Source organism: Arthrobacter sp. NPDC057013 (assembly GCF_042674585.1).
Classification (GTDB): domain Bacteria; phylum Actinomycetota; class Actinomycetes; order Actinomycetales; family Micrococcaceae; genus Arthrobacter.
In genome coordinates, this window is the sequence record NZ_JBHUSE010000005.1 from 209311 (window position 1) to 255739 (window position 46429).

Below are 46429 nucleotides of genomic sequence, written 5' to 3' on the forward strand. Positions count from 1 at the left end.
CCACCGAGGAATCGGTGGACATTTTCAACGCCGGACGCAAGATGCGGGTTGGCATCAGCCCTCTGGTCAACATCAACCAGCTGGCCGTCGGCCAGGAAGTCCTTCTCAACGAGGCGCTCCTGGTGGTGGCCGGCCTTGGCTATGAGCGCGCCGGCGAACTCGTCACGCTCAAGGAACTGCTCGGTCCGGACCGCGCCCTGGTGCTGGGCCGTGCCGACGAGGAACGCGTCATCCGGCTCGCCGGTCCGCTGCTGAGCGAGAAGCTGCGGGTGGGCGACGCCTTGTCCATCGATTCCCGCACCGGGTACGCCCTCGAAAAGGTCCCGCGCTCCGAGGTCGAAAACCTCGTCCTGGAGGAAGTCCCGGACATCACCTACGAGGACATCGGTGGACTGGGCCCGCAGATCGAACAGATCCGGGACGCCATCGAACTGCCGTTCCTGCACCCGGACCTGTACCGCGAGCACGGGCTCAAGGCGCCCAAGGGCATCCTGCTCTACGGCCCTCCGGGCTGCGGCAAGACCCTCATCGCCAAGGCAGTGGCAAACTCGCTGGCCGCACGCGCAGCGGAACGCTCGGGCAACGTTGACCTGAAGAGCTACTTCCTGAACATCAAGGGCCCCGAACTCCTCGACAAGTACGTCGGCGAAACCGAACGCCACATCCGGCTGATCTTCTCCCGGGCCCGCGAAAAGGCCTCGGACGGCAGCCCGGTGGTGGTCTTCTTCGACGAGATGGATTCGCTGTTCCGCACCCGCGGCACGGGCATCTCCTCCGACGTCGAAACCACGATCGTGCCGCAGCTGCTGAGCGAGATCGACGGCGTGGAGCGGCTGGACAACGTCATTGTCATCGGTGCCTCCAACCGCGAGGACATGATCGACCCCGCCATCCTGCGCCCGGGCCGCCTTGACGTGAAGGTCAAGATCCAGCGCCCCGACGCCGAGGCCGCCGCGGACATCTTCAGGAAATACATCACCCCGGACCTGCCCTTCCACGAGGATGACCTGGTGGAGCACGACGGCGATGTGCTGGCGACCGTCGATGCCATGGTCCAGCGGACAGTGGAGTCGATGTACTCGACGGAGAAATCCAACGAGTTCCTGGAAGTCACCTACGCCAACGGCGACACCGAGATGCTCTACTTCAAGGACTTCAACTCCGGGGCCGTGGTCCAGAACGTCGTGGACCGTGCCAAGAAGTACGCCATCAAGGACCTCCTGACTACTCAGCAGAAGGGCCTGCGCATCGACCACCTGCTGCGTGCCGTCGTCGATGAGTTCCGCGAGCACGAGGACATGCCCAACACCACCAACCCCGATGACTGGGCACGCATCTCCGGCAAGAAGGGTGAGCGCATCACTTATATCCGCACCATCGTCCAGGGCAAGGCCGGCCAGGAGCCCGGCAAATCCATCGAGACCATGCCCAACACGGGCCAGTACCTGTGACGGCCGGCTCCGAATCAGCGCTGGGAGGTGGCCTGCCGGCCGGTGGCGCCATGCGGGTCATGGGGTCAGAAACCGAATACGGGATTCACGCGCCGGCCGCTCCGGGAGCCAATGCCACCATGATGTCCGCACGGGTGGTCCAGGCTTACGCCCAGGTGACCCGGCTGCGGGCCGCCGGCGGCGCCGAAACCCGCTGGGACTACACGGACGAAGAGCCGCTGCACGACGCCCGCGGCTGGACTTTGGAACGCGGCCAGGCCCACCCGAGCCAGCTGACGGACCAGCCGCCGGTGCTCGACGCTGAAGCCGTGGCGCTTGCCTACGGCCGGGAGGAGCTTGAGCTCGACGGCGAGGACGAATCGGGCTCACTGCTGATGAACATGGTGCTCGGCAACGGGGCACGCCTCTACGTGGACCATGCCCACCCCGAGTACTCCAGCCCGGAGGTCACCAACCCCACGGCGGCAGTGACCTGGGACGCGGCCGGTGACCTCGTGGGCCTGGCTGCCGTCCGCAGGCTGGCCAGCGACACGGAACTTCCCGCCGTCAACCTCTATAAGAACAACACGGACAACAAGTCCGTGTCCTACGGGTCGCACGAGAACTACCTCATGCCGCGGTCCGTGCCGTTCGGCGACATTGTCCGCGGACTGACCCCGTTCTTCGTGTCGCGGCAGATCATCTGCGGCTCGGGGCGGGTGGGCCTAAGCCAGGACAGTTCCCGGCCCGGCTACCAGATGAGCCAGCGGGCGGACTTTTTCGAGGCGGAGGTGGGCCTTGAGACCACCATCCGGCGGCCCATTATCAACACCCGCGACGAGCCCCATGCCACGGCGGACAAGTACCGGCGGCTGCACGTCATCATCGGCGACGCCAACCTGAGCCAGATGTCCAACTACCTGAAGTTCGGGACCACCGCCATGGTGCTCAGCCTGATCGAGGCAGGCCTGGCTCCGCGGATCGAGGTCCACGAGCCGGTGGCCGCACTGCAGTCCATCAGCCACGACACCACCCTGACCACCAAGGTCAGGCTGGTGGACGGCCGGCGGGTGACTGCCCTGGACCTGCAGTGGATGTACCACGAGGCTGCCGCCAAACTCGCCCAGGACACCGGGGTGGGGGATGCCGTTGACGGTGACGGCCACACCCACGCCGTGCTGGAGCGCTGGGCCACCACCCTGACCCAGCTGGACAGCGACCGGGCCGCCGCGGCCACGTCGGTCGAATGGCTGGCCAAGCTCTCCATCCTGGAGGGCTACCGCCAGCGCGACGGGCTCCAGTGGGATGACGCCCGGCTGGGCCTGGTGGACCTGCAGTGGGCTGACCTCCGCCCCGAAAAAGGGCTCTACTACCGCTTGCTCTCCCGGAATCGGATGCAGCGGATCGTGGACGACGCCGACATCGCCGCCGCGGTGACCGCACCGCCGTCGGACACCCGGGCCTACTTCCGCGGACGCTGCGTCAGCAGCTTCAGCAAGGACGTGGTGGGAGCCAGCTGGGACTCGGTGATTTTCGACGTCCCGGGCTACGGACGGCTGCAGCGCGTCCCCACCCGGGAGCCGCTGCGCGGCACCAAAGCTTTGACCGGCGGCCTGTTTGACAGACACCGCGAGGCGGGCCCCTTCCTCGCCGAACTCCTCGGATCGGCACCGGCTCCGCCACCGGCATAATGCACCCCGAAAAGGCCCTTTGCGTGGCAATATGGGCATACAAGATGTCCTCCCGGAACGGGGGACTGGATAAAGGAGAAGGACATGGCAGGCCAGGAGCAACAGCAGCCACAGCCACGCGACACCGAGGTCGAGGAAGAGGTCCCCGTACCGCCGGCGCCCGCAGATGGCCAGGCCTCCGCGTCGACCCAGGGTGTTGACGATCTCCTCGACGAGATCGACGGCGTCCTGGAGTCCAACGCAGAGGAATTCGTCCGGGCATTCGTGCAAAAGGGCGGCCAGTAGACCGGCAGCGACCCACCCGCACCGGGCACGGAGGCCAGAGGGACCGGACAGCCGCTGAAGTATCACGTTGAAGGAGTGCACCAGTGCAGGAGACAACAGCCAACAAGGTAGCCGCCCACGCGACGTCGTCGTTCACTGAGCATCTCCAACGCGACCGTCCGGAACTGCTTCCCCAATACGCACCATTCACCACGGGCACGTCCGCCGGCCAGCCGCTCCCCGTGCCCCACGCCACCACCATCGTGGCCATGACCTACGCCGGGGGCATCGTCATGGCAGGCGACCGCCGCGCGACCATGGGCAACATCATCGCCAGCCGGCACATCGAGAAGGTCTTTCCTGCCGACCAGTATTCGGTCCTGGGAATCGCCGGCACGGCAGGGATCGCGATCGACCTGACCCGCCTGTTCCAGGTGGAACTCGAGCACTACGAGAAGATCGAGGGCACGCTGCTGAGCCTGGACGGCAAGGCGAACCGGTTGGGCGCCATGATCCGCGGCAACCTGCCCATGGCGCTGCAGGGCCTCGCAGTGGTCCCGCTGTTCGCAGGGTTTGACACGGCCGCCGGCGTGGGCCGGCTCTTCTCCTATGACGTGACCGGCGGCCGCTATGAGGAACAGGAGCACCACGCCGTGGGCTCCGGGTCAATGTTCGCCCGCGGCGCCCTCAAAAAGCTTTGGCGGCCCAACCTGCCCGAAGAGGAAGCCATAGCCGTGGCTGTCGAATCCCTCTACGACGCCGCCGACGACGACTCCGCCACCGGCGGCCCCGACCCCGTGCGGCAACTGTGGCCCGTGGTCTACGCCGTCAACCGGGCAGGTGCCCGGCGGGTCTCCGAGCGGGAACTCGCGGCCATGGCCGGAAACATCATCGAGTCCAGGGCAGCTGCCAGGAGGGAGGCCTGATATGACACAGCAGTTCTATGTCTCTCCCGAACAGCTGATGAAGGACCGTGCGGATTTCGCACGGAAAGGCATCGCCCGCGGCCGGTCCGTCATCGTGATCAGCTGCGAGGACGGAATCGCCCTGGTGGCCGAGAACCCGTCTCCGTCCCTGCACAAGATCGGCGAGATCTACGACAAGATCGCCTTCGCCGCCGTCGGAAAGTACAACGAGTTTGAGAGCCTCCGCCAGGCCGGCGTGCGCTACGCCGACGTCCGCGGCTATTCCTACGACCGCGAGGACGTCACCGCCCGGGGACTGGCCAGCGTCTACGCCCAGAGCCTGGGCGCCGTCTTCACCGCGGAACAGAAGCCGTTCGAGGTGGAACTCGCCGTAGCCGAGGTGGGTGCCAGCCAGGACCTCGACCACCTTTACCGCCTGACGTTTGACGGCTCGATCGCGGACGAGCACAACTTCATCGTGATGGGCGGCCAGGCGGACAAGGTGTCCGGTTCGATCGAGGGCGGCTGGCAGCGGGATCTGTCGTTCGCGGCGGCGATCCGGCTCGCCGTCAGGGGCCTCGTGACGGACAACGAGGCACCTGACCTGCCGGCCAGGGCCTTGGAAGTGGCGGTGCTGTACCGCAGTTCGGAAAGCAACAGGGGGACGCGGAGGGCTTTCCGCAGATTGTCCGACCAGGACGTTGTGGAACTGCTGGCTGAGGAGAGCTGACATGGACAAGAGGATCTTCGGCATTGAAACCGAATTCGGGATTTCCTATTCGAGCCCGGACTCCCGGCCCCTCGCTCCGGAGGAAGTGGCCCGCTACCTGTTCCGCAAGGTGGTCAGCTGGGGCCGGTCCTCCAACGTGTTCCTCACCAACGGGTCCCGCCTGTACCTCGACGTGGGCTCGCATCCGGAATATGCCACCGCGGAATGCGATGACCTCGCCCAGCTGATCGCCCATGACCGCGCCGGGGAGCTCATCCTGGACGACCTCGTGGACGAGGCCCAGTCCAGGCTCGCGGCCGAGGGCTTCAACGGGACTGTCTACCTGTTCAAGAACAACACCGACTCCGCCGGCAACTCTTACGGCAGCCATGAGAACTACCTCATTCCGCGCCGCGGCGAGTTCACCCGGCTGGCCGAGATCCTCATCCCGTTCCTCGTCACCCGCCAGCTCATCGCCGGTGCGGGCAAGATCCTGAAGACCCCGCACGGGGCCACCTACGCGTTCTCTCAGCGGGCGGACCACATCTGGGAAGGCGTGTCCTCGGCCACCACGCGTTCCCGGCCGATCATCAACACCCGCGACGAGCCGCATGCTGACGCCGAGTTCTATCGCCGGCTGCACGTGATCGTCGGGGACTCCAACATGTCCGAGACCACGGCGCTGCTCAAGGTGGGGACCGTGGACCTCATCCTGCGGATGATCGAAGCCGGCGTGATCATGCGGGACATGCGGATGGAAAACCCCATCCGCAGCATCCGTGAGATCTCCCATGACCTGAGCGGCCGCGCGCTGGTCCGGCTCGCCAACGGCCGCCAGCTCACCGCGCTGGAGATCCAGCAGGAGTACCTGACCAAGGTCACGGCCTTCGTCGAGGAAAACGGCGCCCACAACCCGCACGTCCCGCTGATCCTGGACCTGTGGGGGCGGACGCTGCGTGCCATCGAAAGCGGCGACTCCAGCACCATTGACACCGAGATTGACTGGGCAATCAAGAAGAAGCTGATGGACAGCTACCGCAGGCGCCACGGCCTGGGCCTGGACGCCCCGCGGATCGCGCAGCTGGACCTCACCTACCACGACATCTCCCGTTCCCGCGGCCTGTACTACCTCCTCCAGTCCCGCGGGGCAGTCCGGCGGGTGACCGAGGAGACAGCCATCAAGGACGCCGTGGACGCCCCGCCGCAGACCACCCGCGCCAAGCTGCGTGGCGACTTCGTCCGCAAGGCGCAGGAGCTGGGCCGGGACTACACGGTGGATTGGGTCCATCTGAAGCTCAACGACCGCGCCCACCAGACCATTTTGTGCAAGGACCCGTTCCGCAACGTGGACGAGCGGGTTGACGCCCTTCTGGACTCTATGGGCTGATACCCGGCTTTCCGCGTTACTCTGGAAGAGGCCGTTCTGCGGTCCTGACTGCCTTGCCGTGTGCGGCACCGCCACCGGCAGGGCATCCATCTTGCCCCGACGAAAGTTCTTACGTGCGCCGACTACTAGCAATCCTTCTTCCCGCGCTGCTTCTGCTGACCGCCTGTGGCGGCCAGGAGCCCGCAGCCCCGGAACCGACCAGCCAGTCCGCGGGTGAGACCGCCAAGCTCGATTCGCTCAAGCTGACGGACAAGGGCGACAAGAAAGCCCCGGGCGTCGAGTTCACCAAACCCCTCGAGGTGACCGAACCCACCGTCAAGGTTGTCGCTGAAGGCAGCGGCGACCGGGTGAAAGCGAACCAGGTCGCCGAGATTTCGGTACTGAGACTAAACGCCAAGGACGGCTCCACCATCGACGACGGCTTCCCCCGGGACCCCCAGTCGTTCGAGCTGAGCGAAGAAGTCAAAACCAGCAGCCCCATAATTTACAACGCATTCGTGGGCGCCAAGGTGGGCTCCCAGCTCGCCCTGGTTGCGCCGGGGCAAGCGGCTACCGCTGGTGCCGCCGCCCAGCCGTCCGAACTCCTGATCATCAAGGTCATCTCGGCCAAGGACGCGCCTAAGGCTCTGGAGAAGCCGGAAGGCGAAACGGTCACCCCGCCGGCCGGCCTGCCGACCGTCACCGAGAAGGACGGCGTCCCGGAGATCGCGGTCAAGGGCGTCGCAGCCCCGAAGAAGCTGATTTCCCAGGACCTGATCAAGGGCAAGGGCGCCGCCGTCAAGGCCACGGACACCCTGACCGTCAACTACGTCGGCGTGGCCCTGGCCAGCGGCAAGAAGTTCGACTCCAGCTTCGACCGCAAGCAGACGGCATCATTCGCGCTGAACCAGGTCATCAAGGGCTGGACCCAGGGCCTGACCGGCAAGACCGTCGGCTCGCGCGTCCTGCTCGTCATCCCCAAGGACCTCGCCTACGGCGATAAGGGCCAGGGTGACGCCAAGGGAGACCTAGTGTTCGTCGTCGACATCCTCGGCGCTAAGTAACGCCACAGCGTAAAGTAACAACGCGAATATCCAAGTTCCACCAGCAGAAGGAGCAACCATGTCATTTGGCCAGCGCAAGCTCGACCGCGAAAAGCCGGAAATCGACTTCCCCGAAGGCCCGGTGCCCACGGAACTCGTCATCACGGACATCATCGAGGGTGACGGTCCCGAGGCCAAGGCCGGCGACACCGTCTCCACGCACTACGTCGGCGTGGCCTGGTCCACCGGCGAAGAGTTCGACGCATCCTGGGGCCGCGGCGCCCCGCTGGACTTCCGCGTCGGCGTTGGCCAGGTCATCCAGGGCTGGGACCAGGGTCTGCTCGGCATGAAGGTGGGCGGACGCCGCCGCCTGGAGATCCCCTCCGAACTGGCCTACGGCTCGCGCGGTGCCGGCGGAGCCATCGGCCCGAACGAGGCCCTCATCTTCGTCGTCGACCTGGTGGGCGTCCGCTAGTCCCCACCCGCCCCCTCTCCTCGCAAGCTCGGACAGGGAACCCTGCGGGCGTGGGCCTATCCGTGCTTTAACTGCGCAAGCGCGGTAACAATCGAAGGATTTTCCGGATTGTTGCCGCGCTTTCGCGTTTTTGCCGGAACGGCTTTAGTAACGTAACGAAGGTGTCCGCCCAACGTACTGAACGCCTTCTGAACCTCCTGATCGCCCTGCTGAACTCGCGGTACGGCCTGCGGCGCAGTGAGCTGCGGGAGAGAATCTATGCCGGCGGCGCGGCCAGCGACGCCGCATTTGGCCGCATGTTCGAACGCGACAAGAACGACCTGCGCGACTTCGGCTTCGACGTCGAGACGGTCACGGACCTGGGCTGGAGTTCGGACGATCCCGGCACCACCCGCTACCGGATCGGCAAGGAATCGAACCGCCTGCCGGATGTGGAACTGACCCCGGACGAATGGACCGTCCTGCTGCTGGCCTCGCAGCTTTGGGAGCAGGCTGCCCTGGGCACGGCGGCGGGCAACGCCCTCCGCAAGCTTCAGGCGGCAGGCGGCCTGGCCGACGTCGAACTTCCGGCCGGCGTGCAGCCGCGCATCAAGCCTGCCGGCCAGGCGTTCGAGGATCTCGTGGCCGCCATGCACGCCCAGCACGCTGTCCGCTTCCAGTACCTCGCCGGCAGCACGGGCCGGGAAGAGGAACGCGTGGTTGAACCGTGGGGCCTGGGAAGCCGCTTCGGCCAGTGGTATCTCGTCGGCTTCGACCGGGGCCGCGGCGCCAAGCGCTTCTTCCGGCTGACGCGCTTCACGTCCGCCGTCACAGTTCTGGACCGGGAGGACTTCACGCCGCCGGCCGGCTTCAATGTCCGTGCCGAGCTGAACAGCCTTCCGGAGCTCCCGGTGAGCGCCGCCGTCGTGGACGTCCGCGCCGGCAAGCTGCTGGGGCTGCGCAAGCGTGCCGCCGGGGACACATCCCCGAAGGCCGACGCCGGCTGGGACCGGCTGACCGTTCCCTACCGTGACGCTGAGGTGCTTGGGGAGGAACTTGCCTCGTACGGGCCGAATGTCCGGGTGGTGAGCCCCGCGGAGCTTTCAGTTGCCGTGCAGCGGCGCCTGGCTGATGCCGCGGCGTTCATCGACGCTCCTGTGCCGTCCTATTCATTCGGTCACGCGGGGACGGGAAAGCGGACCCGCAAGCGGACCTCTGAGGACCAGCTCAAGCGGATGCTGCAGCTGGTCCCGTTCCTGGTCCGCAACCAGGGCCTCCCGATCGAGGAGGTCGCCGACAGGTTCGGGGTGACCCGCCAGGAACTGGAGGGCGATCTGCTGATCCTGATCTGCTCCGGCCTGCCGCAGGGGTACCCGGACGAGCTGCTGGACATCCAGTGGGAGGAAGGCCACGTTTTCATCAGCCAGTCCATGGAGCTGAACCGGCCGGTCCGCTTCACCGTGGACGAGGCGTGCGCCCTGCTCACGGGCCTGGAGACCCTGAACGGGCTGCCTGAACTGGCCGAGGGAAGTGCCCTGGACTCGGTGACTCTCAAGCTGATGGCGGCTGCGGGGGAGGAAGGGCTCCGGGCGGCGGCCCTGTCAGGGCCTGAGGTGGGACCCGGCAACTCAGCCAACCTCGAGGTCATCCGGAACGCGATCGAATCAGGGTCCCAGCTGCACCTCGTCTACCTCTCCCCGCAGAAGGACACCTTTTCGGAGCGGGACGTGGATCCGCTCCGCCTCTACTCGCTGGACAACACCTGGTACTTCGAGGCTTACTGCCATTCAGCGGCCGGCCTCCGGAATTTCCGGCTGGACCGGATCGAGGACCTCACCCCAACCGGCAGGCCGGTCTCGTCCGGAATAACGCCCGACGGCGGGTTCCCGGCAAAGCTGTTCACTCCGAACGACGACGACACTCTGGTCACCGTCCAGCTCACCGCCCGCGGTGCCGGGCTCGCTGACGACTACTATGCCGAGCGGACGGCACCGCTGCCCGACGGCGGCCTGGTGGCGGAAATCCGGTTCGGCAACACGGCATGGCTGCCCATGTTCGTTGCCCAGCACGGCGGAACGGCGCGGATCCTGGAACCTGAGCAACTTGCCCGTGCCTCGCGGGACTGGATTGAAGCGGCCCTCGCCCAGTACAAGAGCTAGCCAGTACAACAGCCAACCAATGCGCCCGCTAGACTACTCAGCATGCCTTGGTGGTCCTGGATCCTAATTTGGGTGGCGCTCGTGTCGCTGTCCCTGCTGTTCTTCGTAGTCATGGGTGTCCGCCTGTTCCGACAGTTCATGGCGACGGTCAAGGAGCTGGGTGAAGCGGGGGACAAGCTCACCAGCCTTCCGGTTCCCGTGGCAGCAGCCGGCGGCGCCGCCGCCGAGTGGCCCGGTTCCGCCGTCGTCGGGGTTGCACCCGCAGCCGGGGTTTCCCACCCAGCGGGGGTTGCACCGGGCACCGCCCCTTTTGCCTCACCACACCAGATGCGCCATGATTACCACGCATCCAAAGAGGCCCGCAGGGAGGCCCGGCGCCAGCGCCGGGTCCGCCGGAAGGCCGAGCGGGGCCAGCCCCAGTCGCTGCGCGACATCGAATTCAGATAAACGTAGGATGTTACTAAACGAAAGGAACACCCACCATGAGGCTTGAAGGCTGGCATCTCATCATCATCATCGTCCTGGCTTTGGTGCTCTTCGCTGCACCGAAGCTGCCCGGCATGGCCCGGAGCCTCGGCCAGTCGATGCGTATTTTCAAGTCGGAAGTCCGCGAAATGAAGAAGGACGGAGCGCCTGAAGCCAAGGACGGCTCTGATCCCGTTGAAGGCACCGTCGTCAACCACCCGCGTTCCGCCACGACGGAGAACCGCCCGGCAGACGGCAACGACGTTCCGCCCCCCAACCGCGCCTAAGATTACGTGGCACTAACCATGAGTCGTCGCTCCAACCCTGAGGGACGGATGGCTCTGCTGGACCATCTGCGCGAACTCAGGAACAGGCTGTTCAAGTCCGCCATCGCCGTTGTGCTCGCCACCGTTGCGGGTTTCATGGTCTATCAGCCCATGCTGTCGGCCCTGATCAAGCCGATCAAGGACCTCAACAACAACGCCGGCCGCCAGGCGTCCCTCAACTTCGACGGCGTGGCGAGCTCGTTCGACCTCATGATCCAGGTGTCAGTCTTCCTCGGCGTCATCCTGGCCAGCCCCGTGTGGCTGTACCAGCTGTGGGCGTTCATCGTCCCCGGTCTGCACAAGAAGGAGCGCCGGCTGGCGCTGTCCTTCGTGGCGGCCGCGGTGCCGCTCTTCGTCGGCGGCGTGGCGATGGCCTGGCTCGTCCTGCCAAATGCTGTCCGGGTCCTCACCGAATTCACTCCCGCCGGCGGCTCAAACTTCATCAGCGCGCAGGTGTATCTGTCCTTCGTGCTGAGGCTTCTGCTCGCCTTCGGCATCGCGTTCCTGCTGCCTGTTGTGCTGGTCGGGCTGAACCTCGCCGGGCTGCTGCGGGGGGCACAGCTCATAAGGAGCTGGCGCATCACCGTGTTCCTCGTCTGCCTCTTTGCCGCCATGGCCGCCCCGGGGGCGGACGCGATGAGCATGTTCTACCTTGCCACGCCCATGCTGGTGCTCTTCTTTGCAGCCATCGGCCTGTGTGTCCTGAACGACCGCCGTCGTGAGCGCAGGGCCGAGAAGCGGGCCGCTGAAACCGAGGCCACAGCCGATATCGCGACCCCGAGCAGTGAGCTGAAGAATCTCTAGTCGCGCCACCGCTAGGCTTGAGGCATGTCCACCACCACCCCGTCGCCCTCCGAACGGTACCGTGCCAGCGCCGAACGGGCCGCGGAAGCAAAAACCCACCTGGGTGCATTCGCCCGCACACTGAGCTTTGAACTGGATGACTTCCAGCGGCAGGCGTGCAAGTCCCTCCAGGAAGGCCGCGGGGTCCTGGTGGCCGCACCCACCGGTGCCGGCAAGACGATCGTGGGCGAGTTTGCCGTGTACCTGGCGCTGCAGCGGGGGCTGAAGGCGTTCTACACCACGCCCATCAAGGCGCTCAGCAACCAGAAATTCACCGAGCTGACGGAGAAATACGGCGAGGAGAACGTCGGACTCCTGACCGGCGACACCAGCATCAACGGCGACGCGCCCGTGGTGGTGATGACCACCGAGGTCCTGCGCAACATGCTCTACGCCGACTCCGACACCCTGTTCGACCTGGGGTTTGTGGTCATGGACGAGGTCCACTACCTGGCCGACCGCTTCCGCGGTGCAGTCTGGGAGGAAGTCATCATCCACCTGCCCAGTGAGGTGCAGGTGGCGTCCCTAAGTGCCACAGTCTCCAACGCTGAGGAGTTCGGCGCGTGGCTGGACACCGTGCGCGGCGACACCGACGTCATCGTCTCCGAACACCGCCCTGTACCGCTCTGGCAGCACGTCATGGTGGGCCGGGACATCGTGGATCTCTTCGCGGGCGAGACCGCCTTCGACGAAATCGCCCCGGCGGGCAATCCCGCCTCGGCTGCCGCGCTGCCCTCGGCACCTTCGGTGGACGAGGCCGGCCAGCGGGGATTCGAGGTCAACCCGGAACTGCTGTCCCTTTCCAGGGCTGAAAGCCAGCTCAACTTCCAGGGCCGCTTCGGCCACGGCGGCCGGAGCCAGCGGCGCCAGCAGCGCCAGCGATACGGCGACCGGCCCCAGCAGGAGACCCGCAGCGCGGTGCGCCGGGCCAGCCGGCCGCAGGTCATTGCCAGCCTGGACCGGCAGGACCTGCTGCCCGCCATCACCTTCATCTTTTCCCGGGCCGGCTGTGACGCGGCCGTCGCCCAGTGCGTGTCGTCCGGCCTGTGGCTCACCACGGAGCGGGAGCAGCGCATCATCGCCCAGCGGGTGGATGAGGCGGGCCAGGACATCCCGTCCGACGACCTTGAGGTGCTGGGCTTTTGGAACTGGCGCGACGGGCTCCTGCGCGGCATCGCGGCCCACCATGCCGGCATGCTTCCCACCTTCAAGGAAGTGGTGGAGAAGCTCTTCGCCGACGGCCTGGTGAAGGCGGTCTTTGCCACCGAAACGCTGGCCCTCGGGGTCAACATGCCCGCGCGTTCCGTGGTGCTGGAGAAGCTGGACAAGTTCAACGGCGAAGCCCACGTGGACATCACGGCGGGGGAGTACACCCAGCTCACCGGCAGGGCGGGCCGGCGCGGCATCGACGTCGAAGGCCACGCGGTGGTCCTGTGGCAGCCGGGCACCGACCCGGCTGCGGTGGCCGGCCTTGCCTCACGCCGGACGTACCCGCTGAACTCCAGCTTCCAGCCCACGTACAACATGAGCATCAACCTGCTCGCACAGTTCGGCCGGCCCAGGGCACGGGAAATCCTGGAGTCCTCCTTCGCCCAGTTCCAGGCTGACCGGTCCGTGGTGGGGCTGGCCCGGCAGGTCCGCAGCCGCGAGGAATCACTGGCCGGCTATGCCAAGTCGATGACCTGCCATCTGGGCGACTTCACCGAGTACGCCCGGCTGCGGCGGGAACTTTCCGACGCCGAGAATTTCAGTTCCCGGACCAAGTCACGTGCCCGCAAATCCCTTAACGAGGACTCCCTGAGCCGGCTTCTACCGGGCGACGTCGTGGATGTCCCGGCAGGCAGGGCGCCCGGCTTCGCCGTGGTGCTGAGCTCGGACCACAGCTCCCGCGAGCCCCGGCCTGCGGTCCTGACCCTGGAAAGCCAGCTGCGCCGGATCGGCGTCGACGACCTTGAAGGGCCCATCGCGCCGCTCACACGGATCAGGATCCCGAAGTCCTTCAACGCCAAGGTGCCCAAATCGCGGCGGGACCTGGCCTCGTCGGTCCGAAACGCGCTGCGGGAGAACCGGCCGCCGGCGCGGGGAAGCAGCCGCAACAACGACTTCGGGCTGGGCTCCGCCTCGCAAAACCAGGAGAAAAAGATCGCCGAGCTGCGGCGTGCCCTGCGGGCCCACCCCTGCCACGGCTGCAGTGAGCGCGAGGACCACGCCCGGTGGTCCGAACGCTGGTGGAAGCTCCGCAAGGAAACCGACGCCCTGGTCCGACAGATCCAGGGCCGCACCAACACCATCGCCAAGACCTTCGACCGGGTCTGCGATGTCCTCTCGGCCTACGGCTACCTCGAGTCCACCGAAGACGGACAGCACCGCATCAGCACCGACGGCCAGCGCCTGCGCCGGATCTACGGTGAGAAGGACCTGCTGATTTCCCAGGCCTTGCGGCAGGGCGCCTTCGATGACCTGGACGCGGTGGAGGTGGCGGCGTTCGCCAGCGTGCTGGTGTACCAGGCGAAACGTGAGGACCGCGGACTGCGGCCCCGCATGCCCAGTGTTTCGCTGGAGACTGCTGTGGACATCGTGGTCCGCGAGTGGTCGGCGCTGGAGGACGTGGAGGAACAGAATAAGCTCCCGCTCACCGGCGAGCCTGAATTGGGCCTCATCTGGCCCATGTACAAGTGGGCCCGCGGCCGGCATCTGCAGGAGGTGCTCAGCGGCTCCGATCTGGCCGCCGGCGACTTCGTCCGCTGGGTGAAGCAGGTGATCGACCTGCTGGACCAGCTAGCCAAGATTCCCGGCCTGGACCCCCGGCTGGCGCGGCTCTGCGCCGAGGCCATCCGGCTGATCAGGCGGGGCGTCGTCGCCTACTCCACCGTGGGCTAGGAACAGCCGGCCCGACATCCGTACCCATACTGTCTCGACATACCAAGGAGCGCCTCCATGGCCGATGCCCCCGCCCGCCCGCAGGAAGGGACCATACCGTCAAAGGTCACGCTGTACCGCAACGGTTCGGTCTACACCGCGGCTGACCCCTTCGCCACGGCGATGCTCGTGGACGGCGACACCATCGCGTGGGTCGGCTCGGAGCAGGCTGCCACCTCCATTGCCGACAGCTCCATGGACATCATCGACCTCCGCGGCGCCCTCGTTGCCCCGGGTTTTGTCGATTCGCACGTCCACCTGACCGAGACCGGCATTGCCTTGAACTCGCTGCAGCTGGGCGGTGTCCGGTCGGCCCGCGAGCTACTGGACGCCGTCGCGGCCGCGGGCGGCAACGGCGCGGTACTGGGGCACGGCTGGGATGAGTCCCTCTGGGACGATCCCACGCTCCCGGACGCCGCAGAGTTGGAGCGGGCTGCCGCCGGCCGTCTGGTGTATCTCTCGCGGGTAGATGTGCACTCAGCCCTCGTCTCGCCGTCGCTCGTGGCCAGTGCCGGCCTGGCGGAGCTGGACGGCTACAGACCGGGCGGCCACGTCAGGCGCCAGGCCCACAGTACAGCCCGGCAAGCCACCCGCAGTCTGCCTGCCGGTGCGCTGCAGGAATACCAGCGGCGCGCACTGGATGAGGCTGCGGCCAACGGCTACGTGGCGGTGGCCGAGATGGGTGCCCCCAAAATCAGCAGCGTCGATGACCTGCGGCTGGCCGCCGGCTGGAATGACGCGGCAGGCTCCCGCCCCGCTCCTGAGGTACTGCCGTACTGGGGACAGCTGACGACGACGGCGGCCGACGCCGAGGCGCTGCTCGCCGAGCTTGGGGTCAGGGTCCGCGGATTTGCCGGGGACCTGAACATGGACGGATCAATCGGTTCCCGCACGGCGTCCCTGCGGGAACCGTACACGGATGCTCCGGCGGAGACAGGGACGACGTACCTCTCCGTAGCCGAGGCGGCAGCGCACCTGGCGGCGTGCTCCGTGCTGGGCATCCAGGGCGGGTTCCACGTCATCGGCGACGCCGGTCTCGACGCGGCCCTGCAGGCCCTCGAGGAAGCTGCCGCCGAAGTGGGGGAGCAGCGGGTCCGGGCCGCGGGGCACCGCTTCGAGCACGTTGAAATGGCCGATGCCGATGCCATCGCCCGCTTGGCGAAGTATTCCGTGACTGTTAGCGTGCAACCTGCGTTCGACGCCGCGTGGGGCGGCCACGGACGGCTTTACGAGCAGCGGCTCGGGTCCCGCAGCCGGGGCATGAACCCGTTCGCCACGTTCTACTCGGCCGGCGTCCCCATCTGCTTCGGCAGTGACGCCCCGGTGACCCCGCTCCGTCCCTGGTCCAGCGTACGGGCGTGCCTCGAGCACCACGACGTCGACCAGCGGATTTCGGCCCGGGCAGCATTCCTCGGACACACCCGGGCCGGCTGGCGCGCCGCCCGCTACGAAAACCCCATGGCCGGGCAGCTGGTACCGGGCGCACCTGCAACCTTCGCCGTCTGGGAAGTGGATGAGCTCATGGTCCAGGTGGCCGACAACAGGGTGCAGTCCTGGAGCACGGATCCCCGCGCCCGCACGCCGCTGCTGCCCGCGCTGGACACGGGCAACGATCCCCGGTGCCTGCAAACCGTCCGGAACGGGCTGGAGCTGTTCTCCGCAGACGCCCTCCGCGCCTGACCCGCGGCCGGCTTAATTCGGCGACACATAGCGCCCGGCTTCGACGGGATTACCGCCGCAAACAGGCCTCTGACCTGCTGCGATACGTGAACAGGCAGGTCAGGGGGCTGTTGACAGCCCCCAGCCAGTCCGTAGCATGGAGCTTCCGGGGCGGGTCCAAAGCGCAGCAGAAAACAGTTCCTCCATCCGCTTATCGCGGCATCAGGAACTGGCCCGTGGCGCGTGGACCCGCCCGTGGCGGACGGAAGTGCCCCGCGGGGCCCGTATAATAGGGAGTTGCGCTTTGCGAGCCGGCGTTCCCGCCGGGCTCCCGCGTGCTGACCGCTCCCATCCAGGAAAGGCCTCCCTGTGCGTGTCCTCACCATCATCCCCACCTACAACGAGCTGGAGTCGCTTCCCAAGACCCTGGGACGCCTCCGGGCCGCAGTGCCGGCCTCAGACGTGCTCGTTGTGGACGACAACAGCCCGGACGGCACCGGACAGCTGGCGGACAGCATCGCGGCTGCAGACAACCAGGTCCACGTCCTGCACCGGAAGGGCAAGGAAGGTCTGGGCGCCGCCTACATCGCGGGCTTCAGGTGGGGACTGGATGCCGGCTACGACGTCCTGGTGGAAATGGACGCCGATGGGTCGCACCAGCCCGAGCAGCTGCCCGCCCTCCTGGAGGCCGTTGACCAGGGCGCAGACCTCGCCATGGGCTCCCGTTGGGTGAAGGGCGGAAGTGTCGTGAACTGGCCGCTCTACCGCCAGGCCATTTCCCGGACCGGCAGCACGTACGCGCGCATCATGCTCGGCCTTAAGATCAAGGACGTGACCGGCGGTTACCGCGCATTCCGGCGCACCACGCTGGAGAAGCTGAACCTGGACCAGGTCGATTCGGTGGGTTACGGCTTCCAGGTGGACCTCGCATGGCGCGTCGCCAAGATGGGGCTGAACATCGTGGAGCGGCCCATCACGTTCGTGGAGCGCGAACTGGGGGCGTCCAAGATGAGCGGCAACATCGTGGTGGAGGCCATGATCAACGTGACGAAGTGGGGCCTGACCGCCCGCTGGAAGAAGCTGACCGGCAAGAGCCCGCGCGGCTAACCGGCACGCCGGCCCAGGCTGATACCTAAAAGGCCGGACCCGCTGCATCGGTGGATGCAGCGGGTCCGGCCTTTTGGCTGTGGCTTTGGCTGTGGCGCCTGCCAGCTGGCTAGCAGCGGCTAGGCTGAACGCCGTTCGCCGCGACGCTCGCGCAGGATGGTGAGGCGGTCTTCGAGGATCTGCTCGAGCTCAGGAAGAGAGCGACGCTCAAGCAGCATGTCCCAGTGTGTGCGGACTGCCTTTTCGTTGCTGGTGTCGGGGCGTTCGCCATCAACGAGCAGCGCTTCCTTGCCGGTCTTGGAAACCCAGACAGGGGGAATTTCGGCTTCGGAGGAAAAGGTTACAAAAACCTGTTCGCCGTCCTCGCACCGGTACTCAACCCGCTGACGCGGAGCCGGCTCCACTCCGGATTCGGTCTCCATGCTTTGGGCGCCAAGACGCATGCCTCGCAGGCTGCGATCGCTCATGATTTCTCCCTCTAATCGGTTCGCGGAGCGGACTCCGCGCTAGTCGGAAGCCCTGATAAGGGTGCCTCCGGACTACGGTGTGGTTCACGTAGCATCACTAGGTGAAACGCTTCGCCAAGCATTGTTGTTCCGCACGGACTGATCCGGCCGGACAAATATCCTATTATACGGGTTCCGGCGGGCTGCAGCAATCCGGCGGGGTGCAGCAATCCGGGTGCGGCAGGCCGGCCCAACAACGCCGGCGCGTGCAAAAGCAAACGGAGGCAGGCCGTTGCGGCCTGCCTCCCGTTTGCTCACCTTGAAGCGCTACGACTGGGTCCGGGCCGCTGCCTCGCCGGGCTGGCCGCTGTCCTGGCTCCCGAACAGGTCGCCGGAGCGGGGATCGGGGTTGGTTCCGCCCAGAGCGCTGCCGATGCCCTTCAGTGCCTCGCCGACTTCGCTGGGGATGATCCACAGCTTGTTGGAGGAGCCGTCGGCGAGCTTCGGCAAGGTCTGCAGGTACTGGTAGGCCAGCAGCTTCTGGTCCGGGTTGCCCTTGTGGATGGCGTCGAAGACCTTCTGGATGGCCTGCGCCTCACCGTCGGCACGAAGGATGGCGGCCTTGGCGTCACCCTCGGCCTTGAGGATGGCGGCCTGCCGCTGCCCTTCTGCTGTCAGGATGGCGGACTGCTTGGTACCCTCAGCGGTCAGGATGGCGGCGCGGCGGTCACGTTCCGCCCGCATCTGCTTCTCCATCGAATCCTGGATGGAGTGCGGCGGGTCAATGGCCTTCAGCTCCACCCGGGAGACGCGGATGCCCCAGCGGCCGGTGGCTTCGTCCAGGACGCCGCGCAGCTGGCCGTTGATCTGGTCGCGGGAGGTGAGCGCCTCTTCGAGGTTCAGGCCACCCACCACGTTGCGCAGGGTGGTAGTGGTCAGCTGTTCCACGGCCTGGATGTAGTTGGCGATCTCGTAGGTGGCCGCACGCGGGTCGGTGACCTGGAAGTAGACCACTGTATCGATGGACACCACGAGGTTGTCCTCGGTGATCACGGGTTGCGGCGGGAAGGACACCACCTGCTCGCGCAGGTCCAGCAGCGGCAGGAGCCGGTCGACGAAGGGGATGAGGAGGGTCAGGCCGGGATTGAGTGTCCGCTGGTACTTTCCCAGCCGTTCCACGACGCCGGCCCGGGCCTGGGGCACGATCCGCACCGACCGGACCAGCACGATGATGACGAAAATAATCAGGACCACCATCACGAACGTGAGGGCGACTCCTCCTGGGCTATCCATACTTCTCCTTTGTCCCCAACTTTCAGTGAAGCTCTAACCTGGCGAAAAACTCGCCGCAATCTGCTGCTCCGCCGTGGCGGGAGCAGAAACCATGGGGAGAACGCCTACTGGACGGCGGTCTCAGCTTGTGGTGAGACGACCGCCGTCGCACCTTCAATGGCCGAGACGATCACGCGCTGTCCTTCGGCCAGGACGCCGGACTGCGAGCGGGCGCTCCAGATGTCGCCGCCGATCTTCACGCGTCCGCCAGTGGCCGTGACGGCCTCCAGGACCAGCGCTGATTCGCCGATCAGGCGGTCGATGTTGGTGCGCTGTTCGGGCGGCCCTTTGTGCAGGTGCTTGAGGGTCACCGGGCGGACGAAGGCGATCATGAGCAGCGAGACGACGCAGAACACGACGATCTCCAGCCAGAGGTCGGCGCCGGCGAAGTCGGCCACCAGGCCGGCCAGGGCGCCTCCGCCCAGCATGATGAAAAACAGATCAAGGGTCAGCATCTCCACGGCGGCGAACACCAGGAAGAGGGTGAGCCACAGTGCCCACCAGTTTTGGCCAAGCCATTCAAGCATCGCGTTCCCCCTTGATCCCGAGGGCTGCGGGGCAGACCCTCAGTAACTTTCTTCCATCGTAGACCGAAGCGGGAGCGCCCGGCAGGGGATTGGCGGGCAGCGCAGGAACGTGGCCAAGCCGTTATGGAGCGCGGTTTTCCGGGGGCACAGATACGGTCGGCACGAAGATGCTGATCCGGAACCGGGCGGACACTTCGGTGGTTCGCGGCAGGCCGGCCAGCCGCCCGCTCAGTGCGGCGCGGTCCGTGTGGTGGCCGGCGGGGCCCATGAGCGCAATGTTGGCCACGTCCTCCGGGGAAAGCGACAGGTCCACGTCTATGTCCTGCGTCGACAGCGGGGAGAAGCGGCCGGCGAGCGCCTCGGCCAGGCGCTCGTCCTTGGCGGGGTCGATGCCCAGCATCCCGGCCTCGCTGGCGATCTCCCCGAGGTGGCCGGCGCGTGGCGTCACCACGATGAGCCTGCCTGAGGGTTTGAGGACGCGGGCGAACTCGGCAGCGTTGCGGGGCGCGAACACCACGGTGATGACGTCGACGGCGGCGTCGGGCAGGGGCAGCGGCTGCCAGACGTCCCCCACGAGGTTGATGGCGTCGGGGTTGAGTTTGGCGGCGCGGCGCAGCGCAAACTTGGAGATGTCCAGCCCGACGGCGGCCACGCCGTCGGGCCCGGCAGACCTATTGACGCCCTCCGCATGTGCGCTCTCGAGATAATCCAGGATCGCCCGCAGGTAGTGTCCCGTTCCCGTGCCGGAGTCAAGGATGGTCGGGGCCGGCCCGTGCAGGGCCGGCGCGGCCGCGCGGGCCAGTGCGTCGGCCAGCGGGCGGTAGTGGCCACCGTCGAGGAAGGCTGTCCGCGCCGCAACCATCTCGGCGGTGTCCGATTCGAAGGCGGTTCCTTTGCCGACCAGCATGTTGAAGTACCCCTGCCGGGCGGCGTCGAAGCTGTGCCGCTCCCGGCACGCCAGCGCCCTGACCCGGCCGGTGCCGCCGTCGTGGACGGCCTGGAGATCCTGGCGGCAGACGGGGCAAAGAAGAACGGGCAGGCGCGAAAGCATGAGGACAATCCTAGGGCAGGTGTTTTGTGCCGCTGCCGTTCCGTGCATCTGCCCGACCCGCTAGGCTCACGTGGGTGAAGCCTGAACATTTGCCGCTGCTCAACTCCGTCTCCGCCCCTGCCGTCCACCCCGACGGCAGCCGGGCCGTGGTGTCCGTCGTCCGGCCGGACTTTGACGCCGACTCCTATGTCGGCCAGCTGTGGAGCGTTCCGCGGGACCCGGAAAAGCTGCCCCGCCGCGTGACCCGGGGTTTCCGCGACACGGCGCCGGCTTTTTCGCCGGACGGCCGGGTGCTGGCATTCCTCCGCTCCGCCCCGGGAGGCGCTCCGCAGCTCCACGTCGTGGAGGCCTCAGGCGGAGAACCGCAGGCACTGACCGACAGGAAGATGGGTGTCGGCTCCTTCGCCTGGTCGCCGGATTCCGCGCAAATCGTCTTCGCATCCAGGGAACCGGAGGCGGGCCGCTACGGAACGCTCGACGGCGTGGGGTCCGGCGCCGAGGACGCGCGGCTCATCACGGACTACAAGTACAGGATGAATGGCGAGGGCTACACGGGAGACAAGCCGCAGCAGCTTTTCCTGCTCGATGTTCCGGAACTCGGCGGGGAACCCTGGGTCAAGCCGGTAGGGCGCGCCGCCAAGCGGAGCGGCACCGGACAGGGCAAGGCCGATGGCAGGACTGAACATGACGGCGCAACTGAACATACAACCGGGTCCGGCGAGGATGCCGTGGGGTTCCCGAAGCCTCGCCAGCTCACAACGTCGGCGACCGACCACGCCGGCGCCACCTTCAGCAGCGACGGAAGTGCCGTCTACTTCGTGGCTGCCCTCCACGAGGACGCCGACCAGGACCTGGTATCGGGGATCTACCGGGTAGCGGCCGACGGCGGTACTCCGGCTCTCATGCCCGTCCCCAACCTGGGTGCCCAGACCGTTTCCGACGTCCGGGAATCGGCCGACGGGCGCTGGCTGTTCTTCACGGCCCAGGACCTGGGCAGCACCCGGCAGGACTTCGTTGCCAAGAACACGGTCCTCTACGTCATGCCCGCCGCGGGCGGCGAGGCTACCGCCCTGAGCGACGCGGAAAACATGGACGTCGAGGCGCCCGGTGCCACCATCGGCCTCCGCGGCCCGGACAGTGCGCTGGTGCTCAACCATGCGCAGGGAACGGTGGAACTGCTCGAATTCAGCGCCACGGGAGACCACTGCCTCCTCGTGCACGGTGACCGCGTGGTCGGCGGGGCCGGGGACGCTGCTGGCACCGTGTTCCTCAGCTACAGCGACGCCGCCACGGCAGGTGACGTGGGAGTCCTCGAGGACGGCCAGCTCCGGCTGCTCACCGACTTCTCTGCGGCACTGCGGACCGAAGCAGGCATCATCGAACCGCAGGAACTGACGTTCCCCGCCCCCGACGGCTACCCCGTCCACGGGTGGCTGGTTCTGCCGCCGGGCAAAGGCCCGCACCCGGTGCTGCTGAACATCCACGGCGGACCGTTCGCGCAGTACACCACCGCGTTCTTCGATGAGGCACAGATCTACGCCTCGGCCGGCTACGCCGTATTGATGTGCAACCCCCGCGGGTCGGCCGGTTACGGCCAAGCCCACGGCCGGAGCATCAAGGAGCGGATGGGCACGGTGGACATGCAGGACGTGCTTGCGTTTTTGGACGGCAGCCTCGGGAAGTTCTCCTCCCTGGACGCCGGCGCGCTGGGAATCATGGGCGGTTCCTATGGTGGTTACCTCACGGCATGGACCATCAGCCAGGACCACCGGTTTCGGGCGGCCATCGTGGAGCGGGGCTTCCTGGATCCCGTCAGCTTCACCGGCTCGTCGGACATCGGCTGGTTCTTCGGCGGTGAATACGTTGGCTCGGCAGCCGAGCAGGTGGCCGCCCAAAGCCCCATGGCAGCCGTGGCCGCCGTCCGGACGCCCACGCTGGTGATCCACAGCGAGGAGGACCTGCGCTGCCCCGTGGAACAGGGCCAGCGCTACTTCACCGCCCTCAAGCAGCAGGGCGTCGACTCGGCGTTCCTCGTGTTCCCGGGCGAGGACCACGAGCTGTCACGCTCGGGCACGCCGCATCACCGGCGGCAGCGGTTCGAACACATCCTCGACTGGTGGGCGAAGTACCTGCCGACGGACAGCAACCGCCGCGACTCTGATGCGGGCCGGCCTGATTCGCTTCGCTAATCGGCCAGGGTCTGCTGGCCGGCCGGGAAGCCTAGCTCCCGGCTGGCCGTGGCGATGCCCGGTTCGGCCCAGCGCTCGGCGTACTCGGTGTTGGTGCTGAGCGAGCGCAGCTCGGCCCGGTCGATGTAGAGCCGGCCGTGGAGGTGGTCGGTCTCGTGCTGCACGATCCGTGCCTGCCAGCCGCTGAAGTCCTTGGCAACCTGGCCGCCGTCGGGCGTTACATAATCCAGCCGCACGCTTTCGGGACGCTCCACCACAGCCTGCAGCCCGGACAGGGAGAGGCAGCCTTCGAAGAAGGCAGCCGTGCCGTTGCCCAGGGGGGAGTACCGCGGATTCAGCATCGCGAAAAACTCCAGCGGTGCCCTGCCCCGGGCCGCGGCCGTGACCTCGTCGATCTCGAACTGGTCTTCGAGGACAGCCAGCTGCAGCGGAATACCCAGCTGCGGGGCTGCCAGCCCCACCCCGGGTGCGGCGTGCATGACCTTCCGCATCAGCACGATCAGCAGGCTGAGTTCATCGGGGTCCAGCTGGCCCTCGAACGGAGCCGCGTGCTGCCGCAGCACCGGGTGCCCGGCCTGCACGATGGGCGGCAGGGCCTCCAGTGCCAGCAGTTCCTGCACTGTTTCCCTGATCCGGGCGGGGCTGTAGGTCGTTGGCGGCGATGTGTGGGTCATGGGGACAGCCTAGTGCCGCGCACCGCGTCACTGCGTGGGCCTCCCTGCATGGTGAAGCGCCGGGCCACCAGGGCGTTGAACGCGGGTATGGCTGCGACGCCGGCGATCGCGGCGTTCCGGGGCCGCAGCAGGCCGTCCGGCAGCGGCCTGCCAAGTGCCATATTCACCTCGGCCTGGCGCTTGGCGGCGGCGGCCGCCCGGCGTCGTGAGGCATCGAAAAGCCGCAGCGCTGGAGCGGACGGCTCACCGCGGACGACGGTGAGGATCGCGGGCAGCAGCGCCTCCGCGTCCAGCCAGCCAAGGTTCATGCCCTGCCCGCCGATGGGGCTGATCTCGTGCGCCGCGTCCCCGATCAGCGCCGTCCGGCCGGACACCATGCGAGCGGCCAGCCGTGCACGGACACTGAAGCTGCTGAGCATGGTGTTCGCACCGGCGTCCAGCGGCACGCCGGTTCTGCGGGCGACGAGTCCGGCCAGCTGCTCCGCATCGGGGCAGGCCGGCGGTCTGCCCAGCCGGACCACCCAGCGGCGGACGCCGCCGGGAAGCGGAAAGGACTCCACAATTCCATCGCGTTCCAGGAACAGTGCGGCGTCGCTGCCGAAGGCGCTGGACTCTGGAAAGTCACCCATCAAATAGTGGTCCGGATACAGTTTCTCCGGCGCCGGGACCCCCAGCAGGGAACGCATTGTCGAGTAGGCGCCGTCGGCACCCACCGCGAAAGCGGCGGAGTGGCTGGCGGCGCCACCGCCAGTGGTGACGCTGAGCGTGACCCGGCCGCCGTCGTCGTGCATTCCGGTGACCCGGGCGTTCCGGATCAGCGCGCCGGAGTCCAGCTCCCGGAGCCGCCGCTCCAGCACCTCCTCGGTCACGGGCTGGGGGACGGCCAGGACGAACGGGTACCGCTCGGAGACCGGAGCGAACTGCATGCGGGCGATCCTCCGGCCCTTGCTCACGGCGAAGCCCTGGCGGATCGGGACGCCACGGCCGATCAGCTCGCGGGCAACGCCGATGCGCTCCAGGGCGGCGAGCGCCGGCGGATGGATGCCGATGGCCCGGGTGTGGGCGTTGCGGCCCGTCCGCCGTTCCAGGACCCGCACCTCGACCCCGTGCTGCAGGAGCAGCGAACCGAGGAAGAGTCCCACCGGCCCGCCGCCCACGATCAGCGCATCGGTCATGCCTGGCGCTGCCGGTAGGTATCGTGCCGCCGGTAGGTGAGCAGGCAGTGGAAGGGTGCGTGCGGTTCCACCGTCCAGCCGGCGGGGACCACCGCTGCCAGCTCCGGGACCGTGTAGCTGCGCCTGATGGAGGTCAGCCCGTCCCCCCGGATGTAGGATCCGGTGAGCGGCAGGGCCCCGGCGCTGAACAGGGCATAGGCGGCCGCGCTCCGGCTGAGGTCGTTGTGCAGGGCAAGTCGGCGGGCGAGCCGGGCGGAATCGGCCAGGAACGACTGCAGTTCCTGCGCGGTCAGGTGGTGCAGCACGTGGTTGGAAATGACGACGTCGTACTGCCTGCCCTCGGCGAGCAGGTCACCGCTGCTCGCCTGGCGGAATCCGACGCCGGGTGCCGGCTTCCGGTCCACCGCGAACCGGAACGCCCTTTCGTCCGGGTCGATCCCCGTCACGTGGAGCCGGATCCCGTCCCTTGCAGCCCAGCGGGCGAGCATCACTGCCAGGTCCCCGCCGCCGCAGCCGACGTCCAGCAGGGTAGCCGGGCCGGTGCCGGACACCTGCGGTCGCACTCTGGTGCGATAGAGCCGGTGCCAGCCGGAGACCACGCGGTTGACCAATGCGAACTGTTGGTAAGTGCGCTGCAGCCGGTCCGGATCGCAGTCCGGCCGGTCCATGTCTTCGACGGCATCCGTGTCCCGCCGGCCGAGGATGCCTGGGCCCCTTCCCGGGATTCTCACCGGATCAGGCCAGGGACGGCTCGGTGTCGGATGGCTCGGTGTCGCCGGACCGCGTGTCCCGCAGGGCGGTGGTGCCCACCACCGCATCAGCGTCATTGGCCTGCTGCCTCACTTTGGTGAACAGCCCGGTTTCCACTGTCAGGCCCGGGCCGAACGCCATGGAGCAGATCCGTTCGTCCCCCTCCTGCGGCGGAAGGTCCAGAATGTGCTTGAGCACGAAGAGCACCGTGGCGCTGCTCATGTTCCCGTAGTTCCGCAGCGTTTCGCGGGCAGGCCGGAGCTGCTCGTCGGTGAGGTCCAGCCGGGACTGGACCTTGTCCAGGATGCTGCGGCCGCCCGGGTGGATGGCCCAGTGGGTGATGTCGCTGTACGCGAGTTCCCGCAGGGACGGGTCGCGTGCCAGCAGCGGCTCGAGTGCCCCCACGATGTGGTCGTCGATGATGTGCGGCACGTAGTTGCCGAGCACCATCTCGAAGCCTTCATCGCCGATGTTCCAGGCCATGGAGTCCTCGCCAACGGGCGTCAGGACCGTCTCGAAATGGTCCAGCTGGAGCAGCGGCGGGGATGCCAGGTCCCCGCGGGCTGTCACGACGGCGGCTGCCGCGCCGTCCGCAAACAGCGCGGACCCCATGATCGTGTCGGGATCGTTGGAGGTCCGGACATGCAGCGAGCAGAGCTCGGCGCACACCACCAGCACAACTGCCGCCGGGTCCGCCTCGCAGAAGGATTTGGCTGCCCGGAGCGCGGGAAAGGCCGCGTAGCAGCCCATGAAGCCCAGGTGGTAGCGCTGCACGGCAGGGTTGAGGCCGAGGGCGCGGACGATCTTGTAGTCGGGACCGGGGTTGAAAAAGCCTGTACAGGAGACGGTGATGAGGTGGGTGATGTCCGCCGCGTCAATGCCGTCACACTGGGATACGGCCGCGCCCGCCGCCTCTATGAAAAGCTTCGTTGCTTCTTCGGCGAAGAGGTTGTTGCGTGCCTTGGTGCTGGGGCTCCGCAGCAGGCCGGTCTGCGGATCGAAAAACTGGGGATTTTCGGCGGTGGAGTCCAGGGTCAGTTCGCGGACCGCCGTGTACCGGGTGTCGATGGCGGCCGAATCGAAGCAGGTGGACACGAGCCGCGACCCAAGGCGGGTCAGCCCCGGCTGGGCTGCGAACACGTCTCGGGCCTCATGCTGGATGAGGATAGTCGGCGGAACTGCAGTTTCGAGAGCTCTCACATAGACCGTCATTCGTTCATTCTTAACGAGAGCGCAGGGTTAAGACAATGGATTGGACTGGCCGCAACCGGACGGCCCCGGACTGGACAACGCGGTCAGGAGGTAGCACCATCACGACTGTGACCACAAGACCCGCAGCCGAACAGCGCCTGGACGATCTGGCGCGCCTGCGCCGCGTGCGGGACCGCATTGACAGGGAGTACGCCCAGCCGCTGGACGTCGAGGCCCTTGCCCGCGGCGTGAATATGTCCGCCGGGCACCTCAGCCGGCAGTTCCGGGAAGCCTACGGCGAGCCCCCGTACGCCTATCTGATGACGCGGCGCATCGAGCGGGCGATGGCGCTGCTCCGGCGCGGTGACCTCAGCGTCACGGAGGTGTGTTTCGCCGTCGGCTGTTCCTCGCTGGGGACGTTCAGCACCCGCTTCACCGAGCTGGTCGGCATGCCGCCCAGCTCGTACCGGGCACAGGCGGCGGGGGAGGCGGCAGGCATGCCGCCGTGCGTGGTGAAACAGGTGAGCAGACCGGTCAGGAATCGAGAAGCGGTCCCGTCCGGCCGTACCTAGACTGGCGTCATGAACCTCACCATTCACTACACTTTCCTTCCACACAACGACGCCGACGCCTCCCTGGCGTTCTACCGCGACACGCTCGGATTCGAGCTCCGCAACGATGTGGGGTACGGCGGCATGCGCTGGCTTACCGTCGGTCCGCCCGATCAGCCCGGCACCTCCGTGGTCCTGGAACCGCCGGCTGCCGATCCCGGCATCACCGACGAGGAGCGGCGCACCATCACCGAGATGATGGCCAAGGGCACCTACGCCCGGCTGGTACTCGGCACCCCGGACTTGGACGCCACCTTCGACAAGGTGCAAGCCAGCGGGGCCGAGGTGGTCCAGGAGCCCACCGACCAGCCATACGGCGTCCGCGACTGCGCCTTCCGCGACCCGGCAGGGAACCTGATCCGCATCAACGAGGTCCGCTAGGTACTTCCAATCACCACTGGCGGGCGCAGCTGTTGCGCCCGCCCGATGGCGTGCGGCGTTACGGATGCCGCCACCACGCTTGCTGTTGCCGCAGCTGTTGCCGCAGCCGCGCCGACGAACAAGAATCAGACATGGCGCGCGAAAGCCGGCGGGCTCAGCCCATTACCGCTGAACAGATGGAGACACGATGACCACCACGACGAGGACAGACACGCAGCCGTCCGGACTGCACACCGCCGACGGCCATGACCTGATCCGTGTGCAGGGCGCGCGTGTGAACAACCTCAAGGATGTCAGCGTCGAGATCCCCAAGCGCCGCCTAACCGTGTTCACAGGTGTTTCCGGCTCGGGAAAGAGCTCCCTGGTGTTCGGCACGATCGCCGCGGAATCGCAGCGGATGATCAATGAAACGTACAGCGCGTTCGTGCAGGGCTTCATGCCCACGCTGTCGCGGCCCGACGTCGATGTGCTGGAGGGCCTGACCACGGCCATCATCGTGGACCAGGAGCGGATGGGCGCCAACCCGCGCTCCACCGTGGGCACGGCCACCGACGCCAATGCGATGCTGCGCATCCTTTTCAGCAGGCTGGGCCAGCCCCATATCGGCTCGCCCAATGCCTACTCCTTCAACATCCCTACGGTGAAGGCCAGCGGGGCGATCACCGTGGAGCGCGGCAACAAGACCAAGGCGGAAAAGGCGACGTTCAACCGGCTCGGCGGCATGTGCCCGCGCTGCGAGGGCATGGGCAACGTCAGCGACTTCGACCTCACGGCACTGTATGACGACAGCAAGTCGCTCAGCGGGGGCGCCCTGACCATTCCGGGCTACAGCATGGACGGCTGGTACGGGCGCATTTTCAGCGGGGCCGGCTTCAACATGGACAAGCCGATCAACAAGTTCACCAAGAAGGAACTCCACGACCTGCTCTACAAGGAGCCGACGAAGATCAAGGTCGAGGGCATCAACCTGACCTACGAGGGCATCATCAACAAGATCCAGAAGTCGATGCTGTCCAAGGATGTGGACTCGCTGCAGCCGCACGTCCGCGCCTTCGTCGAGCGGGCCATCACCTTCACGACATGTCCCGACTGCGGCGGCACCCGGCTCAGCCAGGAGGCTCTGTCCTCGAAGATCAAGGGCAAGAACATCGCGGACGTCTGCACGATGCAGATCACGGACCTGGCCGACTGGGTTCGCGGCCTGGACGAGCCGTCAGTGGCTCCGCTGCTGGCCGGGCTGCAGCACCTGCTGGACTCGTTCGCCGAAATCGGCCTGGGCTACCTCTCATTGGACCGGCCGTCTGGCACGCTGTCCGGGGGAGAGGCGCAGCGCACCAAGATGATCCGCCACCTGGGCTCTTCTCTCACGGATGTCACCTACGTCTTCGACGAGCCCACGATCGGTCTGCATCCGCACGATATCCAGCGGATGAACTCCCTGCTGCTCCAGCTGCGTGACAAGGGCAACACCGTGCTCGTCGTGGAACACAAACCGGAGAGCATTGCGATCGCCGACCACATCGTCGACCTCGGCCCGGGCGCCGGCACCGGCGGCGGCACCGTCTGCTTCGAGGGCACGGTTGACGGGCTGCGGGGGAGTGACACCATCACCGGCCGCCACCTCGATGACCGGGCGCAGCTCAAGGACGCGGTGCGTGCAGCTTCCGGCGCGCTGGAGATCCGCGGCGCGTCGACGAACAACCTCAAGAATGTCGACGTCGACATCCCGCTTGGTGTGCTGTGCGTGCTCACCGGCGTGGCAGGTTCCGGCAAGAGCTCCCTGATTCACGGCTCGGTGGCCAAGCGCGACGGTGTGGTGGTGATCGACCAGACCGGCATCCGCGGTTCCCGTCGCAGCAACCCGGCCACCTACACGGGCCTGCTCGAACCGATCCGCAAGGCGTTTGCAAAGGCCAACGGTGTGAAGCCGGCGTTGTTCAGCTCCAACTCCGAGGGCGCCTGCCCCACGTGCAACGGCGCCGGCGTCATCTACACCGATCTGGGCGTCATGGCCACAGTCGAGACCATCTGCGAAGAGTGCGACGGCAAGCGGTTCCAGGCAGCGGTGCTCGAGTACACCCTGGGCGGCCGAAACATTGCCGAGGTGCTGGCGATGTCCGTGGCGGAGGCCGAGGAGTTCTTCGAGGACGGCGATGCGAGTACGCCGGCAGCCCACAAGATCCTCGACCGGCTTGCCGACGTCGGGCTTGGTTATCTCACGCTCGGCCAGCCGCTCACCACGCTGTCCGGCGGTGAGCGGCAGCGGCTCAAGCTGGCAGCACAGATGGCGGACAAGGGCGACGTCTACATCCTCGACGAACCCACCACGGGCCTGCACCTTGCCGACGTCCAGAACCTGCTCGGCCTGCTGGACCGGCTCGTCGATTCGGGCAAGTCGGTAATCGTCATCGAGCACCACCAGGCAGTCATGGCACATGCCGACTGGATCATCGACCTCGGACCAGGGGCGGGGCACGACGGCGGCAGGATCGTTTTCGAAGGATCGCCGGGTGATCTGGTGGCCGGCCGTGCAACGCTGACCGGCGAGCACCTCGCGGCGTACGTCGGCGCCAGCTGACGGACCCTGCATGAATAAACCGGAGGTAATCGTGGAATGCTGACGAGTCACACGTTATGTCAAGTTAATTGGGCGAATTCGTCTTAATTGGGCGAATGCGTCTCGCGGGAAGCGCGTTGGCGGCGGTCCGAATAGTTGGCGAGATCCCACCAGATGCTTGGCCAAAAGCTTCTTACGGGTCGATGCACATGATCGGCTGTGGGAAATGAATCGAGTACGCGACCAGATGCGGTCCTGGCCACGACGCAAGCTGCGGCTGAAAACTGTCCGGCCGATATGGAGTTGAACCGGGTGGTGTACGCCATGTGGATCCGCGATGCGGGACGTGTATGCCCCCACTTCTGCGCCCCGATCGTTAACGCCGATAATCAGCATTATGTAAAGTAACCGCGAGGAGCGCACAGCGGGTGCAGAAACGACCCCCCTTGGCGGTGGCGCCCTCGATGACGCTCAGAGGCTTACTGGCCAGCGCAACCAACGCTTCGCGGTAGGCAGATCCACGCGAGAAACACCGGCCGACGCGATAGCTTGCGGACCATGGATGAGCCCTTTGTGCTTCACCGCAAACTGAAGGAGGCCGGTCAGTCCAGCGGTTCCGTTGCCTCGATCATGGAGAGCTCGGACGGCGTTCCACCGCCGGGCTCAACCGGCACTGCGAAGCCCTCGACCGAGGCCCCTCCCCCGGCTCGATCGCCACTTATTGCTCAAGTCGTCATGGGACCCTGTGCGCCACTGTGCGGAACGCACGTTTCCCGCTGGTGCCCCTGGAGCTTCGAATTCAAGCGTGATGACTGCTGCGGACCGCCTGCGGTGCGCAAACAAAGAACATTGGCTGCTCGACCTGGGCGAACGGCACGACGAGCCACCGACCACCATAAAACTCGACATACGAGTCCGGCGTGCACCTGGCGAAGGCTTCTTCGCGTGTCATCGTCATTCCTTTCCCAAGTAGGCTTCTGCAGTTCAGGACTGTCGTCACTCCAAGAACTGTTTTAGCTGCGACACCGTCCTGAAGTCCGGGTGATACCCTTAAGTCTAGACCTTCATTGATAAAGGTCAATAGACATTCAAGGTTAAATGTCACTTCATCGGGAGCCGGAATGGTCACTTGGAAAGAGCAGCTCGCCTTTGCCCCGCTCGAGAACGCGGACCGCGGCGAGGAGGTCGGACGCCGGCTTAGGCATGCCATCGAACTGGGAGTGCTCGAGGACGGCTCCCAGCTGCCCAGTGAAAGCTATCTTGCATCGAGGATGGGCGTTTCCACCCTGACATTGCGGGCTGCCCTGGCCGAGCTGCGCGGACTGGGCCTTGTGGAGACCCGGCGCGGCAAGGGCGGCGGAAGTTTCGTGAAGGCCAATACAGGGGACATCGCCCGCGTCCAACGCCAGTCTCTTGCCGGCTACTCGCTGGAAGACCTGCGCGACCTGAGGGAGTACCGCGCCTTCCTGGCCGGCAGCGCCGCAGCCGCCGCCGCGACGGCCAACCGATCCCATCGACTTTCGATGGGACGCCTGGCCTATACATCCACCGAGATCCGGGACTGCGACCATCCGGCGGACGCTATCCGGGCGGACAGCAAGTTTCACATCGAGCTCGCGGCCAGCTCAGGCTCAGTGAGACTCACCCGACAGGAAGTGGCACTGCAGGCCGAGGTGGGGCCGCTGATCTGGGTGGACCCCGCCCGGCATAAGGACGCGGCCGCAGAAGACCACGCCAAGATCCTCGAAGCGATCAGGAACGGCGACGTCGTCGGCGCCCGAGCCCTCGCTGAAGAACACGTCAGACGGGACATGAACCTGGTAATCGACGAGCGCATGCAGATGGACCATGTACCAACCAAATTGCCGTACGGTCCAGCGTCCGGCGACGACGCTGTAGCCGCCATCGAATCACTCGCCGGAATGTTTTACGGAACGGCTGCGACATCGATGCACGAGCTCGAGCAAGCGGTGCGTGCCAGCATCGGGTCCGGAGTCAGCAGAGACAAAGCCGATGCGGACATCTACGGGGCGGCCCGAAGGGCAGTGGCAATCGGCGTTCCACTTCTCTACGGGACCGGCTTCATTGCCGAGCAGTCCTACTTCGGCGAGAGTTGGATTGCCTGGTGCTACACGCCAGCGGGTCCGGAGTCACCTCAACGGCTCTACATCGACATGGACCTCTACGATGTCGTCACCGCGCCCTGGCGCCCCGATGATGCCGCCGATGACACCACCATCCACACCAGTCACGCGTACCTGGATGCGAGTGGAACGAACGAAAACATCATCACCTTCAGCAAGCGGGTCACCATCGCCGGAGAATATGTGGGAGCAGTCGCTGCCGACATCCGCGTCGGTCAACTCCAGGACGCGTTCGAGCCCCTCCTGCGGCGCCTACCGCCGAACACCTGCATCGTGGACCAGCATGGGGCCATCATCGCGACCAACACAGGCCGCTTCGTAGGCGGAACCGTCTCAACAGCCGACCAGGTCACCCGGCGAGGCCTTCCGGGAGTCCCGTGGTGGCTCTGTACGGGACTCTCCGAAGAACACGCGGACCAAGCTCCATAACGACCCCGCAGGGAGCAGGCACCAAGGTGTGCCGCTGGCAGGGCCTGCCTGTTGAAGCTACAGGTGCGAACCGACCCACCGCGTGCCGCGTCAACGGATGTGGACCCAACCAATGCCGCCACCGAAGCGTATGCCACCGCCGCATACCGCGCACGACCACTTGCCATGGAGCCATCGGCGCTCGGTCGCGGTACGGCAGGCGCTGATTTCCCGAGTGTCGGCTCCGGCACCGGCCTGCACCATGGCGGCCAACATGATACGGACATCCGTCTCGTAGATGTCCATCGAGTGGAAGTCGCGCAACTCGCAGCCGGCACGTCGCAGGCACGCCCCATCGTGCAGCCTGCGGGCAATTGCAAGCACTGCCTGGTCGTTGACGGTGACAGACAGGACAGGCGCAGCGAAGTCTTCTGCGGGGCAGGTGGGCGGCGCGGGATGATCCGCAAACGAATCGTCGATGAGGTCGTTTAGTGTGGCAGTCATGGCGTGCTCCTCGGCGCTCCTGTGGTTGTAGTTGTATCCCCCTCATTTGCAGCACCTCGCGATGCCGTCATGTTCACGTGTTTCAGAAGCAAAGCTACGGCACTTTAAACATCTAGTCCAGACGTTTTTTTATTGCATATTAGGTTAGCTGAGTGAAACGCCTACCGAAGTCTGAACCGGTTGCCGGTACAGATAAAGGACAGGTGCGATAAGTGAGCGCCGCGGGGGCCGCACTAAAAGAGTCAGCTATGGGTTTTTAAAGACGGCGCACTCCCCTGCCCGTAAGGTTCGAGAACGAACCCCGCAAGGCGCCGTGGCCGCCGTCGTCCGCTGGCCGGAAGGAGAGTGGTCCACACGGGGTGCGGGACCTCGAGTTCCTGACACCGGCACTGGCCACCGACCGGGCGGACATCGCAAGTGTCACCAAGACCATGACAGCCGTGGCAGTGCTCAAGCTCGTGGACGACGGCCTCATCGGCCTCGATGAGGTGGTCAACCATGCCATCCCGGGGTTCACGGCCGCGCTCGAGCCTCCGGGTCCGATCACCGTGAGGCAGCTGCTCAGCCAATCTTCGGGGATGCCCGAGGTCTATGGTGCGCTGCCGCATAAATGTTGACTCCCGCCCTGTCTGTCCCGGACACGACAGTAGCAGTCAGACGACGGACTATACCCGGGCCGCCATGACTGTCACGACGCCACCGAGCCGACTGTGTTTGAGGACCCATCCAATGAGTATTGGCGTCACCTCGTGAATGGCCAGATCGAGTCCACCTCCACGAGACCCCGGACAGGCTCTGCTAAGGATCAGTGCCTGAGCGGTGTTCCCGCACTCGCCCGAGCCACTCGGTAACCAGGGCCCTGAGAAGGCCGGGCTGCTCGTGCGGCAAAGCGTGTCCGGCGCGGTCGAGCACGGCGAAAGTGGCCCGCGGATAGTGCTCGAGCAGATCCCATTGACCGGAGTAACCCACCATGGAGTCCTGGCGGCCGGTGACGATGAGGACGGGGCCGGAGTACGGCGGGCCCGTTTCAGGACTGCTGCTGAACTGCCAGTGTTGGCCGATCCGCTCAAGTCCGGCCTCGTCGACCAAACCAAGGGCGGGGACAACATATGCCTTGTATCGCTCCAGCGTTGCCTGGGTCTGCACGACAAAGTAGTCGCGGTACACGCTCTCGTCGGCCGGCCCAAGCATCTCGCCCGGATCGACCGAGGAGTGCAACACCTGATGCACCGGAAGTTTTTGGGCGTTCTCGCCCAACGGACAGATCACCGCGAGCCCCTTCACCTGCCCAGGACGCCTCCCGGCGATGGCACGGGCGTAGTACGCTCCGGCCGAATGGCCTATAAGCCCGAACTGACCATTACCGATCACACCATCGACAAACGCGAGTAGGAGGTCAAGAACCTTATCGCCACTGTCCAGCGTCGCCGCCGGCGTGCGCCCCATGCCCGGCAGGTCAGGGTAGACGCGCCGGTAATCAGATAGCTCGCTAAATATCGGCTCCATGGCACCGACCATCTCCCGGTGATCAACGCCGGCACCGTGCAATATCAAGACCGGAGCCCCGTCTCCGTGCTCGACATAATGGACGGGTATTTCGCGTGTGTTGTACTCCACAGCGTCAGCCTAGTCTTGGCCCTGGGTCACTGGTAACCGCCCCTGGGTGGCGACAAGCAACCGGCCCGCTTCTCCCCCTCCAGGACCGGTACTCCGCCCGGGCCACAGCGTCAGCCGATGGCCTCCATAGCTTTTGACGTCAATCGGGTCCTGCGCGGCGGGGCTGGTCAGCGTTTCAGCCCACGTCACCCCTGGCACGTTCCGGCAACTGATCAACGCGGTTCACCGCGGGAATCTGGCATATAACTAGCAGGTGGACTAATGGAACACGTCGTCGGGCCTGGCTGTGGAGGTCGCATACTCCGGCCGCCCGAGCGGCCGGTACGTCTGAATGGTGATGCCCCGGGACGTGGTTCGGGAGCTGGCCAGCTCGAGCGCCATGTCCGGACCGGAATCGGGGAACAGCCGTGTGCCCTGGCCGACGACGACAGGATAGGTCACCAGGTCGAGCCGGTCCACCAGGCCGTTGGCCAACAGCCACCGGACGAGGGCACCGCTGCCCGGTACCAGCAGCTCCCCGTCGCGTTTCGCCTTCAGTTCAGCGATCGCAGCGGCAACGTCGCCCTGCAGGACAGTCGTGTCCGCCCACTGGGGATCGGTAAGGCTGGTGGACACCACATACTTGGGCCGGCTGTTCAGCGCGGCGGCGATCGGGTTCGTTTCAGGATTGGGCATCACTCCCCAGTAAGCCGCGAAGATTTCGTAGGTCCGGCGGCCGAAGAGGAACGCGTCCGCCCCGCCGTAAACCTGGTTGAGGTAGTCCCCGGCTTCGGCGTCGATCAGCGGGATCGCCCAACCGCCGCGCTCGAAGCCGCCGCTGCGGTCCTCGTCCGGTCCGCCCAACCCCTGCATCACGCCGTCAACCGAGACGTTGGTCGTGGTGGTCAACCTCATGTCGTGTCACCTCGTCGAACAACGGCCGCAGACCCCTGCTGGATCTGCGCTCCCGGCTACAGACAAGCACACTTGCCGTGGCCACGCGAGGGAAAAATGGGCACGGACGCGCACTGTCTGTGGCTAGGATGTGCCTGTGAAACCGAGAACCCGTCAGTGGCAGGCCTCCGCCAGCACGTCCGAGCCGTCCCCCGGTGTCTTTTTCGTTGAGGGACCAGCGTCCAACTGGGTCGTGGTCCGCGACGAAACCGGATTCCTGGTCATCGACAGCGGCTACCCGTCAGACCGTCCCCTGGTCCTTGAGTCCATCCGCCATCTGGGCCTGCGGCCGGCTGACGCCCGGGCGATACTCATCACGCACGGCCACATCGACCACACCGGGTCGGCGGCCTACTTCTCCGAAACCTACGGAACGCCCATACTGTGTGCGCCGGAAGAGCTGGCCCACGTCCAGGGCAGGGAAAAGCACCAGGTCACCTTGGGCCAGGTCGTCGTCCGCGCCTGGCGGCCCCGCGTGTTCCGCTGGATGGCCCATGCCATCAAGGCGGGAGCCCTCAAGGCGAAGCCGGCAGCGGATGCCCGGGCCTGGAGCGCCGACACTCTTAAGAAGCTTTCCGGCAAGCCGGAGGCCGTCCTGCTGCCGGGCCACACCCCGGGCAATGTCGCGATCCTGTTTCCCGAAGCCGGCGCCATAGCCGTCGGTGATTCCTTCGTCAGCGGCCATCCGCTGAGCGGGACACGCGGACCCCAGATGCTGCACCCAATGTTCCACACCGACCCCGTCCAGGCGCTCGCCGCCACGCACCGCCTGGACGGCATCGACGCCTCGGTGGTGCTGCCGGGCCACGGCGCCGCGCTCCGCATGCCGCTGGCCGACGCACTGGCAGCGTCGCGGGGCTAGGAATAACGGCTCCCGTCGCATAAAATGAATGACGTTCATTTATATTGGTCCTGCCCCGCACAGGGGTGGGCCCGACGCCGTTCCAAACCGAAGGAGCCACCGACAGTGACGCCGGGGACAATTACAGGGAAAAACCATGATGCGCGCGACCTGATAGGGACCGAGGTGCGGGTGGAACGGGCAGGAACGGTCATCCGTGTGGGCTACGTGGAAACCGCTACCCCGTCCGGGGAACTGTTCTGGATCAGGGCCAACGGGTGCGAGCCCCGTGAACTGTTCGGCTCGGCGCTGGGTCACACGGTTGTTCCTGTGTCCGAACCTGACCGGGTGGCCGGCTGAATTCCTGCCCACACTAGAGAGGGAGCCTAGGAACCGGAGCCGCCACTGCCGGAACGGTGGTTCACCTCGGCGGTCAGCCGGTCAATCCGGTCAACTGCGGCGTCCAGTTTTGAGACAGTCGACCACAGGGCAGGCTGCTCTTCCCGGACCTGTTCCGGGGTGCGGCCTGCAGAGGTGAGCGCAGCCAGGTCGAAACTCACGTTGGTCCGCGCGCCGGTCACCGCCGCCCTGAGGGCCCCGAAGGCGACGACGACATCGGCAACCAACGCCGGGTTCCCGTTGGACGCCAGCCACGCCAGATCCGCAATGGCATCGATGGCGCGCTCCCCGAGCACGGCAGAGGCCTTGGCAGCGTCCACGGATGCCCGGTGTATCGCATCCTCCCGTGCCGGCCCCGGATCCAGCCGGAAGGCGGCGCCAAAAGCCTGGGACGCTGAAGCGTCCTCATCGGCCAGCCGCAGTGCCGTTTCCCGCAGCGACCGCACCCGCGCGTGAACATCGGCCAGTTCCTGCCGCTGGCGCCCGTCAGCCTCCGTATATCCGGCCACCATGGACGCCAGTGATGCGGCGATGGCAAGCATGACGCCCGCGCCGGCGCCGCCACCAGGGGAACCGACCGACTGCGCCAGGGCCTGCGTCCAATCCTCAACTGTCGAATGCTGGGTCGTCACCGCCATCGAATCATCACTCATGGCACCAGTCTGCCCCACGCCGCATTTCGTGACCGGCCCAAAACGCCTTGGGAACAACGCTGACAGAAAAAATGGACGACGGCGGGGCCTCCCGCCGTCGTCCCCCGGAGACTTTCCCGGCCGGGTGCTACCGGTAAACGCGTACCCAGTCGACGATCATCTGTGTTTGGTTGGTGATGGTTCCGTCCGGGAACCAGTCAAGCTGCAGTGTCTGGTGCATTCCCACAGTCGGCAGGTGGGACGGGTTCGTGTCGATGTACCACGGGACACCGTCGATGTAGCCGGTGATTCCGGTCCGGGTCCACTCGACGGCGTAGTTGTGCCACTGCGTAAGGTCGATGGCCTTGGCCGCCCTGGTCTGATAGTTGGACTTGGTGCAGGCGTAATGCAGGCTGAACTTGATCACGTTGACATTGCCCAGCGCCTCCGCGTAATCAACTTCGGCGCAGTTCGGCGACTTGTTGTCGTTGGGCCAGAGCAGTACTACGGGGTGGTATTCCACATCCCGGACGCTGGTCCTCATCCGGGTTTCCCAACGACCGTACTTCTGTTGGGCGAACTTGGCCGATACCCCGCCCGTTGTGCCGTGTGAGTCGCCCGTGATGAAGAGCGCCCCGCTGGCAACTTTCACTGCTTTAGGGCTGCGGATCCCGTTGCCGGCGTGGCCTACACTGTCGTACACCTTCCACTTCAGCGGGTTGGGCGGTCCCAAATAGTTGAACTCGTCGCCGGCAACCACCGGACCCCAGTTGCGCAGGACTGCAGCCTGCACATTCGGCACGACGGTGGCGGCGAACGCGCCGCCCCCATGCCCGGCGGAGAAGTTTTCGTCCAGATTAACTGCCGCCACATTCAAAGCAACGGCCGCGATGATTGCCGTTGCCAGCTTTCGCCTCCACAGCATGTCCTCACCTCGGTTTGCAGCCCTCGCAGCGCCCCGCCCAACGCATCCTGTTCAGTACCTTGCCGACAGGGTACTGACAGTAACTTGGGAAAACCTTGGGGTGGCGGCAGGCGGCCCGCCGGGTGACTACCCGCCGTCGTAAGCCCGCTGGAGGTCAGCGATATCCAGCTTCTGCATGCCCAGCATGGCTTGGACGGCGCGCTGGGCCCCGGCCGGGTCGGGCCCGTTAACGAGCTGGCTGAGGACTTTCGGGACTATCTGCCACGAGACGCCGTACCTGTCCTTGAGCCAGCCGCACTGGCTCTCGCTCCCGCCGTCCGTGAGGGAGTTCCAATAGCGGTCAACCTCTTCCTGGGAGGCGCAGTCCACCACGAAGGACACCGCCTCGTTGAAGGAGAACGCCGGTCCCCCGTTCAATGCCTGGAACCCCTGGCCCTGGATTTCAAATTCGACGACGACGGCCTGACCGTCCGGGCCTGGGCCGCCCTCGCCGAAGCGCGAGATGCCGGTGATCGAGGCGTTGTCGAAGACTGACACGTAGTATTCGGCTGCTTCCTCCGCCTGGGTGTCGAACCACAGGCAAGGTGTGATTTTCTGCACGCCGTTCTCCTCCTTCGTGGCGCCGGAACCCTCCGTTCAGGCGTGGGCGCCTGGACAGCTCCTGCCCATTCCGCCCTGAGACTAGTCCGGCCATGGGCCGGGGACAACGGGCCCGGGACAGCGGGCCGGGGACGGCTCAGGCGGGCGTCACGGCGTCGGGCGAGTGGCTCACCAGCCCGACGGTGTTTCCTTCACTGTCCCTGATGAACGCCATCCATTCGTCCGTGCCTGCGGGGCCGAGCCGGGCATCATCGTGGTGGAAGATCACGTGCGGTGCGCCCACCACCTCCACTCCCCTTGCTTCCAGCTCCGCGACACGTGACCGGACGTCGCTGACGTTGAGGTAGATCAGCGACGACGGCGCTCCCCGCTCCAGCAGCAAACGGACGCCGTCGAGATCGAAGAACAGCAGCCCCGGCGGGTCGAAGACCGCGGCCGGGGCAGCGCCCAGGAGGGCGGAGTAGAACTCCGCCGCACGCTCAAGGTCCTCGGCATGCTGTGCGATCTGGGTGAGCTTCACCAGGCCTCCTTCAGGGGTGCACACAGGTTCTGCCTGACATCGTCACGGCATAATCGCGCCGGGGCAAGAGCCGCCAAAAACGGATAGGCTCGGAAGCATGCCTTCCACAACAGACCGTTCCGGAACACGGGCAGTTCCGGCCGTCACAGCAGCCGCAGCGGCGGCCGATGCCATCCTCATCCTGATTTTTGCCGCCATCGGCCGCGATGCCCATGCGCGCGGTGAATCGGTGACCGGAATCCTTTCCACCGCGTGGCCCTTCCTGGCCGGGGCAGCGGTCGCCTGGCTGCTGCTGCGTATCTGGCGGCGGCCCCTGGCGCTGTGGCCGGCCGGGGTGGCCGTCTGGCTGGGCACCGTGGCCATCGGCATGGTGCTGCGGGCGCTGACGGGACAGACGGTGGTCCTGCCATTTGTGATTGTGGCCCTGCTGAGCCTGGCCGTGTTCCTCCTCGGCTACCGCCTCATCGTCGCCATAGTTCTCCGTCTGCGCCCACGCCCCCGCGCCTGACTCCATCCGGCCCGCCCGGCGGGTGGCCACCCATGTACCGGCCAGCCCATGTATTAGGCTGGCAGCACAGCTCAACAGATCCGGAAGGGTTCACAGTGATCACCGCATTCGTCCTGATCAAGACAGACGCCTCGCGCATCCCCGAAACGGCCGAGGAGATATCTGCCATTGAGGGCATCAGCGAGGTCTACTCCGTCACCGGGGAATGGGACCTGATCGCCGTTGCACGCGTGGCACAGCACGAAGATCTCGCGGACGTCATCGCAGACAAGCTGTCCAAGGTGCCCGCCGTCGTGCACACCACCACCCATATCGCTTTCCGTGCTTACTCACAGCACGACCTCGATGCCGCGTTCGCGCTGGGATTCGAGGAGTAGCCGTCCTGTAATCAACCCGGTTGGGAACGTCAGAGGGCCGGGCACCCGCAGGTGCCTGGCCCTCTGACGTTAATGCCTTGGGATGTTGGGAGTCCTACGCCTGCGAGAGGCTGACCCATTTGTCGAGAACCGCAGCGGCGGCGCCTGAACCAATGGATTCCGCAGCCCGGTCCAGCGCAAGCTTCATGCGGTCTGTGAGCGTGCCGTCCGCCTGAAGGTCGTAGGCAACCAGGCCCGCCGCCGCGTTCAGCAGCACCGCGTCCCTGACCGGGCCCGTTTCCCCGGCCAGGACATTGCGAACGACCGCGGCATTCGCCTTGGCGTCGCCGCCGCGCAGCTGCTCCACGGTGGCCTGACGGATCCCCAGGTCCCGGGGCGAGAATGTCTGTTCGGTCACCTCGCCGCCGCGGATTTCCCACACGGTGGACGGCCCGGTGGTGGTCAGCTCGTCCAGGCCGTCGCTTCCACGGAACACCAGGCCTCGGCTGCCGCGCCGCGCCAGGACGCCGGCCACCAGCGGCGCCATGCGGGCGTTCGCCACGCCTACTGCGGAGGCCTGCACCCGGGCGGGGTTGGTGAGGGGCCCCAGGAAGTTGAACGCTGTGGGGATCGCGAGTTCACGCCTGGGCACTGCGGTGTGGCGGAAGGACGGGTGGAAGACCTGGGCGAAGCAGAACGTGATGCCCGCTTCCTCGGCGTTCCGGGCAACGTTGGCGATGGGGAGATCAAGCCTCACACCCAGCGCTTCCAGGACGTCCGCGGACCCCGACGACGACGACGCCGCCCGGTTGCCGTGCTTTACGACCTTTGCGCCCGCCCCGGCACAGACCAGGGCAGCCATGGTGGAGATATTAACGGTGTTGAGTTGGTCACCGCCGGTGCCAACGATGTCCAGTTTTTCGCCGGTGATGGAGATCGGATTGGCATGGGACACCATGGCGTCCACCAAGCCGGCAATCTCCTCCACCGTCTCGCCCTTGGCGCGCAGCGCAACCAGAAAACCGGCGATCTGGACGGGCGTGGCGGCGCCCGACATGATGGTGTCCATGGCCCATGCCGTACTGTCCGCGCTCAGGTGGTCGCCGTTCAACAGTGCCGAGATGAGGCGCGGCCAGGTGTTGCCTGCCGGTGCGGATACCTGAGAAGTCACCTCCTGATGCTATCGAGGAGCCCGTCGCAAAGACCAATGTGAACGGCGCCGGGAACTTTTCAGCGCGATTTCGCGTCTTTGTAGAAAAAGTCTCCGCAAAAGGCGGTTTGCGTTGGGCAAGCCGAAGTTTTACAGACATAATGTCTATGTGACATCTGCGACCCATGCCCCCAGTACCCCTGCGCACCCCACGCTGAACCGCCCGAATATGGTCTCCGTCGGGACCGTCGTCTGGCTCTCCAGCGAGTTGATGTTCTTCGCCGGCCTCTTCGCCATGTACTTCACACTCCGGTCCACTTCCGGCCAGTTGTGGGCTGAAGAGACGGCCAAGCTCAACTTCCCCTTTGCGCTTGTTAACACCATCGTCCTCGTGGCAAGTTCCTTCACTTGCCAGATGGGCGTTTTCGCCGCCGAAAGGCTCCAGCCGCGACGCAGCGGCGGGCCCCTCCAGTTCACGCGCTGGGGCATGATCGAATGGTTCACGCTGACCTTCCTCATGGGCGCATTCTTCGTTGCCGGCCAGACCACGGAATACGCCATGCTGGTCTCCGAGCACGTGTCGCTGTCCTCGAACGCCTATGGCTCCGCCTTTTACATGACCACCGGCTTCCACGGCCTGCACGTCATCGGCGGCCTCGTGGCCTTCCTGCTGATCATGGGCCGCGCCTTCGCCGCCAAGAAGTTCGGCCACTTCGAGGCGACCTCGGCCATTGTCACCTCTTACTACTGGCACTTCGTGGACGTCGTGTGGATTGGCCTCTTCCTGGTCATCTACGTCCTCAAGTAGTCCGACTTTCCTCTCTCTTCTCCAAGAGAACGTATTTCAAGAAGCGGCTCACGGAGCCGACGCACGATCGAATAAAGGAACCACCACGTGAAGGCACTCTCGCAGAAGCGACGTCACCCACTGGCAGCAATAGCCCTGCTGTTGATGGGCCTCCTCCTCACTGGTGGGCTGTACGCCGTTGCCACCACCGTCAACGAGGCCAAAGCCAGCACTGCAGAGTTCACCGCCAGCGATACACAGGAAGGCCAGAAGCTCTTCGAAGCCAACTGCGCCACCTGCCACGGCATGGGTGCCAGCGGAACGCAGGATGGTCCCTCACTGGTCGGCGTCGGCGCCGCCGCTGTTGACTTCCAGGTCGGCACCGGACGCATGCCCATGCAGATGAACGGCCCCCAGGCCTACAAGAAGCCGGCCCAGTTCAACGACACCCAGACCCACCAGCTGGCCGCCTACGTTGCTTCGCTGGGTGCAGGTCCGGCCATCCCGGCCGAGGAATACCTCGACGAAAAGGGCGATGCCGCTAAGGGTGGCGAGCTGTTCCGCACAAACTGCGCCATGTGCCACAACGCTGCCGCTGCCGGCGGTGCACTGACCCGCGGCAAGTTCGCCCCCGCGCTGGCCGATGTCTCCGGCAAGCACATCTACGAAGCCATGGTCACCGGTCCGCAGAACATGCCGGTGTTCAGCGACTCGAACATCACGCCCGAAGGCAAGCGCGACATCATCACCTTCCTGAAGCAGATTGAAGCGAACGGCTCCCCGGGTGGCGCAGACCTGGGTGCCCTGGGCCCCGTCTCGGAAGGCCTGTTCGTGTGGATCGCGGGCCTGGGCGTCATCATCGCCTTCACGATCTGGCTGACGTCCCGTACGTCCTAGCCAACCCGGCACAAAGAATGTCCTGCTGATCACTCAGCAGGTTTGGAACTGAACATTAACTCGGCAAAGGCCGAGACGAGAGAAGGATGAGGCGAATCATGGGCAACCATAGTGACGGCAGTCCGAACCACTCGGGCACCGTAGCTACGGCTGGTCAGCATGAGGTGGAGAAATTCCAGGATCCTGGAATTCCCCCGCACCGCTTGCGCCTGGCTGACACGGACCCGAAGGCCGCCAAGCGGGCAGAACGGCAGGTTGCTGCACTGTTCGCAATCTCAGTCGTTGGCACCATCATCTTCCTGGTGGCGTACTTCGCCATCGATTTGGGAGACGACTCCAGCGTTGCGACGATCCGGCTGCAGAATGCGCTGCTGGGCATCGGAACGGCGTTCGCGATGCTCGGCATCGGTACCGGCATCGTGCACTGGGCCAAGGCCCTCATGCCGGACCACGAAGTCTCCGAGGAACGCCACGCGATCCGCACGGAGGACGACCGCCAGGCTGCGGTCCGCATCGTCGACGACATCGTGGAGGAAACGGGCATCAAGCGCCGTCCCCTCATCCGGAACACCCTGCTTGGCGCAGTCGCACTGGCACCCCTGCCGGCCCTCGCCATCTTCGGTGACCTCGGACCGCGCCCGGACGACAAGCTGGCGCACACCATGTGGGCTCCGCAGGACGGCAAGCTCAAGCGCCTGACCCGCGACCCCGATGGCACGCCCATTAAGGCCTCGGACGTCACCATCGGTTCCGCCTTCCACGTCATCCCGGAAGGCCTCAACGAACTGCACGAAGGCAAGCTCAACGAGAAGGCCAAGGCCGTCGTTCTGCTGATGCGCCTCAACCCGCAGGACCTCCACATCTCTGCGGGCCGTGAGAACTGGAGCTACAACGGCATCGTTGCCTACTCCAAGATCTGCACCCACGTCGGGTGCCCTGTTGCCCTTTACGAGCAGCAGACGCACCACCTGCTGTGCCCGTGCCACCAGTCAACCTTCGACCTGACCCAGGAATGCAAGGTTATCTTCGGCCCGGCCAGCCGCCCGCTCCCCCAGCTGCCCATCGCAGTTGACGATGAGGGCTACCTGGTCGCCACCAGCGACTTCAAAGAACCTGTAGGACCAAGTTACTGGGAGCGTGATGAGCATGACCGCCGCATCAACAGCTGAAGCCCCCGCCTACGTAGCCACCACTAAAACCGGACGCTTTACTGACTTCGTCGACGAGCGCGTCGGCGGATCCGGTATTCTCCGCGAATTCGGCCGCAAGGTATTCCCGGACCACTGGTCCTTCATGTTTGGCGAGGTGGCGCTGTACTCCTTCGTCATCCTGCTGATGTCGGGAACCTTCCTGACGTTCTTCTTCGATCCGTCCATGGCGGAGACGCACTACGCCGGCTCCTACACGCCGCTGAAGAACGTCGAAATGTCCGTGGCGTACAGCTCCTCGCTGGACATCTCCTTCGACGTCCGCGGCGGACTCTTCATGCGCCAGGTCCACCACTGGGCAGCACTGCTGTTCGTGGCCTCCGTGGCAGTGCACATGCTCCGCGTGTTCTTCACCGGTGCGTTCCGCAAGCCGCGTGAAATGAACTGGGTAGTTGGTGGTGTCCTGCTGATCCTGGCCATGGCTGCCGGCTTCACCGGCTACTCCCTCCCCGATGACCTGCTGTCCGGCAACGGCCTGCGCATCATCGACGGCGTGATCAAGTCGATCCCCGTGATCGGCACCTACATCTCGTTCTTCCTGTTCGGTGGAGAGTTCCCCGGTACGGTCATCATCAGCCGCCTCTACACGCTGCACATCCTGCTCGTGCCGGCACTGATCCTGCTCATGATCGTCATCCACCTCTTCATGGTGGTTGTCCACAAGCACACGCAGTACCCCGGCCCGGGCCGCAACGACCACAACGTCGTTGGCTATCCGCTGGGCCCGGTCTACGCTGCAAAGGCCGGCGGCTTCTTCTTCATCGTGTTCGGTGTCATCGCGCTCATGGCTGCGTTCTTCACCATCAACCCGATCTGGAACTACGGCCCCTACGACCCCTCCCCCGTGTCCGCAGGCACGCAGCCTGACTGGTACATCGGCTGGGTTGACGGCGCACTGCGCCTGATGCCCGGTGTGGTCAGCGGCTTCCACTTCGAGTACATCATCTTCGGCCACGTCCTGACGCTGAACGTCCTGCTTCCGGCACTCGTTCCGGCAGGCGCTGTGTTCACCGTGCTGTTCACCTACCCGTGGATCGAACGCTGGATCACCAAGGACAACCGCGAGCACCACGTCCTGGACCGCCCGCGCAACGCTCCCACGCGTACGGCTATTGGCATGGCCGGCTTCACGTTCTACTGCGTCATGTGGGCCGCCGCTAGCTCCGACCTCATTGCAACGCACTTCCACGTGGCACTGAACGACGTCACATACTGGCTGCGCGCGCTGTTCTTCCTCGGACCGATCATCGCGTTCGTCGTCACCAAGCGCGTCGCCCTGGCCCTGCAGCGCAAGGACCGCGAAATCGCCCTCCACGGCCGCGAGACCGGACGCATCGTCCGCCTCCCGCACGGCGAGTTCATCGAGGTGCACGCCCCGCTGGACGAGTACAAGCGCTACAAGCTGGTTGGCTTCGAGTCGCCTGCACCGCTGCCCGCACAGCCGAACGAGCACGGCGTGGTGACCCGCAAGGAAAACCGCCGCGCCAAGCTCTCCCGCTGGTTCTTCGAGGACAGGGTCGCCCCGGCAACGCCTGCCGAACTGGAAGCCGGCCACGGCCACCACGAAGCGGTTGAAGCCGGCGAAGGACAGAAGACCCTGAGCCACTAAAAAGCCAGGCTTCTAGAGTCTTCACCCGAGCAGCACACAGAGAAGGGCCCGGCCGCCCCGGCCCGGCCGGGGGTTTGGTTTTGGGGCCCCCGGGTTGGAGTAGAAATATTTTAGCAGGGGCCAGCCCCCCAAGGCGCCGATATACACGCTACAGCAGGCGGTGAAAC

General features: G+C 65.9%; 46 protein-coding genes (1 of these 46 cut by a window edge). 29 read left to right on the top strand and 17 right to left on the bottom strand.

The genetic code is table 11. The annotated features are described in order from the left end of the window. From arc to ACFTSA_RS09780, 15 genes are all read left to right on the top strand, one after another. A protein-coding gene (gene arc / locus ACFTSA_RS09710; RefSeq protein ID WP_377951134.1) for a proteasome ATPase crosses the window boundary here: on the top strand, window positions 1-1451 show its 3' portion. It extends 295 nt beyond the left edge of the window; the window shows 1451 of its 1746 coding nt (coding positions 296-1746); its start codon lies beyond the left edge, outside the window; its stop codon occupies window positions 1449-1451. A 50-nt stretch (window positions 1452-1501) separates the two neighbouring features. Next, entirely contained in the window at window positions 1502-3121 is a 1620-nt protein-coding gene (gene dop, locus ACFTSA_RS09715) for a depupylase/deamidase Dop (protein WP_377951135.1), read from the top strand. A gap of 84 nt (window positions 3122-3205) precedes the next feature. Then, a complete protein-coding gene (locus ACFTSA_RS09720) occupies window positions 3206-3406 on the top strand; it encodes a ubiquitin-like protein Pup (protein ID WP_331568735.1) in 201 nt (66 codons plus the stop codon). Between the two features lie 83 nt (window positions 3407-3489). After that, window positions 3490-4311 carry a proteasome subunit beta gene (prcB, locus tag ACFTSA_RS09725; protein ID WP_377951062.1) on the top strand — a complete coding sequence of 274 codons (822 nt, stop codon included), beginning with the start codon at window positions 3490-3492 and terminating at the stop codon, window positions 4309-4311. Window position 4312: 1 nt separating this feature from the next. Continuing rightward, entirely contained in the window at window positions 4313-5020 is a 708-nt protein-coding gene (gene prcA / locus ACFTSA_RS09730; protein WP_377951064.1) for a proteasome subunit alpha, read from the top strand. 1 nt (window position 5021) lies between these two features. Then, window positions 5022-6386, top strand: coding sequence for a Pup--protein ligase (gene pafA, locus ACFTSA_RS09735; RefSeq protein ID WP_331568729.1), 1365 nt, complete (start codon window positions 5022-5024; stop codon window positions 6384-6386). 113 nt (window positions 6387-6499) lie between these two features. Continuing rightward, window positions 6500-7429: an FKBP-type peptidyl-prolyl cis-trans isomerase gene (locus ACFTSA_RS09740; protein ID WP_377951065.1), complete on the top strand. Its 930-nt coding sequence runs from the start codon at window positions 6500-6502 to the stop codon at window positions 7427-7429. 58 nt (window positions 7430-7487) lie between these two features. Continuing rightward, window positions 7488-7883 carry an FKBP-type peptidyl-prolyl cis-trans isomerase gene (locus ACFTSA_RS09745; protein WP_307102959.1) on the top strand — a complete coding sequence of 132 codons (396 nt, stop codon included), beginning with the start codon at window positions 7488-7490 and terminating at the stop codon, window positions 7881-7883. 161 nt (window positions 7884-8044) lie between these two features. Beyond that, window positions 8045-10021, top strand: a complete 1977-nt coding sequence (locus ACFTSA_RS09750) for a helix-turn-helix transcriptional regulator (protein ID WP_377951066.1) — start codon at window positions 8045-8047, stop codon at window positions 10019-10021. A 42-nt stretch (window positions 10022-10063) separates the two neighbouring features. Next, window positions 10064-10468, top strand: a complete 405-nt coding sequence (locus ACFTSA_RS09755; RefSeq protein WP_377951067.1) for a hypothetical protein — start codon at window positions 10064-10066, stop codon at window positions 10466-10468. 35 nt (window positions 10469-10503) lie between these two features. Further along, window positions 10504-10773, top strand: coding sequence for a Sec-independent protein translocase subunit TatA (tatA, locus tag ACFTSA_RS09760; RefSeq protein WP_377951068.1), 270 nt, complete (start codon window positions 10504-10506; stop codon window positions 10771-10773). Between the two features lie 48 nt (window positions 10774-10821). Next, window positions 10822-11616 (top strand): twin-arginine translocase subunit TatC, encoded by a 795-nt coding sequence (gene tatC / locus ACFTSA_RS09765; RefSeq protein WP_377951136.1) that lies wholly within the window; start codon window positions 10822-10824, stop codon window positions 11614-11616. 24 nt (window positions 11617-11640) lie between these two features. Further along, window positions 11641-14535 carry a DEAD/DEAH box helicase gene (locus ACFTSA_RS09770; RefSeq protein WP_377951069.1) on the top strand — a complete coding sequence of 965 codons (2895 nt, stop codon included), beginning with the start codon at window positions 11641-11643 and terminating at the stop codon, window positions 14533-14535. Window positions 14536-14592: 57 nt separating this feature from the next. After that, complete coding sequence (locus ACFTSA_RS09775) at window positions 14593-16254, top strand: amidohydrolase (protein ID WP_377951070.1); 1662 nt, start codon at window positions 14593-14595, stop codon at window positions 16252-16254. Window positions 16255-16602: 348 nt separating this feature from the next. Continuing rightward, window positions 16603-17340 (top strand): polyprenol monophosphomannose synthase, encoded by a 738-nt coding sequence (locus tag ACFTSA_RS09780; RefSeq protein ID WP_354259846.1) that lies wholly within the window; start codon window positions 16603-16605, stop codon window positions 17338-17340. A 119-nt stretch (window positions 17341-17459) separates the two neighbouring features. Here ACFTSA_RS09780 and ACFTSA_RS09785 read toward each other — a convergent pair whose 3' ends face one another. The 4 genes from ACFTSA_RS09785 to ACFTSA_RS09800 all read right to left on the bottom strand — a co-directional run bounded on the left by ACFTSA_RS09785 (window position 17460) and on the right by ACFTSA_RS09800 (window position 20696). Beyond that, window positions 17460-17807, bottom strand: coding sequence for an RNA polymerase-binding protein RbpA (locus tag ACFTSA_RS09785; RefSeq protein WP_003802221.1), 348 nt, complete (start codon window positions 17805-17807; stop codon window positions 17460-17462). Between the two features lie 306 nt (window positions 17808-18113). Next, a complete protein-coding gene (locus ACFTSA_RS09790) occupies window positions 18114-19079 on the bottom strand; it encodes an SPFH domain-containing protein (protein WP_377951071.1) in 966 nt (321 codons plus the stop codon). Window positions 19080-19183: 104 nt separating this feature from the next. Further along, window positions 19184-19645 (bottom strand): NfeD family protein, encoded by a 462-nt coding sequence (locus ACFTSA_RS09795; protein WP_377951072.1) that lies wholly within the window; start codon window positions 19643-19645, stop codon window positions 19184-19186. Window positions 19646-19766: 121 nt separating this feature from the next. Next, window positions 19767-20696: a putative RNA methyltransferase gene (locus ACFTSA_RS09800; RefSeq protein ID WP_377951073.1), complete on the bottom strand. Its 930-nt coding sequence runs from the start codon at window positions 20694-20696 to the stop codon at window positions 19767-19769. Between the two features lie 74 nt (window positions 20697-20770). On the opposite strand from ACFTSA_RS09800, the gene ACFTSA_RS09805 reads away from it, so the two are divergent. Beyond that, window positions 20771-22885, top strand: a complete 2115-nt coding sequence (locus ACFTSA_RS09805; protein ID WP_377951074.1) for a S9 family peptidase — start codon at window positions 20771-20773, stop codon at window positions 22883-22885. On the opposite strand, the gene ACFTSA_RS09810 is transcribed toward ACFTSA_RS09805, so the two are convergent. From ACFTSA_RS09810 to ACFTSA_RS09825, 4 genes are all read right to left on the bottom strand, one after another. After that, a complete protein-coding gene (locus ACFTSA_RS09810) occupies window positions 22882-23559 on the bottom strand; it encodes a peptide deformylase (RefSeq protein WP_377951075.1) in 678 nt (225 codons plus the stop codon). The genes ACFTSA_RS09805 and ACFTSA_RS09810 overlap by 4 nt on opposite strands. Further along, entirely contained in the window at window positions 23556-24734 is a 1179-nt protein-coding gene (locus ACFTSA_RS09815) for an FAD-dependent oxidoreductase (protein WP_377951076.1), read from the bottom strand. Before ACFTSA_RS09815 ends, ACFTSA_RS09810 begins: the two co-directional genes overlap by 4 nt. Next, window positions 24731-25402 carry a class I SAM-dependent methyltransferase gene (locus tag ACFTSA_RS09820; protein ID WP_377951137.1) on the bottom strand — a complete coding sequence of 224 codons (672 nt, stop codon included), beginning with the start codon at window positions 25400-25402 and terminating at the stop codon, window positions 24731-24733. The genes ACFTSA_RS09815 and ACFTSA_RS09820 overlap by 4 nt, the downstream gene beginning before the upstream one ends. Before the next feature lie 67 nt (window positions 25403-25469). Next, a complete protein-coding gene (locus ACFTSA_RS09825) occupies window positions 25470-26696 on the bottom strand; it encodes a type III polyketide synthase (protein ID WP_377951077.1) in 1227 nt (408 codons plus the stop codon). Between the two features lie 107 nt (window positions 26697-26803). Here ACFTSA_RS09825 and ACFTSA_RS09830 point away from each other — a divergent pair, with 107 nt between their 5' ends. From ACFTSA_RS09830 to ACFTSA_RS09840, 3 genes are all read left to right on the top strand, one after another. After that, a complete protein-coding gene (locus ACFTSA_RS09830; RefSeq protein ID WP_377951078.1) occupies window positions 26804-27247 on the top strand; it encodes a helix-turn-helix transcriptional regulator in 444 nt (147 codons plus the stop codon). A 9-nt stretch (window positions 27248-27256) separates the two neighbouring features. Beyond that, window positions 27257-27667 (top strand): VOC family protein, encoded by a 411-nt coding sequence (locus ACFTSA_RS09835; RefSeq protein ID WP_377951079.1) that lies wholly within the window; start codon window positions 27257-27259, stop codon window positions 27665-27667. A 187-nt stretch (window positions 27668-27854) separates the two neighbouring features. After that, entirely contained in the window at window positions 27855-30245 is a 2391-nt protein-coding gene (locus tag ACFTSA_RS09840; protein WP_377951080.1) for an ATP-binding cassette domain-containing protein, read from the top strand. A gap of 778 nt (window positions 30246-31023) precedes the next feature. Here the strand turns inward: ACFTSA_RS09840 and ACFTSA_RS09845 are convergent. Continuing rightward, window positions 31024-31176, bottom strand: coding sequence for a hypothetical protein (locus ACFTSA_RS09845; protein WP_377951081.1), 153 nt, complete (start codon window positions 31174-31176; stop codon window positions 31024-31026). 169 nt (window positions 31177-31345) lie between these two features. Here ACFTSA_RS09845 and ACFTSA_RS09850 point away from each other — a divergent pair, with 169 nt between their 5' ends. Then, complete coding sequence (locus ACFTSA_RS09850) at window positions 31346-32797, top strand: GntR family transcriptional regulator (protein WP_377951082.1); 1452 nt, start codon at window positions 31346-31348, stop codon at window positions 32795-32797. 90 nt (window positions 32798-32887) lie between these two features. On the opposite strand, the gene ACFTSA_RS09855 is transcribed toward ACFTSA_RS09850, so the two are convergent. Beyond that, entirely contained in the window at window positions 32888-33280 is a 393-nt protein-coding gene (locus ACFTSA_RS09855; protein WP_377951083.1) for a hypothetical protein, read from the bottom strand. 359 nt (window positions 33281-33639) lie between these two features. On the opposite strand from ACFTSA_RS09855, the gene ACFTSA_RS09860 reads away from it, so the two are divergent. Further along, complete coding sequence (locus tag ACFTSA_RS09860) at window positions 33640-33897, top strand: serine hydrolase domain-containing protein (protein WP_377951084.1); 258 nt, start codon at window positions 33640-33642, stop codon at window positions 33895-33897. A gap of 181 nt (window positions 33898-34078) precedes the next feature. Here ACFTSA_RS09860 and ACFTSA_RS09865 read toward each other — a convergent pair whose 3' ends face one another. Further along, window positions 34079-34897, bottom strand: coding sequence for an alpha/beta fold hydrolase (locus ACFTSA_RS09865; protein ID WP_377951085.1), 819 nt, complete (start codon window positions 34895-34897; stop codon window positions 34079-34081). Window positions 34898-35155: 258 nt separating this feature from the next. Next, complete coding sequence (locus tag ACFTSA_RS09870) at window positions 35156-35791, bottom strand: dihydrofolate reductase family protein (RefSeq protein WP_377951086.1); 636 nt, start codon at window positions 35789-35791, stop codon at window positions 35156-35158. A 136-nt stretch (window positions 35792-35927) separates the two neighbouring features. On the opposite strand from ACFTSA_RS09870, the gene ACFTSA_RS09875 reads away from it, so the two are divergent. Both ACFTSA_RS09875 and ACFTSA_RS09880 read left to right on the top strand, forming a co-directional pair. Continuing rightward, window positions 35928-36692: an MBL fold metallo-hydrolase gene (locus ACFTSA_RS09875; protein ID WP_377951087.1), complete on the top strand. Its 765-nt coding sequence runs from the start codon at window positions 35928-35930 to the stop codon at window positions 36690-36692. Between the two features lie 105 nt (window positions 36693-36797). After that, window positions 36798-37031 (top strand): hypothetical protein, encoded by a 234-nt coding sequence (locus ACFTSA_RS09880; RefSeq protein WP_377951088.1) that lies wholly within the window; start codon window positions 36798-36800, stop codon window positions 37029-37031. Window positions 37032-37057: 26 nt separating this feature from the next. Here the strand turns inward: ACFTSA_RS09880 and ACFTSA_RS09885 are convergent, their stop codons facing one another. From ACFTSA_RS09885 to ACFTSA_RS09900, 4 genes are all read right to left on the bottom strand, one after another. Then, entirely contained in the window at window positions 37058-37723 is a 666-nt protein-coding gene (locus ACFTSA_RS09885; RefSeq protein ID WP_377951090.1) for a cyclodeaminase/cyclohydrolase family protein, read from the bottom strand. A gap of 127 nt (window positions 37724-37850) precedes the next feature. Further along, on the bottom strand, window positions 37851-38627 hold the full coding sequence (locus ACFTSA_RS09890) for a glycoside hydrolase family 16 protein (RefSeq protein ID WP_377951091.1): 777 nt from the start codon (window positions 38625-38627) through the stop codon (window positions 37851-37853). A 126-nt stretch (window positions 38628-38753) separates the two neighbouring features. Continuing rightward, on the bottom strand, window positions 38754-39227 hold the full coding sequence (locus ACFTSA_RS09895) for a VOC family protein (protein ID WP_377951092.1): 474 nt from the start codon (window positions 39225-39227) through the stop codon (window positions 38754-38756). A 136-nt stretch (window positions 39228-39363) separates the two neighbouring features. Beyond that, entirely contained in the window at window positions 39364-39747 is a 384-nt protein-coding gene (locus ACFTSA_RS09900) for a VOC family protein (RefSeq protein WP_377951093.1), read from the bottom strand. 97 nt (window positions 39748-39844) lie between these two features. Here ACFTSA_RS09900 and ACFTSA_RS09905 point away from each other — a divergent pair, with 97 nt between their 5' ends. Both ACFTSA_RS09905 and ACFTSA_RS09910 read left to right on the top strand, forming a co-directional pair. Beyond that, window positions 39845-40255: a DUF3054 domain-containing protein gene (locus ACFTSA_RS09905; RefSeq protein WP_377951094.1), complete on the top strand. Its 411-nt coding sequence runs from the start codon at window positions 39845-39847 to the stop codon at window positions 40253-40255. A gap of 95 nt (window positions 40256-40350) precedes the next feature. After that, on the top strand, window positions 40351-40632 hold the full coding sequence (locus ACFTSA_RS09910; protein ID WP_003800871.1) for an Lrp/AsnC family transcriptional regulator: 282 nt from the start codon (window positions 40351-40353) through the stop codon (window positions 40630-40632). 94 nt (window positions 40633-40726) lie between these two features. On the opposite strand, the gene trpD is transcribed toward ACFTSA_RS09910, so the two are convergent. Further along, window positions 40727-41782 carry an anthranilate phosphoribosyltransferase gene (trpD, locus tag ACFTSA_RS09915; RefSeq protein WP_377951095.1) on the bottom strand — a complete coding sequence of 352 codons (1056 nt, stop codon included), beginning with the start codon at window positions 41780-41782 and terminating at the stop codon, window positions 40727-40729. Between the two features lie 112 nt (window positions 41783-41894). Here trpD and ACFTSA_RS09920 point away from each other — a divergent pair, with 112 nt between their 5' ends. From ACFTSA_RS09920 to ACFTSA_RS09935, 4 genes are all read left to right on the top strand, one after another. Continuing rightward, complete coding sequence (locus ACFTSA_RS09920; protein ID WP_331568655.1) at window positions 41895-42569, top strand: heme-copper oxidase subunit III; 675 nt, start codon at window positions 41895-41897, stop codon at window positions 42567-42569. An 87-nt stretch (window positions 42570-42656) separates the two neighbouring features. Continuing rightward, entirely contained in the window at window positions 42657-43445 is a 789-nt protein-coding gene (locus ACFTSA_RS09925) for a c-type cytochrome (RefSeq protein ID WP_377951096.1), read from the top strand. A 98-nt stretch (window positions 43446-43543) separates the two neighbouring features. After that, entirely contained in the window at window positions 43544-44614 is a 1071-nt protein-coding gene (locus ACFTSA_RS09930) for a Rieske 2Fe-2S domain-containing protein (RefSeq protein WP_331568651.1), read from the top strand. Continuing rightward, on the top strand, window positions 44592-46262 hold the full coding sequence (locus tag ACFTSA_RS09935; protein ID WP_377951097.1) for a cytochrome bc complex cytochrome b subunit: 1671 nt from the start codon (window positions 44592-44594) through the stop codon (window positions 46260-46262). The genes ACFTSA_RS09930 and ACFTSA_RS09935 overlap by 23 nt, the downstream gene beginning before the upstream one ends. Window positions 46263-46429: the final 167 nt, after the last annotated feature.

Excerpts from the sequence above, each read along its gene's own strand:
- ACFTSA_RS09795 (WP_377951072.1), bottom strand. The coding sequence starts at position 19,645 with ATGCTTGAATGGCTTGGCCAAAACTGGTGGGCACTGTGGCTCACCCTC.
- pafA (WP_331568729.1), top strand. The coding sequence starts at position 5,022 with ATGGACAAGAGGATCTTCGGCATTGAAACCGAATTCGGGATTTCCTAT.
- ACFTSA_RS09815 (WP_377951076.1), bottom strand. The coding sequence starts at position 24,734 with ATGACCGATGCGCTGATCGTGGGCGGCGGGCCGGTGGGACTCTTCCTC.
- ACFTSA_RS09840 (WP_377951080.1), top strand. The coding sequence starts at position 27,855 with ATGACCACCACGACGAGGACAGACACGCAGCCGTCCGGACTGCACACC.
- ACFTSA_RS09755 (WP_377951067.1), top strand. The coding sequence starts at position 10,064 with ATGCCTTGGTGGTCCTGGATCCTAATTTGGGTGGCGCTCGTGTCGCTG.
- ACFTSA_RS09835 (WP_377951079.1), top strand. The coding sequence starts at position 27,257 with ATGAACCTCACCATTCACTACACTTTCCTTCCACACAACGACGCCGAC.
- ACFTSA_RS09930 (WP_331568651.1), top strand. The coding sequence starts at position 43,544 with ATGGGCAACCATAGTGACGGCAGTCCGAACCACTCGGGCACCGTAGCT.
- ACFTSA_RS09885 (WP_377951090.1), bottom strand. The coding sequence starts at position 37,723 with ATGAGTGATGATTCGATGGCGGTGACGACCCAGCATTCGACAGTTGAG.
- ACFTSA_RS09905 (WP_377951094.1), top strand. The coding sequence starts at position 39,845 with ATGCCTTCCACAACAGACCGTTCCGGAACACGGGCAGTTCCGGCCGTC.
- ACFTSA_RS09745 (WP_307102959.1), top strand. The coding sequence starts at position 7,488 with ATGTCATTTGGCCAGCGCAAGCTCGACCGCGAAAAGCCGGAAATCGAC.
- ACFTSA_RS09870 (WP_377951086.1), bottom strand. The coding sequence starts at position 35,791 with ATGAGGTTGACCACCACGACCAACGTCTCGGTTGACGGCGTGATGCAG.
- dop (WP_377951135.1), top strand. The coding sequence starts at position 1,502 with ATGCGGGTCATGGGGTCAGAAACCGAATACGGGATTCACGCGCCGGCC.
- ACFTSA_RS09775 (WP_377951070.1), top strand. The coding sequence starts at position 14,593 with ATGGCCGATGCCCCCGCCCGCCCGCAGGAAGGGACCATACCGTCAAAG.
- ACFTSA_RS09825 (WP_377951077.1), bottom strand. The coding sequence starts at position 26,696 with ATGACGGTCTATGTGAGAGCTCTCGAAACTGCAGTTCCGCCGACTATC.
- ACFTSA_RS09770 (WP_377951069.1), top strand. The coding sequence starts at position 11,641 with ATGTCCACCACCACCCCGTCGCCCTCCGAACGGTACCGTGCCAGCGCC.
- ACFTSA_RS09800 (WP_377951073.1), bottom strand. The coding sequence starts at position 20,696 with ATGCTTTCGCGCCTGCCCGTTCTTCTTTGCCCCGTCTGCCGCCAGGAT.
- tatA (WP_377951068.1), top strand. The coding sequence starts at position 10,504 with ATGAGGCTTGAAGGCTGGCATCTCATCATCATCATCGTCCTGGCTTTG.
- tatC (WP_377951136.1), top strand. The coding sequence starts at position 10,822 with ATGGCTCTGCTGGACCATCTGCGCGAACTCAGGAACAGGCTGTTCAAG.
- ACFTSA_RS09855 (WP_377951083.1), bottom strand. The coding sequence starts at position 33,280 with ATGACTGCCACACTAAACGACCTCATCGACGATTCGTTTGCGGATCAT.
- ACFTSA_RS09890 (WP_377951091.1), bottom strand. The coding sequence starts at position 38,627 with ATGCTGTGGAGGCGAAAGCTGGCAACGGCAATCATCGCGGCCGTTGCT.
- ACFTSA_RS09850 (WP_377951082.1), top strand. The coding sequence starts at position 31,346 with ATGGTCACTTGGAAAGAGCAGCTCGCCTTTGCCCCGCTCGAGAACGCG.
- ACFTSA_RS09810 (WP_377951075.1), bottom strand. The coding sequence starts at position 23,559 with ATGACCCACACATCGCCGCCAACGACCTACAGCCCCGCCCGGATCAGG.
- ACFTSA_RS09820 (WP_377951137.1), bottom strand. The coding sequence starts at position 25,402 with ATGGACCGGCCGGACTGCGATCCGGACCGGCTGCAGCGCACTTACCAA.
- ACFTSA_RS09790 (WP_377951071.1), bottom strand. The coding sequence starts at position 19,079 with ATGGATAGCCCAGGAGGAGTCGCCCTCACGTTCGTGATGGTGGTCCTG.
- ACFTSA_RS09720 (WP_331568735.1), top strand. The coding sequence starts at position 3,206 with ATGGCAGGCCAGGAGCAACAGCAGCCACAGCCACGCGACACCGAGGTC.
- ACFTSA_RS09845 (WP_377951081.1), bottom strand. The coding sequence starts at position 31,176 with ATGACACGCGAAGAAGCCTTCGCCAGGTGCACGCCGGACTCGTATGTC.
- ACFTSA_RS09935 (WP_377951097.1), top strand. The coding sequence starts at position 44,592 with ATGACCGCCGCATCAACAGCTGAAGCCCCCGCCTACGTAGCCACCACT.
- ACFTSA_RS09785 (WP_003802221.1), bottom strand. The coding sequence starts at position 17,807 with ATGAGCGATCGCAGCCTGCGAGGCATGCGTCTTGGCGCCCAAAGCATG.
- prcA (WP_377951064.1), top strand. The coding sequence starts at position 4,313 with ATGACACAGCAGTTCTATGTCTCTCCCGAACAGCTGATGAAGGACCGT.